This is a genomic window from Streptomyces sp. NPDC008137 (genome assembly GCF_042957035.1).
In the GTDB taxonomy this organism is placed as follows: domain Bacteria; phylum Actinomycetota; class Actinomycetes; order Streptomycetales; family Streptomycetaceae; genus Streptomyces.
Genome location: NZ_JBIBHN010000038.1, coordinates 1 through 54,845, shown reverse-complemented (window position 1 = coordinate 54,845; position 54,845 = coordinate 1). Strand labels below are relative to the sequence as shown.

The 54,845-nt window shown below is 72.8% G+C and carries 55 protein-coding genes and 1 pseudogene (1 of these 56 running past the window's edge); 23 read left to right on the top strand and 33 right to left on the bottom strand.

The features are described 5' to 3' along the window. Positions 1-508 carry the 5' portion of a helix-turn-helix domain-containing protein gene (locus ACFZBT_RS36605; RefSeq protein WP_391113417.1) on the bottom strand. 371 nt of this gene lie to the left of the window's left edge, so 508 of the gene's 879 nt are visible here — the first part of the coding sequence; the start codon lies at positions 506-508; its stop codon lies beyond the left edge, outside the window. A 102-nt stretch (positions 509-610) separates the two neighbouring features. Here ACFZBT_RS36605 and ACFZBT_RS36600 point away from each other — a divergent pair, with 102 nt between their 5' ends. Next, positions 611-1,306 carry an SDR family NAD(P)-dependent oxidoreductase gene (locus ACFZBT_RS36600; RefSeq protein ID WP_391113414.1) on the top strand — a complete coding sequence of 232 codons (696 nt, stop codon included), beginning with the start codon at positions 611-613 and terminating at the stop codon, positions 1,304-1,306. A gap of 264 nt (positions 1,307-1,570) precedes the next feature. Here the strand turns inward: ACFZBT_RS36600 and ACFZBT_RS36595 are convergent, their stop codons facing one another. Together ACFZBT_RS36595 and ligD are read right to left on the bottom strand one after the other, a co-directional pair. Next, the gene (locus ACFZBT_RS36595; protein ID WP_391113411.1) at positions 1,571-2,344 is read right to left on the bottom strand and encodes an NPP1 family protein; all 774 of its coding nucleotides are present in this window, start codon (positions 2,342-2,344) and stop codon (positions 1,571-1,573) included. Between the two features lie 143 nt (positions 2,345-2,487). Then, positions 2,488-3,468 (bottom strand): non-homologous end-joining DNA ligase, encoded by a 981-nt coding sequence (gene ligD / locus ACFZBT_RS36590; protein WP_391113455.1) that lies wholly within the window; start codon positions 3,466-3,468, stop codon positions 2,488-2,490. 68 nt (positions 3,469-3,536) lie between these two features. On the opposite strand from ligD, the gene ACFZBT_RS36585 reads away from it, so the two are divergent. Next, positions 3,537-3,686, top strand: a complete 150-nt coding sequence (locus ACFZBT_RS36585) for a 4Fe-4S domain-containing protein (protein WP_391113452.1) — start codon at positions 3,537-3,539, stop codon at positions 3,684-3,686. A 49-nt stretch (positions 3,687-3,735) separates the two neighbouring features. Then, positions 3,736-4,251 (top strand): MarR family transcriptional regulator, encoded by a 516-nt coding sequence (locus ACFZBT_RS36580; protein WP_391113408.1) that lies wholly within the window; start codon positions 3,736-3,738, stop codon positions 4,249-4,251. 247 nt (positions 4,252-4,498) lie between these two features. Here ACFZBT_RS36580 and ACFZBT_RS36575 read toward each other — a convergent pair whose 3' ends face one another. Further along, positions 4,499-5,689: an MFS transporter gene (locus ACFZBT_RS36575; RefSeq protein ID WP_391113449.1), complete on the bottom strand. Its 1,191-nt coding sequence runs from the start codon at positions 5,687-5,689 to the stop codon at positions 4,499-4,501. Between the two features lie 90 nt (positions 5,690-5,779). Between ACFZBT_RS36575 and ACFZBT_RS36570 the strand changes: the two genes are divergently transcribed. The 4 genes from ACFZBT_RS36570 to ACFZBT_RS36555 all read left to right on the top strand — a co-directional run bounded on the left by ACFZBT_RS36570 (position 5,780) and on the right by ACFZBT_RS36555 (position 9,849). Next, the gene (locus tag ACFZBT_RS36570; RefSeq protein ID WP_391113405.1) at positions 5,780-6,526 is read left to right on the top strand and encodes a helix-turn-helix domain-containing protein; all 747 of its coding nucleotides are present in this window, start codon (positions 5,780-5,782) and stop codon (positions 6,524-6,526) included. A 75-nt stretch (positions 6,527-6,601) separates the two neighbouring features. Beyond that, complete coding sequence (locus ACFZBT_RS36565) at positions 6,602-6,982, top strand: DoxX family protein (RefSeq protein WP_189729852.1); 381 nt, start codon at positions 6,602-6,604, stop codon at positions 6,980-6,982. Then, positions 6,979-7,446 (top strand): redoxin domain-containing protein, encoded by a 468-nt coding sequence (locus tag ACFZBT_RS36560; RefSeq protein WP_391113402.1) that lies wholly within the window; start codon positions 6,979-6,981, stop codon positions 7,444-7,446. The genes ACFZBT_RS36565 and ACFZBT_RS36560 overlap by 4 nt, the downstream gene beginning before the upstream one ends. A 60-nt stretch (positions 7,447-7,506) precedes the next feature. Continuing rightward, a complete protein-coding gene (locus ACFZBT_RS36555) occupies positions 7,507-9,849 on the top strand; it encodes a SpoIIE family protein phosphatase (RefSeq protein WP_391113399.1) in 2,343 nt (780 codons plus the stop codon). A gap of 142 nt (positions 9,850-9,991) precedes the next feature. On the opposite strand, the pseudogene ACFZBT_RS36550 reads toward ACFZBT_RS36555, so the two are convergent. Both ACFZBT_RS36550 and ACFZBT_RS36545 read right to left on the bottom strand, forming a co-directional pair. Continuing rightward, positions 9,992-10,126, bottom strand: a pseudogene (locus ACFZBT_RS36550) (3'-phosphoesterase); the annotation flags it as partial. Positions 10,127-10,159: 33 nt separating this feature from the next. Further along, complete coding sequence (locus ACFZBT_RS36545; RefSeq protein WP_391113397.1) at positions 10,160-10,990, bottom strand: aldo/keto reductase; 831 nt, start codon at positions 10,988-10,990, stop codon at positions 10,160-10,162. A gap of 104 nt (positions 10,991-11,094) precedes the next feature. Between ACFZBT_RS36545 and ACFZBT_RS36540 the strand changes: the two genes are divergently transcribed. Continuing rightward, on the top strand, positions 11,095-12,159 hold the full coding sequence (locus ACFZBT_RS36540) for a substrate-binding domain-containing protein (protein WP_391113394.1): 1,065 nt from the start codon (positions 11,095-11,097) through the stop codon (positions 12,157-12,159). Here ACFZBT_RS36540 and ACFZBT_RS36535 read toward each other — a convergent pair. Genes ACFZBT_RS36535 through ACFZBT_RS36520 form a run of 4 tightly spaced genes read right to left on the bottom strand, consistent with a single transcriptional unit; the run spans position 12,122 to position 16,735 of the window. Then, positions 12,122-13,504: a GH32 C-terminal domain-containing protein gene (locus tag ACFZBT_RS36535; RefSeq protein WP_391113391.1), complete on the bottom strand. Its 1,383-nt coding sequence runs from the start codon at positions 13,502-13,504 to the stop codon at positions 12,122-12,124. The two genes, ACFZBT_RS36540 and ACFZBT_RS36535, sit on opposite strands and share 38 nt — an antisense overlap. Next, positions 13,501-14,355: an ABC transporter permease subunit gene (locus ACFZBT_RS36530; protein ID WP_391113388.1), complete on the bottom strand. Its 855-nt coding sequence runs from the start codon at positions 14,353-14,355 to the stop codon at positions 13,501-13,503. Before ACFZBT_RS36530 ends, ACFZBT_RS36535 begins: the two co-directional genes overlap by 4 nt. Positions 14,356-14,372: 17 nt before the next feature. Beyond that, positions 14,373-15,329, bottom strand: a complete 957-nt coding sequence (locus tag ACFZBT_RS36525) for an ABC transporter permease subunit (protein WP_391113385.1) — start codon at positions 15,327-15,329, stop codon at positions 14,373-14,375. Next, positions 15,326-16,735 (bottom strand): extracellular solute-binding protein, encoded by a 1,410-nt coding sequence (locus ACFZBT_RS36520; RefSeq protein WP_391113381.1) that lies wholly within the window; start codon positions 16,733-16,735, stop codon positions 15,326-15,328. Before ACFZBT_RS36520 ends, ACFZBT_RS36525 begins: the two co-directional genes overlap by 4 nt. Before the next feature lie 163 nt (positions 16,736-16,898). Here ACFZBT_RS36520 and ACFZBT_RS36515 point away from each other — a divergent pair, with 163 nt between their 5' ends. Both ACFZBT_RS36515 and ACFZBT_RS36510 read left to right on the top strand, forming a co-directional pair. Beyond that, a complete protein-coding gene (locus tag ACFZBT_RS36515) occupies positions 16,899-18,443 on the top strand; it encodes a GH32 C-terminal domain-containing protein (RefSeq protein ID WP_391113378.1) in 1,545 nt (514 codons plus the stop codon). A gap of 89 nt (positions 18,444-18,532) precedes the next feature. Continuing rightward, complete coding sequence (locus ACFZBT_RS36510; RefSeq protein WP_391113375.1) at positions 18,533-19,507, top strand: TauD/TfdA family dioxygenase; 975 nt, start codon at positions 18,533-18,535, stop codon at positions 19,505-19,507. A 33-nt stretch (positions 19,508-19,540) separates the two neighbouring features. On the opposite strand, the gene ACFZBT_RS36505 is transcribed toward ACFZBT_RS36510, so the two are convergent. Continuing rightward, the gene (locus ACFZBT_RS36505; RefSeq protein WP_391113373.1) at positions 19,541-20,002 is read right to left on the bottom strand and encodes an ester cyclase; all 462 of its coding nucleotides are present in this window, start codon (positions 20,000-20,002) and stop codon (positions 19,541-19,543) included. A 95-nt stretch (positions 20,003-20,097) separates the two neighbouring features. On the opposite strand from ACFZBT_RS36505, the gene ACFZBT_RS36500 reads away from it, so the two are divergent. Further along, the gene (locus ACFZBT_RS36500; RefSeq protein ID WP_391113370.1) at positions 20,098-20,565 is read left to right on the top strand and encodes a MarR family transcriptional regulator; all 468 of its coding nucleotides are present in this window, start codon (positions 20,098-20,100) and stop codon (positions 20,563-20,565) included. Between the two features lie 3 nt (positions 20,566-20,568). On the opposite strand, the gene ACFZBT_RS36495 is transcribed toward ACFZBT_RS36500, so the two are convergent. The 5 genes from ACFZBT_RS36495 to ACFZBT_RS36475 form a co-directional block, all read right to left on the bottom strand. After that, the gene (locus ACFZBT_RS36495; protein WP_391113367.1) at positions 20,569-21,615 is read right to left on the bottom strand and encodes an LLM class flavin-dependent oxidoreductase; all 1,047 of its coding nucleotides are present in this window, start codon (positions 21,613-21,615) and stop codon (positions 20,569-20,571) included. A 79-nt stretch (positions 21,616-21,694) separates the two neighbouring features. Continuing rightward, a complete protein-coding gene (locus ACFZBT_RS36490; protein WP_391113364.1) occupies positions 21,695-23,200 on the bottom strand; it encodes a metallophosphoesterase in 1,506 nt (501 codons plus the stop codon). A 46-nt stretch (positions 23,201-23,246) separates the two neighbouring features. Beyond that, on the bottom strand, positions 23,247-24,092 hold the full coding sequence (locus tag ACFZBT_RS36485) for an MHYT domain-containing protein (protein WP_391113360.1): 846 nt from the start codon (positions 24,090-24,092) through the stop codon (positions 23,247-23,249). A 122-nt stretch (positions 24,093-24,214) separates the two neighbouring features. Next, positions 24,215-24,970, bottom strand: coding sequence for a dienelactone hydrolase family protein (locus ACFZBT_RS36480; protein ID WP_391113357.1), 756 nt, complete (start codon positions 24,968-24,970; stop codon positions 24,215-24,217). Between the two features lie 192 nt (positions 24,971-25,162). After that, positions 25,163-25,783 carry an L-threonylcarbamoyladenylate synthase gene (locus ACFZBT_RS36475; protein WP_391113354.1) on the bottom strand — a complete coding sequence of 207 codons (621 nt, stop codon included), beginning with the start codon at positions 25,781-25,783 and terminating at the stop codon, positions 25,163-25,165. Positions 25,784-25,919: 136 nt separating this feature from the next. Here ACFZBT_RS36475 and ACFZBT_RS36470 point away from each other — a divergent pair, with 136 nt between their 5' ends. Next, positions 25,920-27,413, top strand: a complete 1,494-nt coding sequence (locus tag ACFZBT_RS36470) for a helix-turn-helix domain-containing protein (RefSeq protein ID WP_391113352.1) — start codon at positions 25,920-25,922, stop codon at positions 27,411-27,413. A gap of 215 nt (positions 27,414-27,628) precedes the next feature. Here ACFZBT_RS36470 and ACFZBT_RS36465 read toward each other — a convergent pair whose 3' ends face one another. The 7 genes from ACFZBT_RS36465 to ACFZBT_RS36435 all read right to left on the bottom strand — a co-directional run bounded on the left by ACFZBT_RS36465 (position 27,629) and on the right by ACFZBT_RS36435 (position 34,446). After that, complete coding sequence (locus ACFZBT_RS36465; RefSeq protein ID WP_391113349.1) at positions 27,629-28,855, bottom strand: cytochrome P450; 1,227 nt, start codon at positions 28,853-28,855, stop codon at positions 27,629-27,631. Continuing rightward, complete coding sequence (locus ACFZBT_RS36460; RefSeq protein WP_391113346.1) at positions 28,852-30,090, bottom strand: cytochrome P450; 1,239 nt, start codon at positions 30,088-30,090, stop codon at positions 28,852-28,854. Before ACFZBT_RS36460 ends, ACFZBT_RS36465 begins: the two co-directional genes overlap by 4 nt. Further along, positions 30,087-30,713, bottom strand: a complete 627-nt coding sequence (locus ACFZBT_RS36455) for an ATP/GTP-binding protein (protein WP_391113343.1) — start codon at positions 30,711-30,713, stop codon at positions 30,087-30,089. The genes ACFZBT_RS36460 and ACFZBT_RS36455 overlap by 4 nt, the downstream gene beginning before the upstream one ends. Next, a complete protein-coding gene (locus ACFZBT_RS36450) occupies positions 30,685-31,047 on the bottom strand; it encodes a DUF742 domain-containing protein (protein WP_391113339.1) in 363 nt (120 codons plus the stop codon). The genes ACFZBT_RS36455 and ACFZBT_RS36450 overlap by 29 nt, the downstream gene beginning before the upstream one ends. Continuing rightward, complete coding sequence (locus ACFZBT_RS36445) at positions 31,044-31,466, bottom strand: roadblock/LC7 domain-containing protein (protein ID WP_391113335.1); 423 nt, start codon at positions 31,464-31,466, stop codon at positions 31,044-31,046. Before ACFZBT_RS36445 ends, ACFZBT_RS36450 begins: the two co-directional genes overlap by 4 nt. After that, a complete protein-coding gene (locus tag ACFZBT_RS36440; protein ID WP_391113332.1) occupies positions 31,463-33,112 on the bottom strand; it encodes an ATP-binding protein in 1,650 nt (549 codons plus the stop codon). Before ACFZBT_RS36440 ends, ACFZBT_RS36445 begins: the two co-directional genes overlap by 4 nt. Positions 33,113-33,591: 479 nt before the next feature. Then, positions 33,592-34,446 (bottom strand): fructosamine kinase family protein, encoded by an 855-nt coding sequence (locus ACFZBT_RS36435; protein ID WP_391113330.1) that lies wholly within the window; start codon positions 34,444-34,446, stop codon positions 33,592-33,594. 166 nt (positions 34,447-34,612) lie between these two features. Between ACFZBT_RS36435 and ACFZBT_RS36430 the strand changes: the two genes are divergently transcribed. Next, the gene (locus ACFZBT_RS36430; RefSeq protein WP_391113327.1) at positions 34,613-34,936 is read left to right on the top strand and encodes a hypothetical protein; all 324 of its coding nucleotides are present in this window, start codon (positions 34,613-34,615) and stop codon (positions 34,934-34,936) included. Between the two features lie 30 nt (positions 34,937-34,966). Here the strand turns inward: ACFZBT_RS36430 and ACFZBT_RS36425 are convergent, their stop codons facing one another. Then, on the bottom strand, positions 34,967-35,503 hold the full coding sequence (locus tag ACFZBT_RS36425; RefSeq protein ID WP_391113324.1) for a hypothetical protein: 537 nt from the start codon (positions 35,501-35,503) through the stop codon (positions 34,967-34,969). Beyond that, the gene (locus ACFZBT_RS36420) at positions 35,500-36,132 is read right to left on the bottom strand and encodes a hypothetical protein (RefSeq protein WP_391113446.1); all 633 of its coding nucleotides are present in this window, start codon (positions 36,130-36,132) and stop codon (positions 35,500-35,502) included. The genes ACFZBT_RS36425 and ACFZBT_RS36420 overlap by 4 nt, the downstream gene beginning before the upstream one ends. A 252-nt stretch (positions 36,133-36,384) precedes the next feature. Between ACFZBT_RS36420 and ACFZBT_RS36415 the strand changes: the two genes are divergently transcribed. Both ACFZBT_RS36415 and ACFZBT_RS36410 read left to right on the top strand, forming a co-directional pair. Next, complete coding sequence (locus tag ACFZBT_RS36415) at positions 36,385-36,915, top strand: hypothetical protein (protein WP_391113321.1); 531 nt, start codon at positions 36,385-36,387, stop codon at positions 36,913-36,915. Between the two features lie 131 nt (positions 36,916-37,046). Next, the gene (locus tag ACFZBT_RS36410) at positions 37,047-38,021 is read left to right on the top strand and encodes an NAD-dependent epimerase/dehydratase family protein (protein WP_391113318.1); all 975 of its coding nucleotides are present in this window, start codon (positions 37,047-37,049) and stop codon (positions 38,019-38,021) included. 60 nt (positions 38,022-38,081) lie between these two features. Here the strand turns inward: ACFZBT_RS36410 and ACFZBT_RS36405 are convergent, their stop codons facing one another. Continuing rightward, entirely contained in the window at positions 38,082-38,645 is a 564-nt protein-coding gene (locus tag ACFZBT_RS36405; RefSeq protein WP_391113315.1) for a hemerythrin domain-containing protein, read from the bottom strand. Positions 38,646-38,723: 78 nt separating this feature from the next. Next, the gene (locus ACFZBT_RS36400) at positions 38,724-39,257 is read right to left on the bottom strand and encodes a DoxX family membrane protein (RefSeq protein WP_391113312.1); all 534 of its coding nucleotides are present in this window, start codon (positions 39,255-39,257) and stop codon (positions 38,724-38,726) included. 208 nt (positions 39,258-39,465) lie between these two features. On the opposite strand from ACFZBT_RS36400, the gene ACFZBT_RS36395 reads away from it, so the two are divergent. From ACFZBT_RS36395 to ACFZBT_RS36375, 5 genes are read left to right on the top strand one after another with little or no spacing between them, the layout of a single operon-like run. Next, a complete protein-coding gene (locus ACFZBT_RS36395) occupies positions 39,466-39,654 on the top strand; it encodes a hypothetical protein (protein WP_391113310.1) in 189 nt (62 codons plus the stop codon). 20 nt (positions 39,655-39,674) lie between these two features. Beyond that, entirely contained in the window at positions 39,675-40,370 is a 696-nt protein-coding gene (locus tag ACFZBT_RS36390) for a hypothetical protein (RefSeq protein WP_391113307.1), read from the top strand. Beyond that, entirely contained in the window at positions 40,367-41,329 is a 963-nt protein-coding gene (locus tag ACFZBT_RS36385) for a DUF6895 family protein (RefSeq protein ID WP_391113304.1), read from the top strand. Before ACFZBT_RS36390 ends, ACFZBT_RS36385 begins: the two co-directional genes overlap by 4 nt. Next, positions 41,326-42,243: a DUF6895 family protein gene (locus ACFZBT_RS36380; RefSeq protein WP_391113301.1), complete on the top strand. Its 918-nt coding sequence runs from the start codon at positions 41,326-41,328 to the stop codon at positions 42,241-42,243. The genes ACFZBT_RS36385 and ACFZBT_RS36380 overlap by 4 nt, the downstream gene beginning before the upstream one ends. Beyond that, the gene (locus ACFZBT_RS36375; RefSeq protein WP_391113298.1) at positions 42,240-43,355 is read left to right on the top strand and encodes a serine hydrolase; all 1,116 of its coding nucleotides are present in this window, start codon (positions 42,240-42,242) and stop codon (positions 43,353-43,355) included. The genes ACFZBT_RS36380 and ACFZBT_RS36375 overlap by 4 nt, the downstream gene beginning before the upstream one ends. Before the next feature lie 61 nt (positions 43,356-43,416). Here the strand turns inward: ACFZBT_RS36375 and ACFZBT_RS36370 are convergent, their stop codons facing one another. From ACFZBT_RS36370 to ACFZBT_RS36350, 5 genes are all read right to left on the bottom strand, one after another. Further along, a complete protein-coding gene (locus tag ACFZBT_RS36370; protein ID WP_391113295.1) occupies positions 43,417-44,784 on the bottom strand; it encodes a carbohydrate-binding protein in 1,368 nt (455 codons plus the stop codon). Positions 44,785-44,838: 54 nt separating this feature from the next. After that, complete coding sequence (locus ACFZBT_RS36365; protein WP_391113293.1) at positions 44,839-46,503, bottom strand: alkaline phosphatase D family protein; 1,665 nt, start codon at positions 46,501-46,503, stop codon at positions 44,839-44,841. A gap of 239 nt (positions 46,504-46,742) precedes the next feature. Next, positions 46,743-47,507: a metallophosphoesterase gene (locus tag ACFZBT_RS36360; protein WP_391113290.1), complete on the bottom strand. Its 765-nt coding sequence runs from the start codon at positions 47,505-47,507 to the stop codon at positions 46,743-46,745. Beyond that, entirely contained in the window at positions 47,504-47,791 is a 288-nt protein-coding gene (locus ACFZBT_RS36355; protein ID WP_391113287.1) for a BON domain-containing protein, read from the bottom strand. Before ACFZBT_RS36355 ends, ACFZBT_RS36360 begins: the two co-directional genes overlap by 4 nt. 10 nt (positions 47,792-47,801) lie before the next feature. Next, positions 47,802-48,479: a nucleotidyltransferase family protein gene (locus ACFZBT_RS36350; RefSeq protein WP_391113284.1), complete on the bottom strand. Its 678-nt coding sequence runs from the start codon at positions 48,477-48,479 to the stop codon at positions 47,802-47,804. A gap of 226 nt (positions 48,480-48,705) precedes the next feature. Between ACFZBT_RS36350 and ACFZBT_RS36345 the strand changes: the two genes are divergently transcribed. Both ACFZBT_RS36345 and ACFZBT_RS36340 read left to right on the top strand, forming a co-directional pair. Beyond that, a complete protein-coding gene (locus ACFZBT_RS36345) occupies positions 48,706-49,290 on the top strand; it encodes a hypothetical protein (RefSeq protein WP_391113281.1) in 585 nt (194 codons plus the stop codon). Positions 49,291-49,306: 16 nt separating this feature from the next. Then, entirely contained in the window at positions 49,307-53,644 is a 4,338-nt protein-coding gene (locus ACFZBT_RS36340) for an HAD-IC family P-type ATPase (RefSeq protein ID WP_391113278.1), read from the top strand. Positions 53,645-53,679: 35 nt separating this feature from the next. Here ACFZBT_RS36340 and ACFZBT_RS36335 read toward each other — a convergent pair whose 3' ends face one another. Next, on the bottom strand, positions 53,680-54,129 hold the full coding sequence (locus ACFZBT_RS36335; RefSeq protein ID WP_391113276.1) for an SRPBCC family protein: 450 nt from the start codon (positions 54,127-54,129) through the stop codon (positions 53,680-53,682). A gap of 95 nt (positions 54,130-54,224) precedes the next feature. Between ACFZBT_RS36335 and ACFZBT_RS36330 the strand changes: the two genes are divergently transcribed. Continuing rightward, complete coding sequence (locus ACFZBT_RS36330) at positions 54,225-54,677, top strand: NAD(P)H-dependent oxidoreductase (protein WP_391113273.1); 453 nt, start codon at positions 54,225-54,227, stop codon at positions 54,675-54,677. The last annotated feature ends 168 nt before the right edge of the window (positions 54,678-54,845 follow it).

Sequence of the window (54,845 nt, the reverse complement as noted above, 5' to 3'; positions counted from 1 at the left end):
CCTGGAGCACGGGCCAGGACGCGAGCCGGCTGGGCCCTGCGGCGAAGACCGCCCGTGCCAGGTTGCGCTCGTCGTGTGTCCGTGCGCTGGGATCGCCCATCAGCGCTGACCATGCGGGGGTCCAGGACAGCAGGGTCCAGTCGGCGCTGAACACGCCCACGGGGAATTCTCCGAGGCGGGCCAGCATCCGTTGGACCCCGGCCGGCACATGCGTGGAGACCGTGCCCTCCTGGGGAGGCAGGAGGCCGGCCAGCCGGTAGGCGTGATCGCGCTCCATGGGCTGCAGTTGCAGTGCCCTGGTCAGGCTCGCGACGACCTGCGCCGAGGGGCTGGTGGCGCGGCCCTGTTCCAGGCGGACCACGTAGTCGACCGACAGCCCGGCCAGTTCGGCCAGTTCCTCGCGTCGCAGCCCCACCGCGCGTCGTCCGGGCCGCGAGGTCAGTCCGACGTCGGCGGGAGAAAGGCGGTCGCGCCAGCGGTGCAGTGCCGTGCCCAGGGTCTCGTCCACTCGGCCATTGTGTCCGCCAGGCCGTCGTCGTGCCTGGTACTGGCTGTCCTACCGTCACGAAGAGCACTGGTTGTCCTCTCGTCACGGGCCGAGAGTGGACGCATGACGACCACATTCATCACCGGAGCCAACAAGTCCCTCGGGCACGAGACCGCCCGCCGCTTGATCGAGGCCGGCCACACCGTCCTCATCGGCGCTCGTGATCCACAGCGCGGCCGGGCAGCCGCCGAGACACTCGGGGCCCGTTTCGTCCAGGTAGACGTGACGGACGACGCGTCGGTGGCCGCGGCCGCCGCCGATATCGAGGCTCGCGAGGGGAGCATCGACGTCCTGATCAACAACGCCGGCGTTTTCGGCACGCACAGCCCGGCCGACCAGATCACAGCCGCTGACGCCGCCGAGGTGTTCGAGGTCAATGTCGTGGGGACCGTCCGGGTGACGCACGCGTTCCTGCCCCTGCTGCGCAAGTCCGCCAGCCCGGTCATCGTCAATGTCTCCAGCGGCATGGGGTCGTTCGCGGCCACCCACGACCCCGGGCGCGTCGAGTCGAGGAACCTCGCGCCGCTCTACACGGCGTCCAAGGCAGCGGTGACCATGCTGACCACGCAGTACGCGAAGTCCTGGCCGGACGTGAAAGTGAACGCGGCCGACCCGGGCTACACCGCGACCGATTTCAACGGGCACAGCGGCCCGCAGACGGTGACCGAGGGAACCGACGCGATCGTCGAACTCGCCACCATCGGGGCTGACGGGCCGACCGGAACCTTCCGTGACCGTCACGGTGAGATGGCCTGGTGATTCACCCCTGAATTCGGGGCGTGCCCGGCACGGACGAGGGTTCCAGAGAGGCGAACTCCTGCGGTCGAACGGCCATCGTGGTGGGTGAGGAGCGCGCGGATGAGGCGACGCAAAGTCGCAGCTCGGTACGCACGGGGCCAGACCCGGTCGTGTCGTGGGTGTCCATGACGGGACGCCACGCGCCGCCCCGCGCCGACGGACCGGACGCGGGGCGGGAAGCCGGACCCGGCCGGGGACCTGGGCCCCGGGGCGGACCCGGCGGGATCAGGCGTAGGGATCGAACGCGATGCCGGACGGCTTCGCCGAGGCGAGGTGGTTGGCGAAGTTGGCGTCCTTCAGGCCGAAGTTGGCGCTGCCGAAGTTGTAGGACGTGAGCTTGTCGCGCACTCCGGCCGGGTAACCGTTCCAGCCGACCAGCGGCGGGTACTGCCAGGTGCCCTTGTGGTTCTCCGGCGGCTCGTCGCCCGAGTTCGCGAGGCGGAAGCAGTGCGTGCTGACGCCGTCCTTGTGATAGACGATCTTCGCGTGCGTGCCGTCGAATCGGACCGCGGACGCCGCGTGCACGTCGAACGAGCCATGGGCGGACGTCGACACGTACTTGACCTGGTTGTCCTGCACGAACACCGCGACGTGCTCGAAGTCGTGCCGGTGGCCGCCGATGCCGCTCCCGGCGACGGCCTGGTCCTTCTCGAAGTAGAGGGCGTACAGGATGGCGCACCAGCCGTTGTTGCACTTGGAACGCGCGTAGCCGTTGGTGTTGTCGAGGTCCGAGGCGTCGCGGCAGTCGCCGTTGAGGGCGCCGGTCGGGTTGAGCCCGCCGTTGACCGTGCCGTCCGGGCCGATCGCGGGCGTGGAGTAACAGCCGTCGGTGTCGTAGTCGTAGGCGGGCTGGTACGTCTGCTCCAGCGACTCCGCGTTGGCGGGCAGCGCCCTCGGCGGCGCGGCGAAGGCCGTGGCGGGGAAGGCGAGGACGAGGGCGGCGGCACCGGCCACTCCGGTGAACCATCTCCTGCGGTGTGCGAACGGGCGTGACGACACTGCGTCCTCCTCGTGTTCCGGGCGCAGCCCAACGGCTGTGGGGGAAAGGGAGGTTCAGCTTCCAGGTTGAACGCGTCCATGCCAAGAGGAGTGAGGGATCTCAGGAGTGAATCGCTGCCCAACAACCGGCGCCGGGTGCCGCTTCAGACCAAGTCGTCCGGGATGTCGGCCGCCGCCTCCCCGGGCGCGAGATCCGGCCGGAGCCGCAGCCAGGACGGTTGCCGCAACAGACCCTCCCGGGTGCGGGTGCTGTAGCGGACCTCGCCGACCAGCCGGGGGACGACCCAGTGCGCGCCCGGAGCACGCGGGGCCGGGTCGAAGGGGCAGACGTCGCTCGCGGCGGCCCGCAGCAGCCCGGCGAGTTCCGTCCGTTCGGCCTCGCTCCAGCCGGTGCCCACGCTCCCGACGTAGCGCAGCCGCCCCGCGGCGCGCTGCCCGACCAGCACCGCCCCCGGCAGTCCGGTGAGCCGGCCCTTGCCGGGCTGCCAGCCGCCGACCAGGACGTCCTCGGTGCGCATGTTGCGGATCTTGATCCAGGCCCGGGAGCGGGTCCCCGGTTCGTACAGCGAGTCCAGCCGCTTGCAGACCAGGCCCTCCAAGCCGTGCGCGCGGGTGGCGGCCAGGGCCTCGGCGCCGTGGCCGACCAGCGCGGCCGGGGTCGACCAGGCGGGCCCGGCGAGCCCGAGATCCTCCAGCGCCGAGCGGCGTCGCGCGTAGGGGAGCCGGATCAGCGAGTGGGTCTCCAGGTGCATCAGGTCGAACAGCACGAGGTGGACCGGGACCTCCGCCGCCCGCCGCGCCGCCCTGGCCGGCGCGTGGGCCAGGCCCATGCGGGACTGGAGCAACTGGAAGTTCGCACGGCCCTGTTCGTCGAGGGCCAGGATCTCCCCGTCCAGTACGGCGGGCGTGGGACCGAGAACGGTGCCCAGCGGCCGCAGTTCGGGGTACGCGGCCGTGATGTCCTCCCCGGACCGGGCCCGCAGCAGCACACTGCCGTCCCCTTGGAGATAGATCACCACGCGCTGGCCGTCCTGCTTGGTCTCATAGGCCCAGCGCGCGTCCTGCGCGGCGGGCGGCAGGGTGCCGGACGTGGCGAGCATGGGCGGGATCAAAGGCAGGTCCACGGGTGAGGTGTGGACGTACCGGGGTGCGGTCACGCGCGTTCACCGTGTCTTTCGCCTGAACGGCGTCGCTGCCCCGGCCTGGCGAAGGAGTCTTCGACCAGCGCGAGGAGGACGGCGTCGCCTTCGTGCTGGACGAGCGGCCCTCGGCGGACTCCCTGGAGGAGGTGCGCGAGGCCGTGGCGATCTGCCCGGCCGCCGCGATCCGGCTGGTGGAGTGAGCCCGCTCGATTTACTTGAGTTACGCAACGAGATGGTAAAGTGGCTCCCATGTCCACTCCACCGCTCCCCGACGTCCCCTCCCCGGAAGTGATCGAGATCGAGCGTGCGCTCACCCGTATCACGTACCTGAGCACGCGCGCCCGCCAGCACGAACGCCTGATGGCCCTGGCGGGCGTGCCGCTCGACCGGGCCGCCGTCGCGCTGCTGCGACAGGTCGCCGACTCCGAGCCGCTGCGCCCGGGGGAACTCGCCGCACGGCTGGGTGTGGAGGCCTCGCACGTCACGCGCACGGTGCAGCAGTTGCAGAAGTCCGGCTACGTCACCCGCGTCCCCGACCCCGACGACCGCCGTGCCCAGCGCATCGAGCTCACCGATGCCGGCCGGCATGCCATCACCAAGATCCGTGAGGTCGGGGTCCGCGGCATGCAGCTGGCCCTGTCCGCCTGGTCGCCCGAGGAGCTGCGGCAGCTCGCCGGCCTCTTTCACCGCATGGTCGACGACTTCCTGGCCTACGCCGTCGACGAGGAGCCCGAGTCCCGGTCCGCCCCGGTGGGCAGCGCCTGATTCCCCGGCGCCGTGTGCACCGGCTGGTGGCGTGTGATCACGGGTCGCCGGGTGCTCGGGCGGTCGGCCTGTGATCCCCGGGACGGAGGGCCGCCGGGCGGACGCCGTCTGCCCCCGGGCCCGCCGTCCGCCCCGATGGGCGGGCAGGGCCTGATTCCCGGTCGCCACACCACCACATGCCCCGGTGTTCGACCTGTGATCTCCCCGGGGTGCACGGCGACCGATCAGGCGGCGGGCCTGCCCCGGGTCACCGTCCCTCCACGCGGGCAGGGCCTGATCCCCGGTCACCGTGCGGCCGGTCCCGCGGATCCGCCCGCCCGGCGGCGGGGCCCGGCGGCGCGGGCTCGCGCAGCCTGCACAGCAGCAGCCGGCCCAGCGCGGGCAGCGCGATCAGCGGCAGCAGCGCCGTCCGCAGGGACGTCGCGTCGGCCAGCGCCCCGATCGCGGGAGCGGCGAGGCCGCCGACGCTCACGGTCAGGCCCAACGTGACACCGCTCGCCGTGCCCACGCGCCGGGGCAGAAAGTCCTGGCCCAGGGTGATGTGCAGCGAGAACGGCACATACAGGCCCGCCGACGTCAGCGCCACGAACAGATACACCGGCGGCCCGGGTACCAGGACCAGACCGGCCACCGCCAGGACGGTAAGGGCGTACGACCGGCGCACCACCGCCATCCGCCCGTACCGCTCGGCCAGCCGGCCCCCGGCCAGCGTGCCCACCGCACCGCCGGCGTAGAGCACGAACAGCGCCGCCGTACCGGCCGCCTCCCCACCGCCGGTGCGCTCCCGCACATACAGCGAGACGAACGCGCTCAGGCCGACGAACACGACCGAGCGGCACACCACCGCACCGGACATCCGCACGAAGGACGCCCAGTCGTCCCGGCCCTGGGTGACGGACGTGCCGCCGCCCTCGGCGCCGGACCCGGCCGAACGTACCGCCGCCGCGCACAGGGCCGCTCCCGCCAGGGCCGGGACGACCAGGAGAGGAGAGGCGCGCAGCCCGCCCGTGGCCACCACGGCGAAGACCAGCAGGGGCGCCAGCGCGAAACCGGCGTTGCCGCCGAAGGAGAACCAGCTCATCCCCGTGTGCCGACCGCGCGCGACGGCCCGCGCCACCCGGGCGGCCTCCGGATGGTAAGCGGCCACGCCGACACCCGACACGGCGACCACCGCCAGAGTCAGCGCGTAGGAGCCGGTCACCCCGCTCAGGGCCACGCCGCCCCCGGCCGTCAGCGCGCTCAGCGGCAGCAGCCACGGCATCGCCCACCGGTCGGTGAGCACCCCGAACAGCGGCTGCACCAGCGACGACAGCAGGGAGGCCGCCAGCACGACACCCGAAGCGGCGGCATAGGAGTAGGCGCGCTCGGCGACGAAGTGCGGCACCAGAGCGGCCACGGCGCCCTGGTACACGTCCACGCAGGCGTGCCCCAGGGACATCAACAGGACGGGTCGGTCGCGTCTCGAAGCGGTCACCCGGCGATCGTCCTCGGAGGCGCCCATGGCCCGCTTCCGATAATCTGCCGGACTGTGCCGAACATCCGCCACACCCCCGAGGCGCCGACCCGTGCCCAGCGGCTGACCGCCGGGGACCGCATCGAGGCGCACCGGCACGACGACCACCAGATCGTCTACGCGGGCTCCGGCGTCGTCGCCGTCACCACCGACTCCGGCACCTGGTTCGCGCCCGGCACCCGCGCGCTCTGGGTCCCCGCCGGCACCGTGCACGCCCACCGCGCCCACGGCCGCCTCGACCTGCACCTGGTCGGGCTGCCCGCCGACGACAACCCCCTCGGCCTGGACCACCCCGCCGTCCTCGCCGTCAGCCCGCTGCTGCGCGAGCTGATCCTCGCCTACACCCGCGACCCCGGCGACGACAGCCCCGAGCGCCACCGGCTGCGCGCCGTCCTGCGCGACCAGTTGCGCCACTCGCCGCAGCAGCCGCTGCGCCTGCCCACGCCCGCCGATCCACGGCTGGCCGCCGTCTGCGCGCTCGTGCACGCCGACCCCGCCGACCCGCGCACCCTCGCCGCCCTCGGCGCCGTGACCGGGGTGGGGGAGCGCACCCTCAGCCGGCTCTTCCGACGCGAGTTCGGCATGACCTTCCCGCAGTGGCGCACACAGTCACGGCTCTACCACGCCCTGCGGATGCTGGCCGACGGCCTGCCCGTCACGACCGTCGCCCACCGCTGCGGCTGGTCCTCCGCCAGCGCGTTCATCGACGTCTTCCGCCGCTCGTTCGGCTACACCCCGGGCACGCACAACCGCCGCGCCTGACCTGGTGAACCCCCCGTTCCGCCCACCCCTTTACCGCCCGGTAATATCGCGCGGCAGGCCATCAGAGGAGGAACCGTGTCCCGGTCCGAACGCTCGCCCCTGCTGCTCGCCGGCCTGCTGGCCGCCGCGGGGGTCGCCCACTTCGCCGCCCCACGCTCGTTCGACGCGACCATTCCGCGCGGCCTGCCGGGCACGCCCAGGACCTGGACCTACGCCAGCGGCGCCGCCGAGCTGGCGCTGGCCGCGGGCCTGGCGGCGCCGCGTACCCGCAAGGCGGCCGCGCTGGCCACGGCGGCCTTCTTCGTCGGGGTGTTCCCCGCCAACGTGAAGATGGCCGCCGACTGGCGCCACCGCCCCACGCCGCAGAAGGCCGCCGCCTTCGGGCGCCTGCCGCTGCAGGTGCCGCTCGTGCTCTGGGCGCGCGGCGTCGCACGGAACGCGGAGGGCCGGTCGTGAGCGCGCGCATCGAGACCGGTGACAAGGTCGAGGACTTCGAGCTGCCCGACGAGACCGGCACGGTCCGCACCCTGTCCGGGCTGCTCGCCGAGGGGCCGGTCGTGCTCTTCTTCTACCCGGCGGCCCTGACCCCCGGCTGCACCGCCCAGGCCTGCCACTTCCGCGACCTCGCCGCAGAGTTCGCCGCCGTCGGCGCCCACCCCGTCGGAATCAGCGGAGACACCGTCGAGCGTCAGCAGGAGTTCGCCGGGCAGCACTCCCTCGGCATGCCCCTGCTGTCCGACGCCGACGGCACCGTCCGCGAGCGGTTCGGCGTGAAGCGCGGCTTCTCACTGGCCCCCACCAAACGGACCACGTTCGTCATCGCACAGGACCACACCGTCCTCGACGTCGTCCGCAGCGAGCTGCGCATGAACGCCCACGCCGACCGGGCGCTCGCCGCCCTGCGCGCTCACCGGAGCTGACACCGTCACGAATGCTGCGTCGCGGTTGATAGCGGGCGGCAAAGGGATGATCCTGGACGAATGGAGGACGCCTCCGCTGCTGCGATCATCGACGCGCGCGGCATCGTGACGGGGTGGAGCGAGGGTGCCCGGCGGCTGACCGGCTACCCGGCCGAAGAGGCCGTGGGCCGGGCCGTACGGGAACTGCTCGCCGAGGACGTGCCGCGCGAGGCGGTGTCCGCGCGGTCGGGCACCGTCATGGTGCGGCACCGCGACGGCTATCTGGTCGGGCTCCGTGTCAGCGGGTGTGCCGTGACGGGCCCGGGCGGGGAGCCCGGCGGATTCGTGATCACCGCCGAGCCGCCCGGCGGTGAGGAGACATCCCTGGCCGGGCAGGCGTTCCAGCAGGCGTCCATGTCCATGTCCGTGTTCGACGTCGGCCAGCGGTACATGCGGCTCAACGACGCGGCCTGCCATGTCATGGGCGTGTCCGAGGAGACCCTGCTGGGCCGGCACTTCCCGGAGACCGTCGAGGAGGCCGAGCACAGCAAGGGCTTCAACTGGCATCTCCGGCACGTCGTCGAGACGGGTCGGCCGCTCCGCTACGAGAGCTACACCGGCGCCCCGGCCCTGAACCGGGAGCACGCCTGGGTCACCGAGATGTGGCCGGTCCGCGACCCCTCCGGCGAACTCCTCGGCACAGCCCTCGCCGCCTTCGACAGCACCGAGCAGTACTGGGCCCGGCAGCGGCTGGCCCTGCTGAACGAGGCCGCGGCCACCATCGGCACCACCCTGGACGTGGTGCGCACCGCCGAGGAACTCATCGAGGTCGTGGTGCCCCGGTTCGCCGATTTCGCCAGCGTGGACCTCTTCGACTGGGTCCTCGGCGCCGAGGAGTCGCCTACCGTGCCCAGCGAGGAGATCGTGCTGCGGCGCGTCGCCCACGGCTCCCACACCGAGGGCACCCCGGAAGCCGCCGTCCGCCTCGGCGAAGTGGACGTCTACCCCGGCTTCTCGCCCATCGCCCGGGCGATGCGGGAGGGCCGCGCGATCCTCAGCCAGGCGGGGGAGCCGTCCTTCATGCGATGGGTCGCCGAGCGCAACACGCGCGCCCCGCAAGGGCGCCCCTACCGCAAGGGCGTCCATTCGATGATGGCGGTGCCGCTGCGGGCCCGCGGCACCACCCTCGGCGTCGCCGTGGCCGTGCGCATCAAGCAGCCGGACGACTACGCCGCCGACGACGCCGTCTTCGCCGAGGAACTCGCCAGCCGGGCAGCGGTCTGCGTCGACAACGCCCGACGCTTCGCCCGGGAGCGCACCACCGCACTGGCCCTCCAGCACAGCCTGCTGCCGAGGGGACTGCCCGGCCAGGCCGCCGTCCAGGTCGCCCACCGCTATCTCCCCTCCGGCTCGGCGGCCGGCATCGGCGGCGACTGGTTCGACGTCATCCCGCTGTCCGGCAGCCGCGTCGCGCTGGTCGTGGGGGACGTCGTGGGCCACGGCATCCCCTCCTCGGCCACCATGGGCCGGCTGGTCACGGCCGTACGCACCCTCGCCGACGTGGACCTGCCGCCGGACGAACTCCTCACCCACCTGGACGACCTGGTCACCCATCTCGCCTCGGACGACGAGGGCGACGAGGTCGCCGAACTCGGCGCGACCTGCCTCTACGCCGTCTACGACCCGGTCACGCGCCGGCTGAACCTGGCCGCCGCCGGGCACCCCGCACCCGCCCTGGTGCTGCCCGACGGATCCGCCCGGCTGATCCCCATGAGCGCGGGGCCCCCGCTGGGCGTCGGAGGGCTGCCGTTCGAGGCGACGGAGCTCCAGCTGCCCGAGGGCTCCGTCGTCGCCCTCTACACCGACGGACTCATCGAGGACCGCGACCGCGACGTCGACCACGCCACCGACGAGCTGTGCCGCGCCCTGACCGTGCCCGCCGACTCGCTCGACGCCCTCTGCGACACGGTGCTGAAGGCCGTACTGCCCGAGGAGCCCAGCGACGACGTGGCGCTGCTGCTGGCACGCACCCGGGCGCTGGGCGCGGACCGGATCGCCACCTGGGACGTCAGCCCGGACCCCGCCGAGGTGGCCGCCACCCGGCAGGCCGCCACCGACCAGCTCACCGCGTGGGGGCTGGACGAGACGGCCTTCGTCACCGAACTGGTCGTCAGCGAACTGGTCACCAACGCCATCCGGTACGGCGCCCCGCCCATCCAGCTGCGCCTGATCCGCGACCAGAACCTCATCTGCGAGGTGTCCGACGGCAGTTCCACCTCCCCGCACCTGCGGCGTGCCCACCAGGACGACGAGGGAGGGCGCGGACTGCTGCTGGTCGCCCAGCTCACCCAGCGCTGGGGCAGCCGGCAGACCACCAGGGGCAAGACCATCTGGTGCGAGCAGTCGCTCACGCCGCTGTTCTGACCACGGCTGTTCCGACCACGCCCCGGCGCGTCATGCCCCGGCCGCGTCCGAGGCCACCTGGGCGAGATTGCGTCCGGACCTGGCCGCTCAGCCGGAACGTGACGTGCCCGCGCTCCAGCGACCGGGCACGGCCGGCCGCTTGCATCGCGCTCGCGTCATGGATCCGCACCACGAACCGGGGCCGGTCCCCGGCGGGCGCCCCGCGCCCCCGGGGCTCGCCGGTCCGGTCGAAGTCGCGCTTGCCGCGGTGGTCCCGCAGCCGGTCCCGATCGGCCACCTGCGGCTCCCTCCTCGCGGGCCCCGGTACCCGTCAGAACTCCTCGTGCACCTCCGGGTCCCCGCCGACCCGCCGGTGCGCCCGGTCGGCGACGGTCCGCAGCTCGTCCTCGCTCAGCTCGAAGCCGAACACGTCGAGGTTCGCGCGCTGCCGCTCGGGGTTGGCCGACTTCGGGATCGGCACCGCGCCCAGCTGCGTGTGCCAGCGCAGGACCACCTGCCCGGCCGACACCCCGTGCGCCGCGGCGATCCGCGCCACGGCCGGGTCCTGCAGCAGGGGCGTGCCCCGGCCCAGCGGGCTCCAGCTCTCGGTGACGATGCCCTTGCCCGCGTGGAAGGCGCGCAGCTCCTCCTGCGGCAGGAAGGGATGCAGCTCGATCTGGTTCACGGAGGGCAGGACGCCGGTCTCCTTCTCCAGCCGCTCGATGTGCCCGGCCGTGAAGTTGGAGACGCCGATCGACCGGACGAGCCCCTCCTCACGCAGCTTGACCATGGCCTTCCAGGAGTCGACGTACCGGTTCACGCGCGGCAGCGGCCAGTGGATCAGGTACAGGTCGACGTACTCCAGGCCGAGGCGGGCCCGGGACTCCTCGAACGAGGCGAGGGTCTCCTCGTAGCCGTGGTGCCGGCCCGGGAGCTTCGTCGTCACGACGATCTCCTCGCGCGGCACCACGCCGGAGGCCACACCGCGGCCGACCCCCGTCTCGTTGCGGTAGTTCGTCGCCGTGTCGATCAGGCGGTAGCCCGCCTCCAGGGCCGAGAGCACCGCCTGCTGCGCCTCGTCGTCGCCCAGCGGCCACGTGCCGAGGCCCAGGGCGGGGAGCGCCGTACCGTCGTTGAGCGTGTGCGTCGGGATGCTGATCACCGTCGGACCTTCCCGTTGGCTGTTGACCGTGTCGTCCCTCCAGCGTCACGGATAGGGTGGGCGATGATCAACCGGACGGGTGGCGGATGAGGACGGCGGACGGCATGGGCAGCGCCGAGAAGAAGCCGGGGACGGGATCGGGGCGTCCCACCTCGCGGGACGTGGCCCGGCTCGCGGGCGTGTCGCACACCGCGGTGTCCTTCGTGTTCAACGGCCGGGCCGACGGCAACCTCTCGCCCGCCACCCAGGAACGCATCCGGGAGGCCGCGACCCGGCTCGGCTACCGGCCCGACCCCGTCGCCCGCGGTCTGCGCCGCAGCCGTACGGCCGTGATCGGCCTGGTCACCGACGAGATCGCCTCCTCGCCCTTCGCCGGACGGCTGCTGCGCGGCGCCATGGACACCGCCTGGGCCGGCGAGCACCTGGTCCTCACCGTCGACTCCGGCGGCGACCCGGCCAAGGAGGACGCGGCGGTCGCCGAACTCCTCGACCGGCGCGTCGACGGCATCATCTACGCGGCCATGTCCCTGCGCCGCGTCCGCGTCCCCGAGGGCCTGCACCGCACCCACTCCGTGCTGGCCAACTGTCTGCCCGAGGACGGCTCGCTGCCCGCCGTGATCCCCGCCGAGCGCGCGGGCGGCCGGACGGCGGCCCGGCTGCTGCTGGAGCAGGGGCACCGACGATTCGCCCTCGTCGGCGGGCAGGACGACATCGCCTCGGCGGAGCGGCTGCGCGGCTTCCGCGACGCACTGCGCGCCGAGGGCATCACCGTGCCCAGGGAGTGGGTCGTGCGAACCGGAGGGGAGATCTCCGCCGGGTACGAGGGCGCCCTCCGCCTCCTCGACGGGGCCCCGGCCGACCAGCGGCCCACCGGGATCTTCAGCTACAACGACCGGGTCGCGGCGGGCGTCCTGCACGCCGCGACCCGGCTCGGGATCTCCGTACCCGGCGAGTTGTCGGTGGTGGGCTACGACGACCAGGAGCACATGGCCGCCTACCTCGCGCCGCCCCTCACCACCGTCTCCCTGCCCCACCGGGAGATGGGGGAGGCAGCGGCGGGCCTCCTCCTCGAAGCCATCGCCACCGGACGGACACCGCCCGCCACCGTGCGGCGCCTGGCCTGCCCGGTGATCAGCCGCGCATCGGTGGGACCAGCGCCCACCCGGTGACGGCCGCCCCGGACGTCACACTCAACTCCCTTGTGTCGTCCGGACGTCGGTAGACGCGCTCGGTGACCGTGGCACGGTCGCCGACGAACAGTTCGTACAGCGAGCCGTCGACGAGGACGCGCACCGTGAGCTCCTCGTGCGGCGGCACCCGGACGACGACCGGCTCGGCCGCCCCGGCCTCCTTGCGTGGCCAGCCGCCCCGGTCGAGGGTGACGGTGCCCGCGTCCGGGTCCAGAGAGACCGTGAGCTCGGCGCCCGAGGCCGACCGCAGGAGAGTCACGTCGGCGCGACCGCGGGCACTGACGGTCAGGTCGTAGGCCGTCGGCAGCGCGGCCCGGCCCGGGGCGGTGACGAACGGCTCGTCGGCGTGCAGCCGGTGCAGCTCCGGGGCCGGGGCCACCCGCAGGGCTCCGTCCGGATGGACGTCGACGACGCGGGGAGCGGTCAGGACGCCGGCCCAGTCGTGCTCGCCCTGCTCGCGGGCCTCCCACGACCAGCCCCACAGCAGGGCGCGGTCCGGCTCCTGGAGCACGGCGGGGGCGTAGAAGTCACGGCCGTGGTCGAGCAGGCCGCCCGTCCGCGCGGTGAAGCGCAGATCCGCGTCCAGACGGCCCGTCAGATAGCCGGTGGTCCAGGGATGGCCGTCCCACAGCGACACCACCAGCACCCACTCGCCGCCCCGCGTCGCGTACAGCTGCGGGCACTCCCAGCCGGTCGCCCGGCCACCGAACGCGGCCCGGGCGGCCGGGTCATGGCCGTCCAGGAGTACTCCCGCGAACCGCCAGTCGGCCAGGTCGTCGCAGTCGTACAGCAGCACCGACGGGGTGCCGTCGCCGTGCCCGGCGCCGACCAGCGCCCAGCGCCTTCCGTCGTGCCGGAAGACGAACGGGTCGCGGAACATCACCACGTCCAGCCCCTCGGGCGGGCCCGCCACCACCGGCGTGGGCAGGGGAGCCCAGTCGGTCAGCGTCTCGTCGCCGGGGTCCGCCGCACGGGCCAGGCAGATCGCGCCGAGGCCGGTGTGGTCACGGTCGACCCCGGTGTAGACGGCCGTGGGCACGCCGTCGTCGTCGACCACACACCCCGACCAGCAGCCAGCCTCGTCGGGGCCGCCCGGTGTCGGGGCGAGCGCGATCGGATGGTGCTCCCAGCGCACCAGGTCCGGGCTGGAGGCGTGCCCCCAGTGGACGTTCGCGTGCACCGGGGCGTCCGGGTTGTGCTGGTAGAAAAGGTGGTGGCGGCCGCGCCAGCGGAAGGGCCCGTTGGGGTCGTTCATCCAGTTGGCGGGCGGACGTACCCGGTAGCGCGGGGCGTGCGGGTCCTGCGGGGGAGCGGTGAGGCTCAACGGTTGACTCCTGCGGACGTGATGCCCTCGCGCAGAGGGCGCTGGCCGACGACGAACACGGCGACGGCGGGAATCATGGAGAGGACGACACCGGCGAGCACGACGGAGATCGAGCCGGTGCCGAGGTTGCCCTGGAGGGAGACCAGACCCAGCGGCAACGTGTAGTTCTGCCCCGACGTCTCGAGGATCAGCGGCCGGAAGAACTCGTTCCAGTGGTAGTTGAAGGCCAGCACGCCGACGATCGCGAGGCCGGGCGCGGCCAGCGGGGCGTACACGGACCGGAAGGTCCGCCACGGCCCGGCGCCGTCCAGCATCGCCGCCTCGCCCAGGTCCTTGGGCATGCCCAGGAAGTACTGGCGCATCAGGAACGTGCCGAAGGCGGTCGGGAAGGCCGGGATGATCAGTCCCAGCAGGGTGTCGGTCAGGCTCATCGACTTCAGCACCAGGAACACCGGCACGATGGTGACCTGCAACGGCACCATCATCGTCGCCAGGACCAGGCCGAAGAGCGGCTTCTTGAAGCGGAACTCCAGCCGTGCGAAGGCGTATCCGGCGAGGCCCGCCGTGATCATCTGGCCGACCGCGATCAGCCCGGTGACCAGTGTGGAGTTCAGCGTCAGCAGCCAGACGTCGATCTGGTCGAACACCCCGCGGTACGCCTCGGTGGACGGGTTCGACGGGATCAGCTGCGGCGGCAGGTCGAACGCCTCGGCGGGTGTGCGCAGCGACGTGGAGACCGTCCACACCACCGGGCCGAGGGTGAGCAGGGCGCACACGGCCAGCCCGGCGATCCGCGCCCAGGGCGCCAGCCGGTACCGCACACGGCCGGAGGAAAGGCTTGCTTGGCTCATGGGAAGACTCACCCGGCTCACTGGTAGTGGACGAAACGCCGGCTGAGCCGGAACTGGAGGGCCGTGACCGCCATGATCAGCACGAACAGCAGCACACCCACCGCGGACGCCTCACCGAAGCGCAGCTGCTCGAACGCCGTCTCGTAGATCACCATCACGACCGTGCGGGTGGAGTCGCCGGGACCCCCGTTGGTGAGGACGTACGGCTGCTCGAAGACCTGCAGCGCGTTGATGATGCCGACGACCGAGGCGACCAGCAGCGTGGGTGACAGCAGCGGCAGGGTGACGGTGAGGTGCTTGCGCGGGCCGGTCGCGCCGTCCAGGGCGGCGGCCTCGTGGATCTCCTTCGGGATGTTGTTCAGGCCGCCGACGAACAGCAGGAACGAGAAGCCGAACTGCTGCCAGACGTAGACCAGGACCACGGTCGCCATCGCCGCGTTCTCCGACGTCAGCCAGGGCACCGGCGCGATCCCGACGAAGCCGAGCAGCCAGTTGATCACCCCGAAGTCCTGGTTGAACAGGTACTTCATCACCACCGAGATCGACGCGGCGGACAGCACCAGCGGGAAGAAGAACGCCGAGCGGAACACCGACCGCAGCCACACCGGCATCCGCCCGTTCAGCGTCAGCGCGAGGGCCAGCGCGACGAACAGTTGCAGCGCCACCGCGAACACCATGAACACCAGCGTGTTGCGGAAGGAGACCAGGACGGTCTCGTCGCCGAACACCTCTCCGTAGTTGGACAGGCCCGCGTAGCTCGGCGAGTCGATCACGTTCCAGTGGAAGAGGCTCAGCACGACCGAGCCGGCGATCGGTACGACCGTGAAGACGACGATGCCGACGATCGTCGGCGTCAGGAACAGGGTGGCCAGCAGGCGGGTGCCGCGGTCGCGGGCCGAGGGGCCCTTCGGCGTCGGGGCCGGCGGGTCCGCGGGGCGTTCGGCGCGCGCCGGCGGTATCTGGGTGTTCGTCATGCGTCACGCTCCATGGCCTTCTCCAGGTCGCCCTGCATCCGGCGCAGCGCGGGACGCACCGAGCGCGGGGACGCCAGGGCCGTGCCGGTGTGCTTCAGCAGTACCTGCTCGACCTCGGCGACCTGCGGCGGCGCCGGGATCGGTCCCGTGTCGGGGAACCGGTCGAGGGTGTCGTAGAAGACCGGCCAGTGCGCCGGGCCGGTCTTCTCATAGCGGTCGGCGGTCAGCAGCGAGCGGCGCGCCGGGGTCGTCTGGTTCGTGGCGAACAGCCGCGTCAGGGTGTCCTTCTTCGCGGCGTACTTGATGAACTCCCAGGCCTCGTCCTGCATCTTCGAGGTGCGCAGGAGCGCGTAGCCCGCCGCGCCGTACTGCATGCGCTGGGTGCGCCAGCGCGGGAAGTACTGCACGTCGAAGCCGTCCCGCTCCATACCGGCCAGAGACAGTCCGCCCGCCCAGAAGCCGCCGGCCGGTGTGACACCGACCCGGCCGGTGGAGAACACGCCGATGAGGTTCTGGCCGTTGCCGCCCTCGGGGCGGGTGCACAGGCCGTCCTGGATGAGGGAGGCGAGATAGTCGTAGACCTCCACCACGCGGTCGTGGGTGGCCTGCGGCGTCGTCCAGCTGAAGCCGCCCCCGCGGCCGGTGCGCTGAGCCGCAGGGTAGAAGCCGTCCCACAGCCACTGCCCGCCGGGCGCCTTGGACTCGGTGAGCAGATTGGTGTCGTTCGCGAACAGCCAGGGCACCACTCCGCCCCAGAGCCGGTTGGTCCAGAAGTACGGTGTGAAGCGCGAGCCGCCGGACTTCTTCATGTCCCGCAGCAGCGTGGTGAAGTCGTCGCGGGTCCAGTCGGCCGGCGGGAAGTCCGCCCCCGCCCGGCGCAGCACCTGGCGGTTGAAGTACATGTCGGCGGCGTTGAACTCCACCGGGAGCTGGTAGAGGCTGCCCTCGTACATCATCGACTCCACCAGCGAGGGGTGGACGTCGGCGAAGTACTCCTTCAGCTCGGCCGCGTCCCGCCGCACCCACTTGTCCAGGGCCACGCCGAGGCGCTGCGCGAACAGCTGCACGCCCTCGGTGGCGACATAGACGAGGTCGGGGGCGGTGCCCGCCGCGACCTGGGTGAGGATCTTCGCGAAGAAGTCCGACCAGTCGACGGCCTGCACCGCGTTGATCCGGAGCTTGATGTCGGGGTGCAGCTCGCGGAAGCCCTCCTGGAGCGTGCGGATGGCCTCCGGACCGTAGGCGGGGCCCAGAGTGGCGACGACGAGGGAGCCGTCGTCCCGGCCGGGGATGTCGGCTCCGGTGAGCCGGTCCCAGCTCGCGGCGGTGCCGGCCAGGGCGGCGGCCCCCGCGCCATAGGCGCCGTACCGCATGAGGGCGCGGCGGGTGAGGTGCGAGTCGGTCATCGTCGGTGAGGCCTAACTCGTGTTAGTCGAGGGTTGATGCCCCAGATGATGGGAGCGCCTGGCGTACCTGTCAAGGCGTGCGAGCGCTTGACCTTTAACGAGTTAGGTCCGAGAGTCCTGGTCCCATGAGCCGCCGTTTCCGACGAGAGGAACGAGGTGTGTGATGGGCGAGATCACCAGGAGAGCTCTGTTCGCCGGGTCGGCCGTGGGTGCGGCCGGCGGGTTACTGCCCGCCGCGGCGGGCCAGGCCGTGGCCAGGCCGAGGGCGGCCCGTGCGAACTACCGCGCCGGGTACCACTTCACCACTCCCGAGCAGTGGAAGAACGACCCGCAGCGCCCGGTCTGGATCGACGGCGCGTACCACTACTACTACCTCCACAACGCCGACTACCTCTCCGGCGAGGTCGGCACCGCCTGGCGACTGGCCACCAGTACCGACCTGGTCTCCTTCACGGACCGGGGGATCGCCGTGCCCAAGGACACCACCCCCAACGGCGATGTCTGGTCGGGCTCCGCGGTGGTCGACACGGACGGCACGGCGGGCTTCGGGGCGGGCGCGGTCGTCGTGCTGGCCACGATGTCGCCGCACGACGGCCCGAGCGACCAGGCGCAGTACCTGTACTACTCCACGGACGGCGGCCGCTCGTTCACCCCGCACGGCACCGATCCGGTGCTGCCCAACCCCGGAGTGCGCGACTTCCGCGACCCCAAAGTGATCCGCGACGAGGAACGTGGCCGATGGGTGATGACCCTCGCCGAGAACGACAAGGTGGGCTTCTACCACTCCGCCGACCTCAGGTCATGGACGTATGTGAGCGGTTTCGTCAGGGGCGGCATCGGTGTGCTGGAGTGCCCCGACCTGTTCCGGATCCGCGCGGCGGACGGAACGGCGAGATGGGTGCTCGGAGTGAGTGCCAACGGTAAGGCCGCCGGACTGCCGAACACCTACGCGTACTGGACGGGCTCCTTCGACGGCAGCGCCTTCACCGCCGACGGGTCCGAGCCGCAGTGGCTCGACCACGGCTGGGACTGGTACGGCGCCGTCACCTTCGACAAGCGCGGCGCCGACGGCACGCTCGACGAGGAGACCCGCTGTGCGATCGGCTGGCTGAACAACTGGGACTACGCCCACATCACGCCCACCATCGACAGCGACGGCTTCAACGGCACCGACTCGATCGGCCGTGAGATCACCCTGCAGCGCGGCGCCGACGGCACCTACTACCTGGCGTCCCGGCCGGTAGCCGCACTCGACCGGTACGTCTCCCGCACGGTCCGGCTCGGGGACCTGGAGGTCGAGGGCACGCGCCTCCTCGACTACCGGGGCACCGCCTACGAGCTGACCTGCGAGATCACCTGGGAACAGGTCACGGGTGCGGGAGTGCAGCTGCGGCGCTCCCCGGACGGCGTCCGGCACATCGACGCCGGCGTCCACCGCGACTACGCCTACCTCAACCGCCGCCCCAGCGTGTCCCCCGACATGTCGGGCCGATGGCAGGAGAGCCACAGCCCCTTCGACCCGGCCCGGCGCGCGGTGCGGCTGCGGATCCTGGTCGACCGTACGTCGGTGGAGATGTTCGTGGACGACGGCCGGTACGTGCACTCCTCGGCGGCCTTCCCCTACCTGGTCGACACAGGGCTCGCGCTCTTCACGGTCGACGGGAAGGCGGTGTTCCGGAACACGGTGGTCCGGGAGTTCAGGGTGTGAGGGGATCCGACGCGGTGTCGCCCCGGGCGGAGATCACTGTCACGATCTTCGGGACGGCAGAACCACGCCCACGACCCAGCGGAGCGCTCATGACGACGGACGGCCCGATCACGGACGAGACGGCGCGGGACGCCGGGGTGGAGGTGAAGCCGGTCGCCGGGCACATCGGCGCCGAGATCGGGGGCGTCGACCTGGCCGCGGACCTCGACGACGCCGTGATCGCCGCGATCAGGGCGGCGGTGCTGCGGTGGAAGGTGGTGTTCTTCCGGGGCCAGCGGCTGGACCACACCGGACATGTGGCGTTCGCGCGCCGGTTCGGCGAGACCGTGGTGCTGCCCCGGCGCGGCAAGGCCTCGCCGCCGGACTTCCCCGAGATCGAGACCACCGCCGACCGCCTCGAACTGGGCGGGCGGTTCGGCATGGAGCACGACGAGTGGCTGCGGCGCCGCCGCCATACCCTGCTGCGCGGCTGGCACTGCGACCACGGTGCCCGCGTCGACCCACCCGCAGCGACGATCCTGCGCGCCGAGACCGTACCGCCCTACGGCGGCGACACCACCTGGTCGAACCTGGCGGCGGCGTACGCCGGACTCTCCGCGCCGCTGCGGGAGTTCGCCGACGGGCTGCGGGCCGAGCACCGGCTCGGCGTCGGCTACCAGCCCCGGCCCGGCGACGACGCGTACATCCGCCACCTGCTGGACCGTCAGGTCGCCTCGCTGCACCCGCTGGTGCGCGTCCACCCGGAGACCGGGGAACGAATCCTCTACGTCAACGGCTACTACGTCGAGCAGATCGCCGGCCTCTCCCGGCCCGAGAGCGGCGCGATCCTGGACCTGCTGCTGGAGCAGGCGGTCCGGCCCGAGTACACGGTGCGGTTCCGCTGGGAACCGGGCAGCGTGGCGTTCTGGGACAACCGCGCCACGATGCATCTCGCCCCCGGCGACACCGCCCATCTCGACCACCCGCGGATCATGCACCGGGTGATGCTCGCGGGGGACGTGCCCGTCGGGGTGGACGGCAAGCCGTCGGAGCCGATCACGGGGACGGCGCCGGGACGTTGGTGACCCGGGCCCGGCGAGTCCTCGCGGGCCACTGGTTCAGTGCTGGGCGGGGCCGTTGGGTCCGGAGACGGCGCCGAGTTGGGACAGGCCGTCGAGGATGTCGGTGCAGGTCCAGTACTCGACGAACCGGCCTTCCCGGACGCGCAGAATGTCGTTGCCGCTGAAGCAGATCCTCGTTCCGATGGGGGCGGTGGCCTGGGGGATGCCGCCACTGTAGGCGGCGCGCATGGTCCAGCGGGCGGAGATCAGGTCGCCGTCGACGATCGGGCCGAGGTCGACGGTGATCGTGATGTCGTCGAAGGCGGCCATGGTCTGCTCGATCTCGGGCAGCAGGCGCTCGGGGCCGGTGACGGCTTCGGAGTCGCTGCCGTCGGGGCGGGCCTGGTGGACGACGAAGCCGGGGTCGAGGATCTCCTCGGCGTGACTGAAGTCGCCGCGCCACAACTCGCTCCAGCGGGCGTGGAGGACGCGCAGTTGCTCGGGGGTGTGGGTGGCCATGGCTTCTCCCGGAGTCGGATGGCGGCGTGCTACAAAGGACCTGCGCCACACATTATCTGCGTGGCACAGATATAAGTAGGACGTGAGGACGATTCATGTCAAGCCGAACCCGCGGGGAGCTGATCGCGGCGGTCACCGCGACGGCGCGCCGTCACCATGCCGCGTACACGCTGTTCAACCAGGCCATGGCCGAACATCTCGGCCTGCACCCCACCGACCTGCAGTGCGTGAGCCTGCTCGCCCTGGAGCCCGGTCCTCGCACGACGGGAGAGATCGCGGAGCTGACCGGTCTGACCTCCGGCTCGGCCACCCGCCTGGTCGACCGCCTCCAGAAGGCCGGTCTCGCCGAGCGCCATGCCGACGCCCACGACCGGCGCAAGATGCTCGTCTCCCTGACCTCCGGCCGCACCCCCGAGATCGAAGCCGCCTGGAACACTCCCGGGAAGGCCTTCGACGAGGCGTTGGAGGCCTTCACCGACGACGAACTCACCGTGATCGAGCGGTACTTGCGACGCACCACCGAGGTGGGAACCGAACAGACGGCACGCCTGCGCGACGGCTGACCGTCAAGCACGGGAAGACGCCGGTGGCCCCGGTCGCCACCCCAGTGCCGGGCCGAGCTTCGTCGCCATGTCGGTGAGGATCTGGAGATGGTCCTCGTGCTCGAACGTGAACGGCAGGGCGAACGCGACCTCGTCCACCTCTCGGAACGCGGCGTGTTCCTCCAGCTGTTCGGCGATCTCAGCCGAGGTGCCCACCAGGTCCGGCGCGAAGAGCAGTCGGGCCGGGCCCTGGGGTTCGGTCGTGCGCACGGCGCGCACGGCGGCGTATTTCTCGTAGCGGGCGCGCTGGTCGGGGGAGGCGGAGTCTGTCGGGATGACGACCAGGCCCTGTGAGACCCGGGCGGCGGTGCCGTCCGGGTGGGCGGCGCGGAAGGCGCGGATGTGGGAGAGCTGGACCTCCGCGAAGTCGTAGGGTCCGTCGGGTTCTTCGGCCTTCACGACGCTGCTGGTGAGGAGGTTCATGCCGTGCTCGCCCGCCCACCGGGCCGAGTGCGGGCTGCCGGCGCCGTACCACAGGCGGCGGCCCAGGCCGGGGGAGTGCGGCTGCACCCGCCGCGAGAAGTCCTCGAAGCCTTCGCGTCCGCTGAAGTCCGTCGCCGGCTCGCCCCGGACGAAGTCCAGCAGTCGTTCCACTCGCCCGTGGCCGAAGTCCTCGGCGTCGGCCGTGTCCGGGTAGAGCGCGCCCTTGACCTGGTCGAAGTGGGTCGGCGGGCCCACACTGACGCCAGGGTTGAGGCGGCCGCCGGACAGCAGGTCGACGGTGGCCAGGTCCTCGGCCAGCCGCAGTGGGTTCTCCCAGCCGAGCGGGATGACCGCCGTGCCGAGTTCGATGCGGCGGGTGCGCTGGGAGGCCGCGGACAGGACTGCGACGGGGGAGGAGATGCCGTACTGCAGGTGGCGGTGGCGTACCCACGCGCTGTCGAAGCCGAGCCGCTCGCCCAGCTCGATGATCTCCAGTGTCGACTCGTGGCCACGGCGTGGATCCGCCTCGTCGAACAGCCCGATGGTCAGGAAACCCAGCTTGCGCAGCGGTCGTGAGGTCGGTGGCACGGAACCTCCATCATTGAACGTTCAATGGATACGGCTGTGCCAACCCCGCCGCCGCCCGCCCTGTTCCCGCCGCGCCGGGTCAGCGCAGCGGGATCGTCACCTCGTCCTCGACCGGCGGGGAGAGTTCCTGGGCACGGTCGCCGGTGGCCGCGTAGCAGCGCAGGCGGACCGAGTCCGGGGAGACGTCCAGGCGCAGGAAGCACTTGAAGAACGGCGGGCTGTAGGTCGCCGAGCTCGGCGAGAACAGCGACGTGTAGATCTTCCGCACGGGCAGCCGGAACCGCTTGGCCTTGTCGGGCCGGCGGCCGGTGCCGAGCAGCCCGGCGACCAGGCGGACGCGCCGGGTGACTCGGGTCGAGGCGCCCGGGGCACGGGCCGGCCGGATGCCGAGGCGCTCGGCGATCACGGCCGTCGCCTCGGCCTCGGTGAGCGTGAAGAAGCGGCGCATGCGCAGCCGGCGGCCGTAGAGCCGGCTGTAGAAGGCGAGGGAGTCACCGCGCAGCGGATAGCAGCGGAAGTCCTGCTCGGTGACGTCCGCGACGGAGACGCGGGGGATGGTGTGGGTGGCGTGCATGAACGCCCCGCCGCCGCCCGCGACCACGTACTGGAGAGTGCGTCCGTCGTCCAGCCGGACGGGGTAGCGCTGGTAGTTGTGGATGTCGCCGCCGATCGCCGCCACATAGTGGTGCGCGGGGTCGCGGACGATGTCGTCGACCGTGCCGCCCCCTTCGATGGAGCACGGCTCGCGCCTGCCGTCCACGTACAGGGGCGAGCCGGTGATCAGGATCTTCGGGCGCGGGCCCTGGGAGACCTCGCGCAGCCAGGCGCCCTGCTCGGCGTCGAGGGTGCCCAGCAGGCCCGTGTCGATGCCGACGATCCGCACCGGTCCGGCGTCGATCGCCCAGTACGGGCCCGGCTGGACGGCCTGCTGGGCGGGGGAGGAGCGCAACTTGCGGGCCTCGGGCAGGTGTTGACCGTCGTCCGGGCGTGCCTTGTGCCACAGCAGGGAGCGCAGCCAGGCCCGGCTGAGGGGGCGAGGCCGGGGCTCGGGCGGCAGCGGCGGCGCGTCGTCGCAGAAGACGCGCATGAAGCCGCCGAGGTCCTCGTACCAGTCGTGGTTGCCGGGTATCGCGTAGATGGGCGCCTGGTAGTCCTGGTACGGCCGGAAGAACTTGGTGTCGTAGTCGTCCGCGCTGCCCACCGGGTAGATCACGTCACTGGCCAGCACGGCGAAGCTGCTGTCCTGACCGGTCTTCAGAAAGCCCGGCACGACGGCGTACTGAGGGTCGTCGCCCTCTCCGGTGTCGCCGATGACGAGGAAGGAGAAACGGTCCGGCTCCTCGCGCCGGATCACCTTGTCGGCCGGTGCGCCGGTGGCCTCGCGCTGTGCCACCCACCGGCCGCGTATTCGGCCGGTGGGGTCGCCGAACCAGGAGGCCAGCACGCCGTTGCGGGCGGCCCACAGTGTCTTCGGGTTCAGCCAGGAGATCTTCTCGACCCGCCGCGGCATCAACTGCTGGTACGCGCCGCGTTCGGTGCTGTTCCAGCCGGCGCCTTCGGCGGTATCGCGTGAGGAGTCAGACACCGCTGCACCGTAACAATCGATCCAGGAACCGTCCGCCGCGGGTCGGTCAGCGCTTTCGGGTGGGCCACGCCGTTCCGCGCCGCGAACCGCCCCGCGACGCAGCGGAGTTGGCGGCCGGGCCCTGGCCGGAGGTGCCCGGGTGCGACGCGGAGGACCGTTCGCCCGCCACCAGCAGCGGATCGAACATCACCACGACCCCGGCCAGCAGCAGGAAGACGACCGGTCCCAGCAGCATCGGCAGGAGCAACGACATGGGCGAGTCGCCCTCCCACGTCCCGCCCGCCGTGTCGTGCACATGGACGCTGACGGCGGCCATACCCGTGTAGTGCATCCCGGACACCGCCACCCCCATCACCAGGCTCGCCCCGAGGCTCATCAGCAGGTTGCGGATCGTGACGGCCGACCACAGAGCGGCGGTCGCGGCGGCGATGGCGATCAGCACGGACAGCGCGACACCGAGCGGGTCGTAGCCGACGTCGCCGTTCAGCCGCATCGCCGCCATGCCCAGATAGTGCATGGTCGCGACGCCCAGTCCCGTGACGGTGCCCGCGATCGCCAGGACCGCGCGGCCCGTACCGCGGTAGCCGACGATGAACACGCCGATGCCGACCACGACGACGGCCACGACGAGACTGAGCACCGTCGTGGCCGCGTCGTAGCGGATCCGGGTCTCCTCCACGTGGAAGCCGATCATGCCGATGAAGTGCATCGTCCAGATGCCGCACCCGATGGAGGCGGCGCCTAACGCCAGCCAGCCGGGCTTCCAGGATCGCGCGTCGAGCAGCGAGCGCACGATGCACCGCAGCCCCAGTGCCCCTCCCAGGCAAGCCATCAGATAGGCCGCAACCGGGGTCACCGCACCGTAGCGGAACCCGTCGACCGTGCCGTCCATGAGCCAACTCCCCCCAGAGTCCTGGCTGGTGTGGAGGCAAGGTCTACGTGCAATGGACACGTGAAAGCAAGCCCTTACCGTCGGTAGATCAACAACTTCCGTTCATCGAGAGTCGACTTCGGTCAGAATGTGCGCTTCAAGAGGTCGAGCAGCGCCGCCCAGTGCCGCTCGTCGCCCTCCTGGTGGTACGACGCCGTGTCCGCCTGCGTGAAACCGTGGGGCGCGCCCGGGTACACCTCGCAGCGGTGGCGCACGCCCGCGGCCGTCAGGGCCTCCTCCAGGCGCTCGATCTGCTCCGGCGGCAGCGAGGGGTCCTCGTCGGCGTGGCCGAAGTACAGCTCGGCGGTGACCCTGCCGGCCACCAGGTGCGGGCTGTCCGGTGTGTCCGTCGCCAGGCGCCCGCCGTGGAAACCGGCCGCGGCCGCGACCCGCTCCGGGTAGGTGCCGGCGGTGAGCAGCGCGAGCCGGGCGCCCATGCAGTAGCCGGTCAGCGCGACCGGGCCGTCGGCCACCGCGGGAGACTCCGCCAGCCAGCCCAGATAGGCGGCGGCGTCCCGCATCGCGAGGTCGGGCGTCAGGGCCTGCATGACCGGCATGATGCGCTCGAATATCTCCGGACGCGCCCCCGGGTCGATGAACTCCGGCAGCTCGAACAGCGGGGCCCGACCGTGCCGGTAGAACACGTTCGGCACCAGCACCGTGTATCCCTCACCGGCCAGCCGGTCGGCCATGGACCGCAGCCGCGGACGCAGTCCGAAGGCGTCCATGTAGAGCAGGACCGCCGGATGGGCGGCCCCGTCGTCGGGGCGGGCCAGATACGCGTCCGCGCTTCCGTCCTCGGTGCGGATGTCGACGTCGGTTCCCTGTACGGCGGTCATGGCTGGGCTGCCTCTCTGAGGGGGACGGTGGCGCGGGGGTCTCGGACCCGCGAGACGCCGGCCCTGCCGGGTCCCGCAAGGAACGCGTCCGCGTGACCGGGCGGATCACGGGCATCGTGACACGCCGCTTCCCGGGGCATTCCGCCCACCCCCCGCACACGGTTGAACCGTGAACGGCCCTTGGTGTGCCCTTTACTCGAACCGTGAGGTGTCGCCCGCGCCGTGCCGCACGATCTCCGCCTCCCCGCCGGAGAAGTCGATGACCGTCGTCGGCTCGGTGCCGCAGTCGCCGGAGTCGACCACCCCGTCCAGGACGTGGTCGAGCTCGTCCTTGATCTCCCAGCCCTGCGTCATCGGTTCCTCCTCGCCGGGCAGCAGCAGCGTGCTGGACAGCAGCGGCTCACCGAGCTCGGCGAGCAGAGCCTGGGTGACGACATGGTCCGGGATCCGGACGCCGACCGTCTTCTTCTTGGGGTGCTGCAGCATGCGCGGCACCTCCTTCGTCGCGGGCAGGATGAACGTGTAGCTGCCGGGCGTCGACGCCTTGATCGCGCGGAACACGTCCTTGTCGACCCGCACGAACTGGCCGAGCTGCGCGAAGTCCTGGCACACGAGAGTGAAGTGGTGCCGGTCGTCCAGCTTGCGGATCGCCCGGATCCGGTCGATGCCGTCACGGCTGCCCAGGCGGCAGCCCAGTGCATAACAGGAGTCCGTCGGGTAGGCGACAAGAGCGTTCGCGCGGATGCTGTCGGCGATCTGGCCGATGGTGCGCGGCTGGGGGTTGTCGGGGTGCACGTCGTAGTACTTCGCCATCTGCCGAGCTTATGCCGCCCGTGTGGACCGGTGGCGCAGGGTGGGGCTTCGGCCCGGGATGAGTGCACGGCACACGTGAGGTAACGTCCCCGACCGGTGCGCCGGAGTCGGTGCGAGGAACGAGGGGAAGGCCCAGGTGGCTGGCCGAGAGGACGGGAACCGGCAGCAGGAGACGCCGGCCGGCGCGGGTGCGGCGTGGGCGGAGGAACTGCTCGAGCATCTGCGCCCGGCGGGACGCGACGTCCGCAGAGTCGTCGCCTGGCTCTCCGGCGCCGTGCGCGGATCGGTGGCCCTGCAGGACGCCGCCGGGAATCTCATCGCCGGGAACCGGCTGCCGCTGGACGAGGACCTCGTCACGGACATCACCGCGGGCCGGATCGCCTCCGCCGCCTGGGAGAGCCGGGAGCGCCATCTGCGCCTGGTCCGGGTGGAACACCCCTCCCATGCGTGCGTGCTGGCCGTCTCCCGCGCGACCCCCTTCGACCGGCGGGCCTCCGACGTGGTCACCCACACCGCCCAGGTGATCGAGCTCCTGCTGACCGCACGCGAGTCGACCGCGGCGGGGCACCGGCTCCGGCGGGCCACCTCCGACCTGCGCCTGGCCATCCTGCAACTGCTCATGGTCGAGGACACCGTCGCCGCCCGCCGCGTCGCCGCCGGGCTCTGGCCCGGGCTGCTCGACGCCGAGACGGCGTGCGTGTACGTGGTCGAGTCCGGCCCCGCCGTACGCGACCGCGTCGCCGAGGAGTGCCTGGACAGCACCGGGGAGGAGGCCCTGGTCGTGCGCTGCCCGGCCATGGACGGGCACGTGATCGTCGTCAGCCCCCGTGACGCCACGCGCGAGGCCCTGCGGTCACTGGTGGGACGGCACCCGGACCTCTTCCTCGGCGGCAGCGTCCGGCAGAGCCTGGCCCGGACCGCCACCGCGTACGGACAGGCCGTCAGCGCCCTCGCCGTCGCCCACTTCCGGCCCGACAAGACGGCCGTGTACGCCGAGCGCACCCACCCGGAACGCCTGATGGACCCGGTGGCGCTGCGCGGCTGGACGTCCGGCGTGCTGCGCCCGCTCGACACCCTGCCGCACCACACCCGTGCCGAACTGCTCGCCACCAGCCGTCTCGGCCTGGAGTTCACCGCCGTCAACGCCGCCAAGGTCCTCGGCGTCAGCCGCAACACCGTCCGTGCCCGCATGGAACGCGTCGAGGGCATGCTCGGCACGGACTTCGCCGACCTCACGGTCCGGGCCGTCGTCCACCTGGCGCTCAACACCCAGATCGGCCTGCCCGACGCGCACCCGGCGGGCGGCACCGGCAACCCCGGACTCCAGTTCTCCGACCTGCTGTCCGGGCCCGCCGTGCGCACCTGGGCGCAGGACCTGCTGGGCCGGCTGGACGCGGACGCCAGGAACCCGCGCCGGACCCTGCGCACCTGGATCGCCGCCGGCGGCAACGCCGAACGGGCCGCGCAGACCCTGGGCGTGCACGCGCAGACCGTGCGCGAGCACGTCCGCAGCGCCGAACCCGTCCTGGAGCGCCAGCTGCTGGCCGCTGGTACCGACCTGTACGAGGTCGTGCTCGCGCACCTGGCTGTCGGGGACCTGGACCTGCCGGTTTTCCACCGCCACGGCTGACGGATTTGCCTCGGAGGCAACCGGTTGGCCAAATTCAGGGGGGACGAAACCGGTCCAACCGGACTCAGCTGTGCACGGGTGAGCCTCGTTGAGCGTGCAACGGGCATCGACGCGGTTCACAAGGCCTCTGCCATGGACGTAAGTTCAACGCACCGCGGGGGCACGACCGGAACGGGGGACCGGTCGCGCTCCCGCGAGCTGCCCTCGGCCGCCTCTCAGCCCCGCAGCCGCACCGGGATCTCCTGCCAGCCGAAGGCGATGAACGACGGCACCTGCCTCAGGCCCTCGTCACCGGTGGCCAGGGACAGGCCGGGGAAGCGGTCGAACAGGGCGGGCAGCGCGGTGAGCGCCTCCAGGCGGGCCAGTGGTGCGCCGATGCACCGGTGGACCCCGATCCCGAACGCCAGATGGTCGTCGGAGGCGCGCGTGGCGTCGAAGAGGTCGGCGTCCGCACCGTAGTGCTCGGGGTCGAGTCCCGCGGCGGCGTACGTCGTGAGGATGGCGTCGCCGGCCGGGATGGTGATGTCGCCGACGGTGAGGTCGGTGACGGCGAACCGCAGCGGCAGCGACGCGATCGACGGGTGCGCGCGCAGCGTCTCGTCGACGACGGCGTCCCAGCCGATCTCCCCCGACCGCACGGCGGCCAGCTGCTCGGGGCGCCGGAGCAGGGCCACGGCCGCGTTGCCTATCAGATTGACGGTGGTCTCGAAGCCGGCCCCGATGACCAGCAGCAGCGTGTACAGCAGCTCCTCGTCGCTGAGCCGGTCGCCGTCCTCGTCCCGGACCCGGATCAGCTCGGTGGTCATGTCGTCGCCGGGGTGCGCCGCCTTGTACGTGATCAGCGCGGGCAGCACCGTGCCGATCTGCCGCTGGACGGACGCGGCGTGCTCCGGACTCGGGTCCGTGGTGTCCATGATGGCCGCGATCATGCGGGCGGTGTCGTCCCGCAACGCGTCGGGGACACCGAACAGTTCGCAGATCAGTCGCATGGGCAGCGGATGGGCGAACCCCTCCTTGAGGTCCACGACCTCGCTGTCGGCCGCCGCGAGCGCGTCCAGCAGCTCCTTCGTGATGGCCTCCACGCGGGGCCGCATCGCCTCGGTGCGCCGGTGCGTGAAGCTGGGCGCCACCAGCTTGCGCAGCCGCGTGTGGTCCGCGCCGTACGTGGAGAGCATGTTGACCACGCCCACCCAGCCCAGGATCCAGCCCCAGGACGGGTGCTCGCCGACCTCGGGCCACAGCCGCCAGTGCAGCCGCGGGTCCCTGCTGACCCGCGGATCGAGGATGAGCTCCTTCAGCGTGTCGTAGCGCGTGGGAGCCCAGGCGGGGATGCCACCGGGCAGCTCCACGGGCACGATCGCGCCGAGCGAGCGCAGGCGGGCGCTCTCGCCCGCTATGTCGGCGCCGAACGGGTCGAGAGCGATGCGGTCGGTCACGGTCAAGGTCGTCCTCCTGGCTGGTCGGGGGAGCGGGGGCTGAAACGGACGGGCAGCGCCGTCAGCGAGCGGTGGAAGGGCCCGGGACGCCAGGTGAGGCGCTCGCGGGGCAGCACGGGTTCGAGGTCGGGCAGCCACTGGGTGAGCCGTTCGATCGCCTCGGTGGCGATGAGCAGCGTGTGCTGCTTCACCGGGCAGGCGTGCGGACCCGCCGACCAGGACAGATGGGAGGCGTCCCCCGGGTGGCGGTCCGCGCCGCGCTCCTGCTCGGCGGCCTGCGCCAGCGCCCCGTACGAGATCACCACCGGCACCGCCGCCCTGAGCCACACGCCGTGGAAGGTCACCGGCGTGCGGGCGTAGTGGATGCCGTAGTTGGCGAGCGGCGTCTCGTGGTGCAGCACCTCCAGCACCGCGTCGGTCACGGGGCGGGCGCCGCTGGTGAGCGTCGAGTAGAAGGCCGGGTTGCCGAGGATCCTGGACAGCGCGTTGGACACCAGGTTGGCCGTCGGCTCGTGACCCGCGCCGAGCGTGAGGAACACCTGCCAGGTGACCTCCTCGGGGGTCAGCCCCGCCGGATGGTCCAGCAGCCAGCTCGGCAGGTCGTCGCCGCGCCGCTCGGTCTTGGCGGCGATCAGCTCCAGCACGTATCCGCCGAACTCGGCCTCGCCCTGAGCCGCCTGCGCGCCGCCCTCGATCAGCTTGCCGAGCGCCGAGTCGAGCCTGTCGCTCGCGCTGTCCGGCAGCCCGAAGAGGCTGTTGAACACCAGCGCCATCAGCGGCCGGGTGAACTCGCCGACCAGGTCGGCCTCGCCCCGCGGCCCGAACCTGCTCACCAGCAGGTGCACCGCCCGGTGGATCCGGTCCCGCAGATCGTGCGGCTCCACCAGGTCGAAGGCGTCGGTCAGCGCGGTGCGGTAGCGGATGTGGGCGGCGCCGTCGGCGAACAGGGTGTTGGGCCGCCAGCGCATCATCCCGAGCACCGGGGAGTCGTCGGGGACGGTCGCCTCCCACGGCCGGGGATCGTGCGAGAACGTCTCCGTGTCGTGCAGCAGGTCGAGTGCCGCCCGCCGGTCCGTGACGACGTACGCCGCCACACCGGGCGCGAGTTCCGCCCAGCCGACCGGGCCCTGAGCGCGCAGGGCCGCGTAGTAGGGGGCGGGGTCGCGGGCGAAACCGTCCTCCCAGAGGCGTACGGGCGAGGCGAGGGAGAAGGCCTGCTCAGCGGGGGACGGATGTGTCACCGGTGCTCCGCGGGTCGGTGGTCGATCAGGTGCTGGACCAGGGCGAGCAGGGAGTCGATCGAGGAGTCCGCCTCCCGCGCGTCGCAGGTCACCATCGGGGTCGTCGGCTCCAGGTCCAGGGCGGCGCGCAACTGTTCGGGCGTGTGGTGGCGGGGCGCGTCCGGGAAGGTGTTGAAGGCGACCGCGTACGGCAGCCCGGTCTCCTCCACCAGCCCGAGCACGTCGAACGAGGCGTCGATCCGGCGGGCGTCGACCAGGACGAGCGCGCCGAGCGCCCCGTAGGCGATGTCGTCCCACAGCGGCCTGAACCGCTCCTGGCCGGGCGTGCCGAACAGGTACAGCACGATCCCGCCCGGCAGGCTGATCCGGCCGAAGTCGATGGCGACCGTGGTGGTCGACTTCTCCCGCACCCCGGCGAGGTCGTCCACCGGAGCGGACGCCTCGGTGAGCCGCTCCTCCGTGTGCAGCGGGCGGATCTCGGAGACGGAGCGGATCAGGGTGGTCTTGCCCACCCCGAAAGGCCCGGTGACCAGGATCTTCACCAGATCGCGCGCGGTGTCGGGGAGGTGGATGTCCGTGCCGCCGGGCTCGGCGTCAACGGTGCTTGAGGTCGCGGAGGCCATCGGCCACTCTCTTCAGCAGGTCGGGGTCGAAGCGTCGGGCGGGCGGGATGGGCGCGCGGGCCAGTGCCAGGTCGCGGTCGACGAGGCCGGCGGCGAGCACCAGCACGGCGGAGACCGGCAGTCGCAGCAGGGCGGCGGCCTCCACGACCGTCAGCGACCCGTACTCCAGCTCTTCCAGCAGGGCCGCCTGCGCGGCGGGCAGATCGGGGGGAGCCGGCGCACCGCTGCCGGTGAGCACGGACAGCCGCTCCAGATGGGCACGGCTGGGCCGCGCCACCCCGCCGGTCGACAGGTACGCGGGAACCAGGGGACGGCCGCCTCTGCGGCCGGTCATGCCGGCGTGCCGCCGTCGCCGCCCCGGGGCCCGGCGGCCATCGCCTTCTCGCCCAGCCGGGCGACCTGCGAGTGCACCCGGTGGGCCAGCAGGTCGAGACGCACCTCGGGATCGCCGTACGCCGCCACACAGGTGCCGTGGTCCGTCGGCACGATGAGCACATAGCCGTGGTCCGACTCGATGACGACCTGCCGTATCTCGGCCCGGTCGGTGTCGGCGAACGCCGCCGCCGCGGTACGGCAGGCGCCCTGCACGGTGCTGGTGATGGCGGCGACCCGCTCGGCGGACGGCTGTGTCAGCGCGTCGGTGTAGCCCGTCACGAGTCCGTCCCGGGTGAGCAGGACGGCCGCCACGACGTGCGGCACCTCCAGGACCGGTTCGAGCACCCATGCCGTGTCCCCCGCTGCGCGGCTGGTCATCGAGCCGTTCCCCCTTCGTGGTCGTTCCGGTCGTGGCCGGTGTCGTCGGATGCCGTGTCGGCCGTGGTCACGGCCGGTGCACCCTCAGGTACGGCTGGGGAGGCCCCGGTGTTCGGCCTGGCGGCGGCGGATCGTCCGGCCGCCGTGCCGGACTGGAGCGCGCCGAGGGCGGCGGCGGACTCCTCGGGGCGGCGGGGCCGGCGCCGGGGCGCGGGAGCGGATGCGGCGACCTGGGTGTCCGACGCCGGCGTGGCCCGGCTGCGGCGCCGGCGCTGAGGGAGGCCGCCGCTGTCGCCGGGGGTGTGATGGCCCGGGGCGGGGGAGGCGGCTCGGTCGTCCTGGTCCGTGCCGTAGCCGTGCTCGTGGTCTGGGGCGGTGGGGGCTGGATCGGGCCTCTCGGACCCGGCGGCCGGCTCGGCGCCGACGGCCGGCTGGGACGCGTCGGACGCGTCGGACCCTTCGGACGCGGTGGCCGGGGCGGGCTCGGTCCGGCGGGACGGGGCGGGCACGGGCGCACCCCGCTCCGTGCCGCGGGGCGAGGCGGAGCCGCCGGCCGTGTCCCGCACGGCCTCCTTGCGGGTGGAGCGTGGGGCGCTCGCCGCCGGGGGCAGTTCCTCGGGGTCTATCCGCGTCAGCAGATGCCGGTCGACCCGCAGCACCGCCCGCACACCGCCGTACGGCGACGGGGAGGACAGGTCGACGCTCAGATCGAACTGCCGGGTCAGCTGGCCGATCGCGGCGAGTCCCATGCGCGGCGGGTCGCCGAGCTCGGTGAGCAGGATCGGTTCGCGGCCGGCCACCATCCGCTGGGCCCGGGCCCGTTCGTCCTGCGTCATGCCCAGGCCGGCGTCGTCCACGGTGACACAGACACCGTGGTGGACGGCCTCGAGATTGACCACGATGCCGGTGTCGGGCGCGGAGTGCCGCAGCGCGTTGTCGAGCAGTTCGGCGACGATGATGGCGACCGGCTCGACGGCGTGGGACACCAGGGCGGTGCCGGCCTCCAGGTGATTGTGGATCCGGACACGCTGGTAGCCCGCGAGCCGGGCCTGACCGCCCGTCACCGCGTCCACGAGGTGCGACTCCTCCCGGGCGAGGCCGACCCAGGCTCCGCACACCACCGCCGCGATCTGCGCGCGGCGCAGCGACTGCTCGTTCTCGTGGTCCAGCTCGAACAGGGTCTGCGCCAGCTCGGGGTCGTCGTAGCGCTGTTGCAGACCGCGCAGGGCGTCCTGCAGCCGGTACAGCGCCGCCTGGATCTCCCGGGTCGCGCCGCGCATCCCGGCCTGCGCGGCGGCGTCGATCCGGGTGCGCTGTGCGGCGAGTTCGGAGTGCAGCCCCTTCAGCACCTGCTCCAGCGCGAAGCCCAGGGGCGAACCGGCGAGCTGCGGGCTCAGCGGGCCGGGCACGGCGATGTGGGGATGCGCCACCTGCCGGGCCGCGGAGGGCAGGCGCCGCGCCGCCAGATGCTCGACCTCGGCCGTGAACGCCCGGGAGGTACCGTCGAGTTGCGCCCGCAGTGCGGCCGTCTTCGCGCGCTGGGCGGTCAGTTGCCGCCGCGAGCGCAGCAGCCCGCCGCCGAGGGCGAACGCGGACAGTGTGCCGAGGGCGAGACCACCGACGGCCAGGTCCGGTAGTTCGATCATCGAAGAGATTCCAGGGAGAGTCGGGCAGGGCGGAGTCCGAGGCGCTCAGGCGAGCTACCCGCAGCACAGTACACACCGTCATCGACCGATCTCGCACGGTGGAGCGCCACTTCGTTCCGAAAGTGATCGGTGTCTGTTCGCATCTGGGATCAACTGTCGGGATTGCCGAGCAGGGAGCGCAGAGCCCGAAGGCCTCACCGCGGAACCTGCTCCCTCGCACCGGCCATCCCTTTCCCAAGCCGGGGCAACGCGCTGGGCATGCGCGGACATGGCAAGTCAGGTCTTGGCCAAGCGCACCCCGCGCCTCGGCCACCTGTTCACGACTGCCCCTGACCCGCCTGGTCCCGCCGGGCGGAGAGTGATCGACGGCCCGGTGCGAACCGGGCCCGCAGCGCTTCCCGCGCCAGGAGAGGGGCCGCCGACCGCACGTGTGACACCCGCCCGGCCCGCTCCACGGCACGTCGTGACCCGCCGGCCGGTCACTCGGCCAAGGCGCCGCGGGCGACCGAGAGGGCCCGTTCCGCGTAACCCCGGCCGAACAGCACGGCGTGCACCAGCAGCGGGAACAGCTGGTGCACGCCGGTGCGGTCCGCCCAGCCGTCTGCGAGCGGCGCCTGCTCCTGGTAGGCCTCCAGCACCACATCCAGGTGGGGACAGCCGAAGAGCCCCAGCATCGCCAGGTCGGTCTCGCGGTGCCCGCCGTGCGCGGCCGGGTCGATCAGCCACACCTGCCCGTCCGACCCCCACAGCACGTTGCCGTTCCACAGATCGCCGTGCAGCCGGGCGGGCGGCTCGGCCGGCCCCGCCAGCCCGGGCAGGCGCTCGCACAGCCGCTCCACGACGGCCGCCTCAGCGTGGCGGACGGTGCCCTCGTCGACGGCCCGCCGCAGATACGGCAGGACACGGTGCGCGGCGTACCAGCGCGGCCAGTCGGTGTCCGGCTCGTTGCGCATCGGGGCGAGCCCGATGTACGCGTCGGCGGGCCCGTCCGGTGGCGGCGCGCCGAACGCGGGCGCCCCGGCGGCGTGCAGGGCGGCCAGGTCACGACCGAAACGGGCCGCCGCCTCCCGGCTCGCCCGGCCCTGCGGAACCCGGTCGATGACCAGCCAGCTCCCGTCGTGGCCGTGCACGCCCGGCACCCGTACCGTCCCGGCACCGGCCAGCCAGCGCAGCCCGGCCGCCTCGGCCCGCGAGGCCCCCGGATGGTCCGCACGCTTGACGACCACCACCCGCCCGTCGTCGAGAGAGACCTCCGCGAGGGCCCCGGACAGGGGCCGTTCGCCGCGGACCACCCGTCCGGTGAGCCGGGCGGCGGCGTCCGTGCGGGCGGTCATACGTGGTCCTCCTCGACTCAGTGGTTGATCTCCGGCCAGCGTACGGTCGTGGCGGAGCCGCCCTGCGTCCCGAGTCCGGGACATCCGCCACGCACCGGTCACGCGGGACGGTGAAATACCGTCGCCCACCGACAGAACAGGCCACCGCCGGGGGAGCAGTCGGGTCATGACGACTTCACCGTTCCAGCGCACCATCGCCCTGCCCGCCCCCGTGTGCGAACAGGCCGCGCAGCACCTGGAGCAGGCCGCGCAGCGGGCCATCGACGGAGCCGCGATCCCACTGAAGGCGTTCCGCGGGGCCGCCGACAGCGACTTCACCCTCCCCGCGTCGGTCGTCGAGCAGGCGGCGTCCTGTCTGCTGGTCCTGGCCACAGAGACGGCCCAGACCGTGCGTCCCTCGGCCCTGCGCGCCACCATCAGCGTCGCGCTGCGGCTGCGCGACGCCGTGGATCTGACGCATCAGCCCGCCCTCAGCAGCAGATTCTGGTGAAGCCGGGCTGATCTCTTGCCGGCCTCCGCGTCAGGTGGTTTCGCGGAAGGCGACATCGACCTGTCTGCGGCGCAGTTCCTCCAGCGAGGTGTGCTGCCGGCGGGCCCGTTCGACCAGGTCGTCGAGCTGCCGCGCGTCGAGGCGCCGGTCCGTGCCGGACAGGGCGCGGAGTGCCTGCCAGACCGCGGTCTTCCCGTCCACGCCCAGCCGCAGCGCCTCCAGCTCCCACAGCGTGCTCAGCGGGGAACGCCGTACCAGGCTGCCGTTGCTCTTCAGACGCCCCATCTGCTCGGCCGCGCGGCCCGCGTAGACCTTGTAGCGCCGCACCGGGACATCCAGCCGCCGCATGATGTGCAGCAGGCTCGCCCGGTCCTCGGCGATCTCGTCGGCGATCGGGGCCAGGGCGTCGGCGAGCGCCGGATCACCGCACGAGCGCAGCAGATAGCGGACCCGTGCGGTCCCGGCGGTGGCACCGGCGAGATGGTCGTTGAGGTAGATGCCCAGCAGGGACATGTCCGTGGCCGGAGCACCCGGTGCGCCCGGCGGGTCCGCTCGCTGTTCCGTCATGGCACTGCTCCTGTTCTGCTCCGGCCCTGTGCCACGGCCACCCGCGTGGTGACACGTACGACACAGGGTCTTCGGGGCGTCGAGCCGGGCCCGAACCGCACGGGAGGCTCGACCGGGGCGAGGGCGCCGAGGCTCTCGCCCTCGTAGCTGACGGTGGCCGAGGTGACGGGGCGCAGGTCCCGGGCGCCGTACCACTGGTGCCGGCCGGCCCGGGCGCTGCCGTGGGTGCGCGCGCCCAGCAGCAGCCGGGCGGGCCGGTCCCACAGCGCGATCCACGAGGGACTCGTGGCGATCGGGCCCGGCACCGCCCGCAGCGCGAGGCCCGGCAGGCCCCGGTGGCCGGTGCTGAAGCGCAGGCCGAGCGGCGGCGCCGAGACGGCCCAGTGCCGGCGGCCGGTGACCCGCACCCCGACCGGCACGACCCGTACCTCGTCGAAGACATAGGTACCGGCCACGAAGTCCGCCGTCTCCCGCGAGGGCGCCAGCAGCAGCCGAGCACCGCCGGGCTCCTCGAACATCACGTCGCTGAACGGCCCGAACGGCGATCTCGCCCAGTGCCCGACCACCACACGAGCGCCGGACGCCGTTCCGATCCCCGCGATCCAGCCGTCGAAGCGCAGGGTGCGCAGCGGCGACCGGGTTCGGGGACGCCGGGCCGGACCAGTGGGTTCGCCGGACTCGCCGGGACCGTGGAAGAGCACGCGGGCCGGGTGCCCGGCCCCCTCGCGGCGAAACGGCACCGGGTCCCCACCGTCGCGGCTCCGGCGATGTGGCCGAGGCCACGCCATGGACGAGGCCCCTGTCACGCCCGGGCGAGCACGGCTGCGACTAGCGTCTACGAGCGGATCCCCACGTCCCCCACCCTCTCGGACGGCCCGGCAGTGCAAGCAGATCTCTCCCCGGTCATCGCGGCGACCGCCCAGTGGCTGACCCGTTCCTTCCCCGCTTCCGGAGGCGCGCTGGCCTCCGCCCTGTGCGAGGCACAGGCCCGGCAGGCGGTGACGGTCGCGGCGTGGCTCAGGTACCCGACGGAGACGGACGCCGCCCTGCTCGGACTGGCGGGCCCCGGCGGCTCCGCGCGGCTCGACTGGGTCACCGGCGCCGACGCGGCCCCGGGCGACGACGGTGACGACGCGCACGCCTGGCGCACCTGGGTGGACGAGGTCGTCGCGAGCTGGGCCGCCTGCCTGCTCGGCGACCCGGAGCTGGCCGGCCGGGCCGTGGCCGCGCTCGCCGAGGGCAGCCGCGGCACCGGCACCTCGGCCGAGTTCCGCAGGCTTCTCACCCCCGACGACGGCGACCGCCGCGCCGCTGCCCTGCTGCGCCACCCCGACCTGCTCGCCCCCGTGGCCCGTCTGCATCACTCCCGGCTCCTGGACCGCCTCCACCCGGGCCGCACACCGGTCGCGTGACCCGGTGCCCCGGACGGGGCCCCCGTTCCTCACCCTCCGTCACTCACCTCTTTGACGTACACGACCGTGCCCCGCCCGCCCGGGCGGCGGACGCTGGGCGTGGCCACGACGCCGACGGAGGAGAGACCGACATGACCACCGCCCTCTCACAAAGCTGGGAACACGCCGTCGTCACGGGCGGTGCCGGATTCGTCGGATCCCATCTCTGCGCGGCCCTGCTGGACGCGGGCGCCGCCGTCACCTGCGTGGACGACTTCAGCACCGGCAGGCCGGAGAACATCTCCCCGCTGCTCGAACGGCCCGGCTTCACCCTGGTGCAGGCCGACGTCGCGGAGGAACTGCCGGTCAGGCAGCGGCCCGACCTCGTCCTGCACTTCGCCTCCCCGTCGTCCCCGGCGGACTATCTGCGGCTGCCGCTGCACACCCTGGAGACGGGCAGCCTCGGCACCCGCAACGCACTCGACCTCGCACACTCCTCCCGGGCCCGCTTCGTCCTGGCCTCGGCCGCCGAGGTCTACGGCGACCCTCAGCAGCACCCGCAGGACGAGCGCTACCGGGGCAACGCCAACCCCGTCGGACCACGCGGCGTCTACGGCGAGGCCAAACGCTTCGGCGAGGCGCTGACCACCGCCCACGCCGAGACCCACGGCACCGACACCTGCGTCGTGCGGCTGTTCAACACCTACGGCCCGCGGATGCGCGGCGACGACGGACGCGTGGTCCCGGCCTTCGTCCGGCAGGCCTTGGCGGGCGAGCCCCTCACCGTGACCGGCGACGGCCGGCAGACCCGGTCGCTGTGCTACGTCGACGACACCGTGCGCGGCGTCCTGGCGGCGGCCGCCCACGGCATGCGCGGCCCCGTCAACATCGGCAGCCCGACCGAGATCAGCATGCTCGACCTGGCGCGGCTGGTGATCGAACTCACCGGCTCCTCCTCGGAGATCCGCCCCGTCGCCCGCCCGGTGGACGACCCGGCCGCGCGCTGCCCGGACATCACGCTGGCCCGCGACAAGCTCGGCTGGGAGCCGCGGGTACGCGCCGAGGAAGGTCTGCGGCGGGCGATCGCCTGGTTCCGCGAGGACGCGTCTGCCGCGATGGCCGGCTGACCCACCCGGGCGCCTGTCCCCCCACCGCAGGCGCGGCGCTGCCCGGCGTGCGGCGGTGTCCTAGTCGAACTTGCCGCGTCCGGTCAGCGCGTCGCGCAGCCGGTCGACCATCCCCGTGCCCGGAGCCAGGAGCTTGTTCGCCGGCGGCTTGTCGGGGGCGGCCGGGTGGGGCCGGGTCGGGGCGGTCCTCTTCGCCCTGCGGACCTTGTCGCCCAGCTCGTTGAGCGTGTCCATCGGACAGGCCTGCCGCAGCGCGGGGAAGAGCGCCCCCTCCTCGTCCGCGAGGTGGGCGCGGATCTCGCTCATCAGCATGCCCATCAGCCGGTCGAAGTCGGCGTCGCCCGTGTCGCAGCCCTCCAGGTCCTTCATGATCCGCTCGGCCGTGGCGTGGTCGGCGAGTTCCCGGTCGGCGAGGACGTCCCCGCCCGCCACGTGCTCGCGTACGGCCGGATACAGATAGGCCTCCTCCGCCACCGAGTGCCGTACCAGCTCGATCGTGACCTGGTCCGCGTACACCTTGCGGTCCCGGTGACCGGACGGCAGTGCCTCGATCCTGCCGAACATCTCCTCGACTTCGCGGTGATCGGTCACCAGCTCGTCGATGATGTTTCCTCCGTGTCCCATGTCCCTCACCTCCAGCCCCCGGGTCCCCCCGGCCACGGATGGGCTAACGCGCGGCGCCGGACCGGCACCGCCGACGGCTCAGACGGGGAGCCTGGCCCGGACTCGCCCGGCAGCGGCCGCCGGACGGGCGGTGGCACGGACGGAGCGGCGCACCAGTCCCGCGTCGTGCCGCAGTCCCCGCGCGGCGTGGGTGCCACGCCACAGCAGCGAGGGGCGGGCGCCGGTGTCGTCGGCGGCGATCAGCAGCCCGCCGAGCATGGACATGTTCTTGAAGAAGTGGACGCGCTGCTCGGCCCGTTCAGAGGGGTCCTCCACCTCCCAGAAGCGGTGCGCCGCCAGCGTCGTGGGCACCAGAGTGGCGGCGATGGCCAGCGCTGCCGGACGTGGCATGCGCCCCGTGGCCAGCATCAGGCCCGCCACGACCTGCACGGCGCCGCTCAGCCGTACGACCTGCTCGGTGCGGTCGGGCAGCGCCGAGACACGTTCGGTGACCGGTTGTACGACAGGCTCGGCGACCGGGGCGACGTCCTCCGGGGCACGGACGGAACTCAGGCCGCCCGTCAGGAACATCGAGGCCAGCATGGGGCGGCCGAGCACACGCAACAGACTCATGGCCCTCTCCAGGTGTCGGTGGGTTACGCCGCTCGCCGGGTTCCCCGCCTGCGGCGAAGGCACGCACCCGGTTCGTGCCGCAGGGCTGGTACGCGTGGGCCGGATGTTGAATATGTGATCGAAATAAACTCATGGGTAAGTTGGCATGATTTGTCCGCATCAGGTGCACTAGAGGAGAAGCATCCGCTTCCCCCAAGGAGATGGTGCAATGACTTCCACCGAGAAGGTCACCAAGGAACTGACGGGCATCCAGAGTGCCGACATCGAGGCGGCACTCGACCCGGCGGAAACCGACGGAATCTACCGCGACAGCCGTGAGTGCGCCGCACTCGCGCTGTTCAAGGGCGGATTCGGTCTCCTCCTGTCGCCGCCCACCCCGCGCCCCAAGAAGGGTTGAGTGGACCGACAGGAGCAACCATGAAGCAGTCAGGCACTTCGTCTCTCTTGCAGGACGCGGTGCAGGACCTCGCTTCCGGCGTGGTCTCCGCTCTTCGGAGCGGAGACCACGCTCGTGCGGCCGCCCCCGTGGCGGCCGACCCGGAAGCCGAGGGACTCGCCCTCGCGGCCGTACGTGTGCTGGGAGCCGACGCGTTGCTCCCGAGCACCCTTCTGCACAACCCGCCCCCGCCCGGCGAACTCGCCGTGTTCCGCCAGGCCGTGGAGACCTACCCGCCCGGCCCCCAGGCCGCGCCCACCGTCGTGTGGAGCCACTGGGCCATGCGACGCACACTGCTGCGGCTCGACCCGGGCCACGCCGGCGGTCCGGGCGAAGAACCCGACGCCGCCTGGCTGGAGGGCGCGAGCTGGCAGCTCCTGACGCACCAGCTCGCGGTGCTGGCCGCCCTCGCCCTGCCCGGCGAGGACAGCGCGGTCGCCCGCGCCGCCGCGCACCGGCCGGTCGACGTCGCCCGCGGCTTCGTGCGCGCCGTACGCCGCAGGGACTGGCGGCAGGCGGCCGGCGCCGGACGCTGGCTGACCCTGCTGGACGGCGTACCGCGGACGCTGGGGCTCGAGAACGGCCTGGACTTCGTGGAGCTGATGGGCGGCCAGGACCCGCTCGTGGCACTGCAGTTGAGAGCCGCCCGGCTCACCCGGACGGGAGCGTTCGTGTGAGGGACGTACGGGGACCGCGGCAGGTGGCCGAGGACGCGCTGGCGTGGGTGTCCGCGCATCGCGAGCGGTTCGCGCTGGGCGACGACGCGCTGGCCGCCGACGGAGAGGTGAACCGCAGCTGGAAACCGCTCGGGGAACTGGCCCAGGTGTGCGCGACCGTGTCCCTGCACACCGCGCCCCCGGACCCGCTCCACGCCTGCGCGGCCGACCTCATGACCTTCGCCTGGCAACAGACCGGCCGGGGAGAGCTGTTCGTGCGTCTGCAACGGCTGGAGCCCTTCGCCACCTACCCGCTGGAGGTGTACGCGGCCATGGCCGCGGCGGGCCTGCGGCACCCCGGCTACGAGGCGGCCACCGCCACGGTGGCCCGCACCCGCGGCTGGCGGCTCACCGAACAGGAGCCCACCCGGCGGCTCGGCGTCCTGAATGCCGAGAGCCGCAGCGGTATCCGGCGGTCCGACGCGATGCCGCAGGCCCTGCGGCACACCTGGCTGGCCGGACTGCCCGAGCCCTGGACCTTCGAGAAGTCCTCCGGCTACTCCCTCACCCACGTGGTCTTCCACCTCACCGACTGGGGCCGCGCCGGGCCCGGGGGCGTACCACCGGACGTCGCCGGCTACCTGGCCGACTGGCTGCCGCCCTGGCTCGACACCTGTCTGGACGCCGGGATGTGGGACCTGGGCTGCGAGCTGCTGGCCGTGGCGGCGAGCCTGCCGCTGCTGCCCGAACCCGCCGTCCTCGAGGACGCCTGGGCACGGGTCGCGGCGGTACAGCACCCCACCGGCGCGATCCCGGAGCAAGGAGGCGGAACGGACCACGACGGCGGCCCGGACTTCCTCACCCACTACCACCCCACCCTCATGGCCGCCTTCGCGGCAACCCTGACCACGGGGCGTCTCGAGGACGCAGCACGGGCGGGTGCACACCACCGGCCCGGCGGACAAGGAGTGCTGGGATGACCGACACCCGCCTGATCCACAACGTCGGAGCAGGCGCCCTGGAATGGCTGTGGGCCCACCGCGACGGATTCGCGCTGGAACCCGATGTCGACCCGGAGGTCGGCTTCCTGGAGCGCTTCAAACCCATCGGCGAACTCGCCATGATCTGCAAGGTGCTGTTCCGTGAGGGCGTGGCGGGATCGCGCCAGGCACAGCTCGCCCGCCAACTCCTCGATCACGCCTGGCGCGAGACGCTGGACGGCGGCCGCATGCTGGTGCGCGGGCAGCTCACCGAGCCGATCTCCCCCATCCCGTTCGAGGTGTACCTGCCCTTCAAGGAACTCGGCTACAGCCAGCCGGAGGTGGAGCGGGCCGCCGCCCTGAACCACCGGCTGGACAGCTGGGTGTCGTTCGAGGCGACCCCCACCCGGCGGCTCGGACTGTCCGCGTTCCAGCGCCGGTTCGGTCTCCCGCCGCGTCCTCCGGAAGCCGAACTGCGGGAGACCACCTGGCTGGCCCGCACCCCCGAGCCCTGGACGGTGGAAGGGCACATCGCCTACGACGTCACGCACAACGTGTTCCACCTGACCGACTGGGGAGAGAACCCGGACGGCCTGCCGCCCGCCACCGCCGACTACCTCGCGACCTGGCTGCCCGTCTGGATCGACGACTGGCTGGACCTGGAGCGCTGGGACCTGCTCGGCGAACTGCTGGTGGTCGACGCCTGTCTGCCCCGCCCCACCCTGGACGAGCGGGCCTGGGAGGGCTTCGCCGCCGCACAGCAGCCCGACGGGGCCATGCCGGCCCTGCGGACGATGCCCGAGGGCGCCCCCGACGAGGTGTTCGACATCGTCTACCACCCGACCCTGGTCGCCGCCTACGCCTCCGTACTGGCCACCTCCCGCTCCCTGTCCCGCCTGGCACACGCCTCATGACGACTCACCGGGACGCCTCGCGGCAGGGTGAACCGTCCGACGCCTCCCGTGCCGCGGCCGCTCACCCCGCACCGCGCGTCCGGTCGGCGGATCCTCCCCGGGAGGACGGGCCGTTCGGCGCGCGGCTCGCGGACGCCGTCACAGCGGCCGATGCCCCGGACGTCGTGTTCGCCCTCTCGCGGCACGGCCGCCGCACCGTCCTGAGCGGCGGTACCGCCCCGCCTCCGCCGATTCCCCGAGAGGACCTGCGGTACGAGATCGGCTCGGCCGCCAAGACGTTCACCGGGCTGCTGCTGGCCCGGCTGATCGACAGCGGACGGCTGTCCGGCGGTGAACCGGCCATCGCCTTCCTGGACAGGGGACGGCCCACCGGTGCCCACCCGGTGACGCTCGCCCATCTGATCACCCACACCTCCGGACTGCCCGCCCTGCCGCCCGGCTTCCTCCTCCGGGCCCTGCCCGCCTGGCACACCAACCCCTACGGCCGTTTCCCGGCCGCCCGGGTCGTCGACGCCTTCCTGCGCCACCCGCCGCGCCATCGCCCCGGCACCCGGTGGCGCTACTCCAACTACGGTGTCGCCGTACTCGGACACGCGCTCGCCGCCGCGACCGCCACACCGTGGGAAGGCCTGCTCACCGGCCAGATCCTGCACCCGCTCGGCCTGGACGGCACGACCCTGCGCGCGGACGGCTCCGGATGCGACGCACTCGGGCACGGCAGCGACGGCCGGTCACCCGTGCCCCCCTTCGACGCCGGAGGCTTCCAGGCCGCGGGCGCCGTACGGGCCACGCCGCACGACCTGCTCACCTTCCTCGAGGCCCATCTGGACCCCGCCGGGGCACCATCCCGACTGGCCGCGCCCCTGCGCGCGGTGCGCCGGCCCGTGCTCCGCCGGGGCATCGGGCACCGGCACGTCCACACCACCGCCTGGTTCTGTCACCCGACCGACGGCGGACCGCTCTACTTCCACAGCGGGGCGACCCTCGGCCAGCAGGCGTTCCTGGGCTTCCGGCCCGACACCGGCACGGCGCTGGCCGCCGTGTGCACCCGCCGCTTCCGGGGCCACGACCCGTTCCTGGCCACCGCGTACGCGCTGCTGACGGAGGACTGACGGGCCCGGCCCGGCGCCGACGGCATGTGCCGCGCCGGCGCCGGACCGCTCTGACTCTTCGTCACACCCGCTGCCACAGGGCCGGGGTGCGCGTCGGCACCCACGCGCCCTGGGCCTGGTGGGTCTGCAGGCACCGGTAGCGCACCCCACCGTGAGTCACCGTCACCCCGGCGTCGTAGACACGGCCGGCGGCCCAGGTCTGCGCCACGTTGCCCTGGGGTGCCGCCGCCGCGGCGGGGGCGGTCTTCAGGGTGAGGCCGAATGCGCTGAGCAGCGGATTGATCGGCTGGAAGAACGTCGTGCCCCCGCTCTTGCAGTCGCCCGTACCGCCCGAGGTCACGCCCTGCGCCTGGACGCCCGCGACGTAGGGGCCGCCGGAGTCGCCCGGCTCGGCGCACACCGTCGTCCGGGTCAGCCCGTCCACCCTGCCCTCGGCGTAGCTGACACTGGCGTCGTGCTGCTCGACCTTGCCGCAGTGCCACCCGCTGGTGGACCCGGAGCGGCAGACCGCGGCCCCGACGAGCGCCTGGACCGAGCCGGTGACCTGTACCTTCTGCTCGCCCTCGACCCTGACGTTCGCCGTGGTCGTCCACTGGTCGTTGACGGCCACCCACGACATGTCCTTGCCGGGGAACGTGGAGGCCTGGAACGTGCCCTGCTCGGCCTGGTCGAACCCGGTCGTCGTATCGCCCTTCTTGCCGCAGTGCCCCGCCGAGGCGAAGCCCTGCTGCAGGCCCTTGGTGACGGAGAACCCGATCGAGCAGCGGGCGCTGCCGTTGATGTAGTAGGCGTCGCCGCCGGTGAGGTCCGCGAACAGCCGCGGCCGCTCCGCCGTCACCGTGACGCCCACGCTCTTGGCGTCGAGGCCCGCGGCCTTGACGAACGCGGTGGCCGCGGCCTTGCTCCGGGCCTGCACCGCGATCCGGTTCGCGGGGATGTCGACGTACCACAGGGGCGTGTCGCTGGTGTCGGCACGGGCCGCCGCCCCGTCCAGCTTCTTCTTCGCCGCCTGGAGGTCCCGGAGCGTCTTCTTCACGACGGCGGCCTTGGCGCCCTGGGCCTTGATGGCGCGCACGTCAGCGGCGTCGGTGGTCGCCACCACCAGCTCCTGTGCCGTCGTGCCACGCAGCCAGGCCCCCGCGAAGCGGGTGCCCAGGGCGTTGCGCAGCCGCCCTGCCCGGGTGCCCGCCTCCGCCTCGTTGACCAGCCGCCGGGACGCCTGGGCCGGGGTCAGCCCGAGGTCGCGCTCCAGGGCCCGCAGCAACGGAGCCGACGGCCGGTCGGCGCCGAGGGTCTGGGCGGCCGAGGGCAGCGGGCCCGCGGGGGGCGCCGGCTCGGCCGCCACGGCGGAGGGGAGCCCGGTGGCGACGAGTGCGCCGAGTGCGGTCAGGGCCGCCCGGCGGCCGGTCACGGTGTGTCTGTGGACCATGCGAGGTGTCTCCTTCGATCACGGTGGAACTGCGGACTGCGGGAACCGGGCGTCTTACGCGGACTTCAGGCCGGGCGAACCCACCTCCGTGACGAAGGACGCGGTCGTCGAGACGGTGCCCCCGGGCTGTGTGATGGACGGGACGGTCCGGAAGTCGACCTGGGCGTTGGCGCGGCCCAGCTCCACCCGGACGTAGCCGCGCCGGCCGTCGTAGTACTTCATGTGGGGGTTGGCCCGCAGGTAGGTGTCCCAGTTGTCGGGCTTCTCCGTCCCGTTGCCGCCGCTGGAGATGGAGGTGCAGGTGAACTCCGTACCCAGCGTCCTGGACCGCGGGTCGTCGAAATCGTCCTTGATGTCGAAGGCGTACCCGACGTGCACGTCCCCGGTCAGGACCATCCAGTTGTCGATGCCCGCGGCCTTCACGCCCGCCGTGACCCGGTCGCGGGAGGCGCGGTAGCCGTCCCAGGCATCCATGGAGACCCGGGCCGGACCGGTCACGTCGAACTTGCGCTGTGAGAAGCACACCTGCTGGGGCATCACGTGCCACAGCGCGGAGGAGTTCCGCCAGCCGTCCAGCAGCCAGCGTTCCTGCGCGGCGCCGGTCAGGGTGCGGGCCGGGTCGTCCGACTCGGGGCCCGGCGCGTGCGGCCGGTCGTCGTAGGCCTGGTCGGAGCGGTACTGGCGGGTGTCGAGGAGGTCGAACTGGACGAGCGACCCCCAGTTCAGCCGGCGGTACAGCCGGGCGTCGGGGCCCTGCGGCAGCTGCTCGGCGCGCAGCGGCTGGTTCTCCCAGTAGGCCCGGTAGGCGGCGGCGCGTCGCGCCAGGAACCGCTCCGGGGACGTGCCGTTCTCGTCGAAGGCGCCCGCGTAGTTGTTCTCCGTCTCGTGGTCGTCCCAGGTGACGAGGAACGGGTGCCGGGCGTGCGCGGCGCGCAGGTCCGGGTCGTTCTTGTAGAGCGCGTAGCGCAGCCGGTAGTCCGCGAGGGTGAGCGTCTCGCGGTTGAACACGTCGGGCAGCTTGCGGTCGCTGTAGCGGCGGGCCCCGCCGGCCGAGTCCACCGGGTACTCGTACAGGTAGTCGCCGAGGTGGAACACCACGTCGACGTCCTCCTCGGCCAGATGCCGGTGGGCGGTGTAATAGCCGTCCTGGTAGGCCTGGCAGGCCACGGCGGCCAGCCGCATGCCGGCGGGGGCGCTGCCCGCGGCCGGTGCCGTACGGGTCCGGCCCGTGGGGCTGATCCAGTCGCCCACCCGGAACCGGTAGAAGTAGTGGCTGTCCGGCCTGAGGCCCTTGACGTCGACGTGCACGCTGTGGGCGTACTCGGGATGGGCCGTGGCCACACCCCGCTGCTCGACGAGCGCGAACCACTCGTCCGAGGCCACTTCCCAGGAGACGGCGACCCGCTCCTGGCCCAGACCGCCGTCCGCGGTGAACGGCTCGGGGGCCAGCCGGGTCCAGAGCAGCACCGAGTCGGGCAGCGGATCGCCTGAGGCGACGCCCAGGGTGAACGGGTCGTCGGAGACCCGGGCGGCGTCGAGTTCCGGAGCGGCGGTGGCGCCACGGGCCGGCCGGTTGGTGCTGAAGGCGAGCATCGCCGCCGCCGCGGTGACGGTCAGGAAGCGGCGGCGGGCGACGTGCGGCGCGGCGGTGCGCAATACGGCGTCGTGCGGGGAGAAGGCATGCTCGGACGGTGCATTCCGACGGCCCGTCAGCGCCATCTGGTGTCCTCTCGTACGGGGCAGGGCGCCCCGGACGGACGCGTGGGGCATCGCCGACGTGGGGAGCGCGGAGCATGCATGCTAAGCAGACAAAATGCCTGAAGCGGGCGCGACCTGCGGGGCGTTCACACCAGAGGCGGTACGCGGACGACGCCTCGTGTCACCCGTCACGAACACGGAACACGAAAAGCGCCGCCGGCGTGGGCCGGCGGCGCGGGGCGAGCGGGGAATCCCGGGGGTTAGCGGGCGGCCCGGGCGGCGGCCCCGGTGGCCGCGTGGTCACGGACCGGCAGATGGTAGACGTGGAAGGCCCGCCCGATGACCGGCTGGGCGACATTGCGCACCCGTACGCCGCCGCTCGTCATGCCGTGCTCCGTGCCGGCGTGCGCGTGCCCGTGCACCGCGAGGTCGGCACCGGCCGTGTCGATCGCCTCGGCCAGCAGATAGCTGCCCAGGAACGGATGGATCTCCAGCGGTTCGCCGGCCAGCGTGTCCGGGACGGGGGAGTAGTGGGTGAGGGCGATCCGCGCGTCACAGCCCTCCTCGCCGAGCCGTTCCAGGGACGCCCGCAGGCCGTCGGCGCAGCGCCGCGCGTGCCTGACGAACTCCTTCATGACCGGCTCGCCGAACTCCCCGGCGCAGCGGCCGACGAAGCCGCCGCCGAACCCCTTGGTGCCGGCCACGCCGATACGCGCCCCACCGCACGGCAGGACCGTCCCCTGGCCTTCGAGGACATGGGCGCCGGCGTCCCTGAGCACGGCCGTGACCTCGTCGGGCCTGTCGTCGTGATGGTCGTGGTTGCCCAGGACGGCGACCACCGGGACCCCGAGGCCCTGGATCTCCCGGGCCACCACCATGGCCTCCTCGGGAGTGCCGTGCCGGGTCAGGTCCCCGGCCAGCAGCAGGAGGTCGGCGCACTCGGGCAGGGTCTCGAAGGCGGGCCGGAGCACACCCTGGCTGTCGGGCCCCATGTGGATGTCTCCGACGGCTGCGACGCGGATCATGAGAGCTCCTCCGCGTGGTCGGGGGAGGACGCCTCGGTGACCACGAGGTCGCTGTGGACCGGGATCCCGGCGAGCTCCTCGCGGGCGGTGCGCACGATCTCCTCGCGGCAGGGGGCCGAGGGCACGGTGCCGGTGAGCACCACCGTCCGGCCGCGGGCCTCGACCCGTACGCCCAGTTCGCCGAGTTCACCGGAGGCGAGGCGGTCCTGGAGGTGGGCGATGCGGTAGTCCAGGTTCTGCGCCGGCGGCGCGCCGCCCGTGCCCTGCGGGCCGTGGGTGCTCATGAGTGCTCCTTCAGATGACGTTCAGGCGCTCCAGGAGGAAGAAGAAGGCCGCGGGCATGGGCGCGTCCCCGCACTCGCGCCGCACCCGCTCCCAGTCGACCTTCTCCCGCAGGGCGCGCGCGATGGGGAGGGCGGCACCGAAGTCGCAGTGGTGCTCGGAGAAGGCGGCGGCCAGGCTCCACAGCAGATCCGTCGGGGCCAGCACGGGCATGCGCACCGAGTCGACCGAGATCTCCTCCGCGCGCTCCAGCATGTCCTGGCCGACCGGCCGGTCCGCCAGCTCGAAGATGATGTCCACGGGCTGGCCGAAACACGTGGCTTTGATCAGCCAGTCCTCCGGCGGCGTGTAGACGGTCAGTCCCGCGTCCCGGAGCGTGACCGCCACCGCCTCGGCGTCCTCGGGGCGGACGGCGAAGTCGACGTCGTGCCGGAGGTTCTTCTCGCCGCCGTGCGCGTAGACGGCCACGCTCCCGGCCAGCGCGAAGAGATGCCCCTTCCGCTTCAGCAGGGAACCCACCTGCTTGGCCGCCTCCAGAATCGCCTGATTGCGGTCCAGGGGCAGTTCGTGCGGCGGTTCACCGGCCTGCGGGTCCTGGGGTGGCGCGGGCTCGCCCCGGTCCGGGGCCAGTCGGAGGTCGGGTATGCCCGGCCGCCGGACGAGCGTCGCGTCATCACCGTTCTCCGCCATGACCACTCCATTCGCCGAACCGGACACTCCGCCGCCGTACGGTGCCCGGACCCCCTCAGGGCCCCGTGCCCGCACTGAGTACCCAGCGCGCCCGTGCCGACACGGAAGGCTGCGGCCCCTGTTCCGGCCGAACAAGACAAGCGCTGCCTCCATCGAAGACGGAATATGGTGCGAAGAGCTGGAAAATCAGTTGAAGTCGGATAAAAGCGCGCCTGTGGAGGTCGACATGACCCAGGAGACATCACGTTCGTCCGATCTTCCGCAGCCGTTGCGGGCAGTCGCCTCCGGCCTCCGGCATCTGCCGGGCGCGGAGCAGGTGGGGAAGGTGGCCGGAGGAGCCCTGGACAAGGTCGGCGCGGTGTCGCCGCGCGGCCGCCGGATGGCCGTCTACGCCGGGGCCGGTGTGCTCGGTGTGGCCGGAGTGGTGGAGTGGCCGGTGGCGCTGACCGGCGCCGCCGTCGCCTGGCTGACACGGCCCAGGCCCGGACAGAAGCCCGACGGCGCGTCACCGAACGGCGGCACGCGGACCGCCCGGACCGTTGAACGCGGCAAGGGAACCGGCGCCCACGACAGGCCGGACGACGAGGACACCTCCGGGTACGGCCCCGGCGGCAGACTCGCCTCGTCCCACTACCGGAACGACCGGCCCGAACAACACGTCCACGAACAGCCCGCCAAGGTGGGCGACACCGCCACCGCCTCCGCGCTGAAACAGGTCGCCGAGGCCACCGCGCACCACGAAGCGCACGGCGAGGAACCGGACCGGACACACGTCCACCCGCACGGACACGACAGCCGGCCGGCCGGCTGAGTCGGGACAGCGGCAGATGCTCACACGCTTCGACGTCGCCCCGCTCGTCGGGGCCGTGGCCGGGGCGGCCGCAGGGGCCGTCCGCGGCACCGCCCAGGGCTTGACGTCCGTCTACGACACCACACGCCGCGTGCGCAACGTCGCCCGCAACGCCCTCACCGGCGGACAGCACTGGAAGGCGGGGCAGCACGTCCACCTCTCCCTGCGGAGTTCCGACGGCGAGGCCGGCGCCCTCGCCCGCGAGATGGCCGGGGAACTCCTCGATCACCCGGACGTGCTCATGGCGTACTGGGACGAGGGGCTGTCCCGCATGGTGATCACCGTGGCCGAGGAGGCCGCCACCGACCGTGTCACCGAGCGGGCCACCGCACTCGCCGCCCGTTTCGGCCTGGACGAGGGTGCCGATCCGAACGCCCGGGACACCAGCCACCCCGGCGACCCCACCGAGGTGCGCGTCACCGCCGCGGCGATCCTGCTGGACGCCGCCGGCGCGGCAGGCGCCCTGGCCGGCCGGTCCCTGCGGCTGCAGCCCACCTCCCGCATCATCACCGCGACCGTCACCCTGCTGCGCGAGAACCCCCGCTTCCGGGCCCTGCTCCGGCAGCGCTTCGGCACCTCCGGCATGGAACTCGTCCTCGCCGCCGCCAACGCCGCCGCACACGGCGCCGGCCAGACCCCGCTGGCGCTCCTGCTCGACGGCGTCCTGCGCGGCACCCAGCTCACGGAGGCCGTGGCCAGAGCCGCGGCCTTCGAGGCACTGCACGACGACATCGTCCACGAACGGCGCACCAGCCTGCCCTGCCCACCGGACACCCGGCCGCCGCTCAAGGTGACGCCCGCCGCGGAGTACGCCTCCCACGCCAGCACCGGCAGCGTCGCCGGCGCCGCCGCCACCCTCCTCGTCACGCACCGGGCGAGCGACGCGGCCGAAGCGATCCTCGCCGGATCCCCCAAGGCGGCCCGGTACGGACCGGCCGCCTTCGGCGCGACCCTCGGCACCTTCCTCGCCCACGCCGGGATCCTCCTGCGCAACGGAGAGCGCCTGCGACAGCTGGAGATCGCCGACGCCCTGGTCCTGCACGCCGACGCCCTGCGCAGCCGGCGGGAGGACACCGAGGACGACCCCGACGGGCTGCCCGACGACCCGGTCCACCCCTTCGCCGAGGCCGTCCTGGACGCCGCCCGCAGGGCAGGACTGCACGTCGTGATCGCCGGCGGCTCCGACCTGAAGGACACCACCCGGCTCGCCGACGAGGTCGCCCCGGGCACCAAACCGTTCGGAGACGTCGTACGGGACCTGCAGAAGGACGGCCACGTGGTGGTGACCGTCGCCCGCCTCACGGAGTCCGGCGACGGCCACGTGGCGGCCGGACTGCCCGCGGGCGACGTCGCCATCGCCCTCACCGACGGGCGGGCCGCCGTCTCCTGGGGCGTCGACGCGCTGGCCCCGGGCGGCCTCGCCGACGTCTGGCGACTGCTCACGGCGATCCCCGCGGCCCGGCGCGTCGGCCGCCGGTCGCAGACACTGGCCCGCGCGGGCGCCGCCCTCTCGGGGCTCCTGGTCGCCCGCGGCGGACAACGCCTGGGCCGACTCGGCATGTGGCCCCTCACCCGGCACGCCCCCGTCAACATCGCCGCCGCGGGCGCCCTGCTCACCGGCTGGCTCGCGGGCATCCAAGTGGCCCGGGCCACCCCGCCCCCGCCACGACTGCACATCCCCTGGCACGCCCTGGAACCCCACGAGGCCCGCGACCGGCTGGGACGCACCAGGCGCGACGGCGAGCCCCGCGGACTCGCCCTGCTCGCCGACCGCTCCAGGCAGCAGGCCGGCCGTCTGATCCGCCACCCGGCCGTGACCCCGGCCCGCTGGACATGGCAGGCGGCCGGTGCCGTACGCCGCGAACTCGACGATCCGCTCACCCCCGTCCTGGCCACGGGCGCCGTCGCCTCCGCACTGCTCGGCTCGCTCGTCGACGCCATGCTCGTCGTGGGCGCCATGGACCTCAACGCCGTGACCGGCGGACTCCAGCGGATGCGCGCCGAACAGGCACTGGCCCGGCTGGCCGCCCGGCAGCAGCCCAAGGCCCGCAAGCAGGACGGCCACCGGCGCACCGTCACCGTCGACGCCGCCCGGCTGCGGCCCGGCGACGAGATCAGCCTCGGCGCCGGCGACGTCGTACCCGCCGACGCCCGGCTGCTGGAGGTTGACGGCCTCGAGGTCGACGAGTCGGCACTCACCGGCGAGTCCCTGCCCGTCTCCAAGGCCGTCGACGCCACGCCCGGACTGCCGGTGAGCCAGCGCGCCTGCATGGTGTTCGAGGGCACGACCGTCGTGGCCGGACGCGCCACCGCGCTCGTCGTCGACACCGGCGACCAGACCGAGGCGGGCCGCGCCGTCACCCTCGCCGCCCGCACCCCGCCGCCCGCCGGCGTCCAGGCCCGGCTGCAGGAACTGACGCGCAAGGCACTGCCGGTGACCTTCACGGGCGGCGCCGCGGTGACCGGACTGTCCCTGCTGCGCGGCAGCCCCGTGCGGCGCGCCGTCAGCGGCGGTGTCGCCGTCGCCGTCGCCGCCGTACCGGAAGGACTCCCGCTCGTCGCCACGGTCGCGCAGATGGCGGCCGCCCGCAGGCTGTCCCGGCGCGGCGTCCTGGTCCGCACCCCGCGCACCCTGGAGGCGCTCGGGCGGGTCGACACCGTCTGCTTCGACAAGACCGGCACCCTCACCGAGAACAGACTGCGCCTGGTCCGCGTCGCCACCGCCGACGGCACCGTCCTGAAGACCGGCTCCGAACAGGCCCTGCCCGTCCTGCGCCTGGCCGCACGCGCGTGCCCGCAGGAGGAGACAGGGCAGGGCCGCCGTGTCGCGCACGCCACCGACGAGGCCGTCCTCGACGTGGCCCCGCCCGACGAGGGCTGGACCCCGACCGGCGAGCTGCCCTTCGAGACGCGGCGGGGCTATGCCGCGGCGATCGGCCGCGACGGCGACCCGGACTTCGGGGAACTCCTCGTCGTCAAGGGCGCCCCCGAGACGATCCTGCCCGCCTGCCGGAACCTGCCCGGCCACGCCAGGGACACCGCCCACGAACTGGCGGGCCAGGGACTGCGCGTCCTCGCTGTGGCCCGGCGCCCCTGCCGGGCCGACGACGCCGAAGCAGAACTCGACGCGCCACTCGCGGACCTGGAGTTCAGCGGCTTCGTCGCCCTCGCCGACGTCCCGCGCGACACCTCCCACGCACTGCTCGCGGAACTCCGCCGCTCCGGCATCCTGCCCGTCATGCTCACCGGCGACCACCCCGAGACCGCCCGCGCCATCGCCCTGCAACTGGGCTGGCCGGAGGAGACCGAGGCGGTGACCGGAGACGAACTCGTGGCGATGGAACGCCGCGAACGCGTCCGGGTCCTGCGCGGCGCGGGCGTCATCGCCCGGGTCGCACCCGAGCAGAAGCTGCACGTCGTCGAGGCCCTGCAGCAGGCCGGACGAGTCGTGGCGATGGCCGGCGACGGCGCCAACGACGCCGCCGCCATCCGCGCCGCCGACGTCGGGGTCGGCGTCGAGTCCCGCGGCTCCGCGGCCGCCCGCAACGCCGCCGACCTCGTGCTCACCACCGGCGACCTGTCCGTCCTCGTGGACGCGGTCGCCGAGGGCCGAGCGCTGTGGCGCAGCGTCGCCGACGCGGTGAGCATCCTCATCGGCGGCAACGCCGGCGAGGTCGGCTTCAGCGTCCTCGGCACCCTGCTGGCCGGCGCCTCACCCCTGTCGACACGTCAGCTGCTGCTGGTCAACCTGCTCACCGACATGTTCCCGGCCATGGCGGTGGCGGTCACGCCGAGCGACGACCCCTCGACGGCGGAGCACGCCGCGACCGGCCCGATGGGCCTCGACGTCCTGGGCGCCCCGCTGCTGCGCTCCATTCGCCGCCGGGGCCTCACCACCTGCCTCGGCGCGGTCACGGCGTACCTCATCGGCCGCCTCACCCCGGGCACCGAACGCCGGTCCACCACCATGGCCCTGTGCGGCGTGGTCGGCGCCCAGCTCGTGCAGACCCTCTCCGGCCGCCGCCGCAGCACGCTGGTGTGGGTGACGGCCCTCGGCTCGGCCGCCGTACTCGCGGCACTCGTCCAGACCCCCGGCGTCAGCCACTTCTTCGGCTGCACCCCGCTCGGCCCGGTGGCCTGGGCGGGCGTGGCCCTGGCCATCGCCCTCTCGGCCCTGGCCCCGCGTCTGGAACGCCTCAGGGCCGTCCACCTGCTCTACGAGGCCGTGACACGCCTCGCCCGGCGCCTGGGTGACCTGACCCAGCAAGCCCGGGAGCTGCTGCAGAGCGGGATCGCCCGGCCGGTGGTGGCGTAGCGGGCGATCCCGCACGGCGGACGGCGACCACCGGCTCAGACCGCGCCGCGCCAGGCGCCCGTCTCCGACCCGCGGGTCTCCATGAACTGCTTGAACCGCCGCAGGTCACCCGAGACCTGCCGCTTGACGAACCCGAGCTTGTCGCCGACGGTCTCGGTCAGCCCGACGGGGTCGAACTCCAACTGCAGCATGACCTTGGTCGTGTCGTCCTGGATGCGGTGGAAGGTGACCACACCGGCCTGCCTGGCCTCTCCGCCCACCGTCGTCCACGCGACGCGCTCGTCGGGAACCTGCTCGGTGATCTCCGCGTCGAACTCCCGTTCCTGGCCGCCGACCTTCGTCACCCAGTGCGTCAGCGTGTCGGTGCGCTGCTCGATGCGCTCCACGCCTTCCATGAACCGGGGAAAGTCCTCGAACTGGGTCCACTGGTTGTAGGCCGTGTGCACCGGGACGCGGACCTCGATGGATTCCTCTACCTGCGACAAGGCGGTACCTCCCTTTCTCGTACGGAGAGCGACGGACGGGTACCGGATCTCGCGCCGGTCACTCATGCTCCTCACGACTTGTAGGGTCGGATGCCGTGGCCACCTTGCTGATCGTCCATCACACGCCCTCGCCCAACTGCCAGGCGATGTTCGAAGCCGTCGTCTCCGGGGCGACGGACCCCGAGATCGAGGACGTCCGGGTCGAACGCCGGCCGGCGCTGTCCGTCACCGCCTCCGACGTCCTCGCGGCAGACGGCTACCTCCTCGGCACCCCCGCCAACCTCGGCTACATGTCGGGCGCCCTCAAGCACTTCTTCGACCAGGTCTACTACCCGTGCCTGGACGCGACGCGCGGCCGGCCCTTCGGCTTCTACGTGCACGGCGGGAACGACGTGACCGGAGCGGTGCGGGGCATCGAGTCCATCACGACGGGCCTCGGCTGGCGCCGCACCGCCGAGGCCGTGACCGTGACGGGCGAGCCGGACAAGGGCGACCTCGAGAAGTGCTGGGAACTGGGCGCCACGGTCGCCGCCGGGCTCATGGGCTGACAGACCTAGGGCCTGTCGTTTGGATCACGGCGCAGGGAATCGGCAGCACTTCTTCGACGCCGGTGAGCGGGGCCTGGTGCGTGCAGCTGCAAGGCGGAGGAGGGAGTCGACGCGATGGGGGCCCCGCCCGCGCGAGCGAAGCCGAGCGTGGGGGAGTCGGCGACCGAC

Coding starts and splice junctions, on each gene's coding strand:
- ACFZBT_RS36600 (WP_391113414.1), top strand. CDS start 611: ATGACGACCACATTCATCACCGGAGCCAACAAGTCCCTCGGGCACGAG.
- ACFZBT_RS36580 (WP_391113408.1), top strand. CDS start 3,736: ATGTCCACTCCACCGCTCCCCGACGTCCCCTCCCCGGAAGTGATCGAG.
- ACFZBT_RS36575 (WP_391113449.1), bottom strand. CDS start 5,689: ATGTCCCTGGGGCACGCCTGCGTGGACGTGTACCAGGGCGCCGTGGCC.
- ACFZBT_RS36555 (WP_391113399.1), top strand. CDS start 7,507: ATGGAGGACGCCTCCGCTGCTGCGATCATCGACGCGCGCGGCATCGTG.
- ACFZBT_RS36540 (WP_391113394.1), top strand. CDS start 11,095: ATGGGCAGCGCCGAGAAGAAGCCGGGGACGGGATCGGGGCGTCCCACC.
- ACFZBT_RS36530 (WP_391113388.1), bottom strand. CDS start 14,355: ATGAGCCAAGCAAGCCTTTCCTCCGGCCGTGTGCGGTACCGGCTGGCG.
- ACFZBT_RS36525 (WP_391113385.1), bottom strand. CDS start 15,329: ATGACGAACACCCAGATACCGCCGGCGCGCGCCGAACGCCCCGCGGAC.
- ACFZBT_RS36520 (WP_391113381.1), bottom strand. CDS start 16,735: ATGACCGACTCGCACCTCACCCGCCGCGCCCTCATGCGGTACGGCGCC.
- ACFZBT_RS36515 (WP_391113378.1), top strand. CDS start 16,899: ATGGGCGAGATCACCAGGAGAGCTCTGTTCGCCGGGTCGGCCGTGGGT.
- ACFZBT_RS36510 (WP_391113375.1), top strand. CDS start 18,533: ATGACGACGGACGGCCCGATCACGGACGAGACGGCGCGGGACGCCGGG.
- ACFZBT_RS36505 (WP_391113373.1), bottom strand. CDS start 20,002: ATGGCCACCCACACCCCCGAGCAACTGCGCGTCCTCCACGCCCGCTGG.
- ACFZBT_RS36500 (WP_391113370.1), top strand. CDS start 20,098: ATGTCAAGCCGAACCCGCGGGGAGCTGATCGCGGCGGTCACCGCGACG.
- ACFZBT_RS36485 (WP_391113360.1), bottom strand. CDS start 24,092: ATGGACGGCACGGTCGACGGGTTCCGCTACGGTGCGGTGACCCCGGTT.
- ACFZBT_RS36480 (WP_391113357.1), bottom strand. CDS start 24,970: ATGACCGCCGTACAGGGAACCGACGTCGACATCCGCACCGAGGACGGA.
- ACFZBT_RS36475 (WP_391113354.1), bottom strand. CDS start 25,783: ATGGCGAAGTACTACGACGTGCACCCCGACAACCCCCAGCCGCGCACC.
- ACFZBT_RS36455 (WP_391113343.1), bottom strand. CDS start 30,713: ATGGCCTCCGCGACCTCAAGCACCGTTGACGCCGAGCCCGGCGGCACG.
- ACFZBT_RS36450 (WP_391113339.1), bottom strand. CDS start 31,047: ATGACCGGCCGCAGAGGCGGCCGTCCCCTGGTTCCCGCGTACCTGTCG.
- ACFZBT_RS36445 (WP_391113335.1), bottom strand. CDS start 31,466: ATGACCAGCCGCGCAGCGGGGGACACGGCATGGGTGCTCGAACCGGTC.
- ACFZBT_RS36440 (WP_391113332.1), bottom strand. CDS start 33,112: ATGATCGAACTACCGGACCTGGCCGTCGGTGGTCTCGCCCTCGGCACA.
- ACFZBT_RS36435 (WP_391113330.1), bottom strand. CDS start 34,446: ATGACCGCCCGCACGGACGCCGCCGCCCGGCTCACCGGACGGGTGGTC.
- ACFZBT_RS36430 (WP_391113327.1), top strand. CDS start 34,613: ATGACGACTTCACCGTTCCAGCGCACCATCGCCCTGCCCGCCCCCGTG.
- ACFZBT_RS36425 (WP_391113324.1), bottom strand. CDS start 35,503: ATGACGGAACAGCGAGCGGACCCGCCGGGCGCACCGGGTGCTCCGGCC.
- ACFZBT_RS36410 (WP_391113318.1), top strand. CDS start 37,047: ATGACCACCGCCCTCTCACAAAGCTGGGAACACGCCGTCGTCACGGGC.
- ACFZBT_RS36405 (WP_391113315.1), bottom strand. CDS start 38,645: ATGGGACACGGAGGAAACATCATCGACGAGCTGGTGACCGATCACCGC.
- ACFZBT_RS36400 (WP_391113312.1), bottom strand. CDS start 39,257: ATGAGTCTGTTGCGTGTGCTCGGCCGCCCCATGCTGGCCTCGATGTTC.
- ACFZBT_RS36395 (WP_391113310.1), top strand. CDS start 39,466: ATGACTTCCACCGAGAAGGTCACCAAGGAACTGACGGGCATCCAGAGT.
- ACFZBT_RS36390 (WP_391113307.1), top strand. CDS start 39,675: ATGAAGCAGTCAGGCACTTCGTCTCTCTTGCAGGACGCGGTGCAGGAC.
- ACFZBT_RS36380 (WP_391113301.1), top strand. CDS start 41,326: ATGACCGACACCCGCCTGATCCACAACGTCGGAGCAGGCGCCCTGGAA.
- ACFZBT_RS36375 (WP_391113298.1), top strand. CDS start 42,240: ATGACGACTCACCGGGACGCCTCGCGGCAGGGTGAACCGTCCGACGCC.
- ACFZBT_RS36370 (WP_391113295.1), bottom strand. CDS start 44,784: ATGGTCCACAGACACACCGTGACCGGCCGCCGGGCGGCCCTGACCGCA.
- ACFZBT_RS36365 (WP_391113293.1), bottom strand. CDS start 46,503: ATGGCGCTGACGGGCCGTCGGAATGCACCGTCCGAGCATGCCTTCTCC.
- ACFZBT_RS36360 (WP_391113290.1), bottom strand. CDS start 47,507: ATGATCCGCGTCGCAGCCGTCGGAGACATCCACATGGGGCCCGACAGC.
- ACFZBT_RS36355 (WP_391113287.1), bottom strand. CDS start 47,791: ATGAGCACCCACGGCCCGCAGGGCACGGGCGGCGCGCCGCCGGCGCAG.
- ACFZBT_RS36350 (WP_391113284.1), bottom strand. CDS start 48,479: ATGGCGGAGAACGGTGATGACGCGACGCTCGTCCGGCGGCCGGGCATA.
- ACFZBT_RS36345 (WP_391113281.1), top strand. CDS start 48,706: ATGACCCAGGAGACATCACGTTCGTCCGATCTTCCGCAGCCGTTGCGG.
- ACFZBT_RS36340 (WP_391113278.1), top strand. CDS start 49,307: ATGCTCACACGCTTCGACGTCGCCCCGCTCGTCGGGGCCGTGGCCGGG.